This is a genomic window from Pedobacter nyackensis (assembly GCF_900176505.1).
GTDB lineage: Bacteria > Bacteroidota > Bacteroidia > Sphingobacteriales > Sphingobacteriaceae > Pedobacter > Pedobacter nyackensis.
Map to the genome: position 1 here is coordinate 173,014 of NZ_FWYB01000007.1, position 57,671 is coordinate 230,684.

50 protein-coding genes and 2 tRNA genes (2 of these 52 only partly in view) are annotated in these 57,671 nt (G+C 39.8%); 18 read left to right on the forward strand and 34 right to left on the reverse strand.

Annotation, left to right across the window (positions count from 1 at the left end):
- Both B9A18_RS14340 and B9A18_RS14345 read right to left on the reverse strand, forming a co-directional pair.
- On the reverse strand, positions 1-2,475 hold the 5' portion of the coding sequence (locus tag B9A18_RS14340) for a tail fiber domain-containing protein (protein WP_159452667.1). 252 nt of this gene lie to the left of the window's left edge; the window shows 2,475 of its 2,727 coding nt (coding positions 1-2,475); it begins with the start codon at positions 2,473-2,475; its stop codon lies off the left edge, out of view.
- Positions 2,476-2,548: 73 nt separating this feature from the next.
- The gene (locus B9A18_RS14345) at positions 2,549-7,429 is read right to left on the reverse strand and encodes a beta strand repeat-containing protein (protein WP_084290015.1); all 4,881 of its coding nucleotides are present in this window, start codon (positions 7,427-7,429) and stop codon (positions 2,549-2,551) included.
- Between the two features lie 481 nt (positions 7,430-7,910).
- On the opposite strand from B9A18_RS14345, the gene B9A18_RS14350 reads away from it, so the two are divergent.
- The 4 genes from B9A18_RS14350 (at position 7,911) to B9A18_RS14360 (ending at position 9,962) form a co-directional block, all read left to right on the forward strand.
- Positions 7,911-8,477 (forward strand): Crp/Fnr family transcriptional regulator, encoded by a 567-nt coding sequence (locus tag B9A18_RS14350; protein ID WP_084290016.1) that lies wholly within the window; start codon positions 7,911-7,913, stop codon positions 8,475-8,477.
- Positions 8,478-8,541: 64 nt separating this feature from the next.
- A complete protein-coding gene (locus B9A18_RS14355) occupies positions 8,542-9,138 on the forward strand; it encodes an NAD(P)H-dependent oxidoreductase (protein WP_084290017.1) in 597 nt (198 codons plus the stop codon).
- A gap of 104 nt (positions 9,139-9,242) precedes the next feature.
- Positions 9,243-9,419 carry a hypothetical protein gene (locus tag B9A18_RS25310; RefSeq protein ID WP_200816365.1) on the forward strand — a complete coding sequence of 59 codons (177 nt, stop codon included), beginning with the start codon at positions 9,243-9,245 and terminating at the stop codon, positions 9,417-9,419.
- A gap of 33 nt (positions 9,420-9,452) precedes the next feature.
- Entirely contained in the window at positions 9,453-9,962 is a 510-nt protein-coding gene (locus tag B9A18_RS14360; RefSeq protein WP_084290018.1) for an SRPBCC family protein, read from the forward strand.
- 53 nt (positions 9,963-10,015) lie between these two features.
- Here B9A18_RS14360 and B9A18_RS14365 read toward each other — a convergent pair whose 3' ends face one another.
- Genes B9A18_RS14365 through B9A18_RS14375 form a run of 3 tightly spaced genes read right to left on the reverse strand, consistent with a single transcriptional unit; the run spans position 10,016 to position 11,275 of the window.
- Positions 10,016-10,417 carry a VOC family protein gene (locus B9A18_RS14365; protein WP_084290019.1) on the reverse strand — a complete coding sequence of 134 codons (402 nt, stop codon included), beginning with the start codon at positions 10,415-10,417 and terminating at the stop codon, positions 10,016-10,018.
- 22 nt (positions 10,418-10,439) lie between these two features.
- On the reverse strand, positions 10,440-10,829 hold the full coding sequence (locus tag B9A18_RS14370) for a DoxX family protein (protein WP_084290020.1): 390 nt from the start codon (positions 10,827-10,829) through the stop codon (positions 10,440-10,442).
- 23 nt (positions 10,830-10,852) lie between these two features.
- The gene (locus B9A18_RS14375; protein ID WP_084290021.1) at positions 10,853-11,275 is read right to left on the reverse strand and encodes an SRPBCC family protein; all 423 of its coding nucleotides are present in this window, start codon (positions 11,273-11,275) and stop codon (positions 10,853-10,855) included.
- A 139-nt stretch (positions 11,276-11,414) separates the two neighbouring features.
- Here B9A18_RS14375 and B9A18_RS14380 point away from each other — a divergent pair, with 139 nt between their 5' ends.
- The 3 genes from B9A18_RS14380 to B9A18_RS14390 all read left to right on the forward strand — a co-directional run bounded on the left by B9A18_RS14380 (position 11,415) and on the right by B9A18_RS14390 (position 14,980).
- Positions 11,415-12,392 carry a GlxA family transcriptional regulator gene (locus B9A18_RS14380; RefSeq protein WP_084290022.1) on the forward strand — a complete coding sequence of 326 codons (978 nt, stop codon included), beginning with the start codon at positions 11,415-11,417 and terminating at the stop codon, positions 12,390-12,392.
- A 223-nt stretch (positions 12,393-12,615) separates the two neighbouring features.
- On the forward strand, positions 12,616-14,229 hold the full coding sequence (locus B9A18_RS14385; protein ID WP_084290111.1) for a sensor histidine kinase: 1,614 nt from the start codon (positions 12,616-12,618) through the stop codon (positions 14,227-14,229).
- A 4-nt stretch (positions 14,230-14,233) separates the two neighbouring features.
- Positions 14,234-14,980, forward strand: coding sequence for a LytR/AlgR family response regulator transcription factor (locus B9A18_RS14390; protein WP_084290023.1), 747 nt, complete (start codon positions 14,234-14,236; stop codon positions 14,978-14,980).
- 277 nt (positions 14,981-15,257) lie between these two features.
- Here the strand turns inward: B9A18_RS14390 and B9A18_RS14395 are convergent, their stop codons facing one another.
- The 5 genes from B9A18_RS14395 to B9A18_RS14415 form a co-directional block, all read right to left on the reverse strand.
- Complete coding sequence (locus B9A18_RS14395) at positions 15,258-16,262, reverse strand: PDDEXK nuclease domain-containing protein (protein ID WP_084290024.1); 1,005 nt, start codon at positions 16,260-16,262, stop codon at positions 15,258-15,260.
- A gap of 251 nt (positions 16,263-16,513) precedes the next feature.
- Positions 16,514-16,597 (reverse strand) — tRNA-Leu (locus B9A18_RS14400).
- A gap of 22 nt (positions 16,598-16,619) precedes the next feature.
- Entirely contained in the window at positions 16,620-17,387 is a 768-nt protein-coding gene (locus B9A18_RS14405; RefSeq protein ID WP_084290025.1) for an MBL fold metallo-hydrolase, read from the reverse strand.
- 39 nt (positions 17,388-17,426) lie between these two features.
- Positions 17,427-18,089 (reverse strand): outer membrane lipoprotein periplasmic chaperone LolA1, encoded by a 663-nt coding sequence (locus B9A18_RS14410; protein ID WP_084290112.1) that lies wholly within the window; start codon positions 18,087-18,089, stop codon positions 17,427-17,429.
- 7 nt (positions 18,090-18,096) lie between these two features.
- Positions 18,097-20,697: an FtsK/SpoIIIE family DNA translocase gene (locus B9A18_RS14415; RefSeq protein ID WP_084290026.1), complete on the reverse strand. Its 2,601-nt coding sequence runs from the start codon at positions 20,695-20,697 to the stop codon at positions 18,097-18,099.
- A 168-nt stretch (positions 20,698-20,865) separates the two neighbouring features.
- On the opposite strand from B9A18_RS14415, the gene B9A18_RS14420 reads away from it, so the two are divergent.
- The gene (locus B9A18_RS14420) at positions 20,866-21,510 is read left to right on the forward strand and encodes an ankyrin repeat domain-containing protein (protein WP_084290027.1); all 645 of its coding nucleotides are present in this window, start codon (positions 20,866-20,868) and stop codon (positions 21,508-21,510) included.
- Here the strand turns inward: B9A18_RS14420 and B9A18_RS14425 are convergent, their stop codons facing one another.
- Genes B9A18_RS14425 through pyrF form a run of 4 tightly spaced genes read right to left on the reverse strand, consistent with a single transcriptional unit; the run spans position 21,511 to position 24,783 of the window.
- Positions 21,511-21,732: a PspC domain-containing protein gene (locus tag B9A18_RS14425; RefSeq protein ID WP_084290028.1), complete on the reverse strand. Its 222-nt coding sequence runs from the start codon at positions 21,730-21,732 to the stop codon at positions 21,511-21,513.
- 1 nt (position 21,733) lies between these two features.
- Complete coding sequence (locus B9A18_RS14430; RefSeq protein ID WP_084290029.1) at positions 21,734-23,014, reverse strand: DUF2851 family protein; 1,281 nt, start codon at positions 23,012-23,014, stop codon at positions 21,734-21,736.
- A gap of 39 nt (positions 23,015-23,053) precedes the next feature.
- Positions 23,054-23,956: a DMT family transporter gene (locus tag B9A18_RS14435; protein ID WP_084290030.1), complete on the reverse strand. Its 903-nt coding sequence runs from the start codon at positions 23,954-23,956 to the stop codon at positions 23,054-23,056.
- Positions 23,953-24,783 carry an orotidine-5'-phosphate decarboxylase gene (pyrF, locus tag B9A18_RS14440; RefSeq protein WP_084290031.1) on the reverse strand — a complete coding sequence of 277 codons (831 nt, stop codon included), beginning with the start codon at positions 24,781-24,783 and terminating at the stop codon, positions 23,953-23,955. The genes B9A18_RS14435 and pyrF overlap by 4 nt, the downstream gene beginning before the upstream one ends.
- Positions 24,784-25,086: 303 nt before the next feature.
- Between pyrF and rho the strand changes: the two genes are divergently transcribed.
- Both rho and pssA read left to right on the forward strand, forming a co-directional pair.
- Positions 25,087-27,051: a transcription termination factor Rho gene (gene rho / locus B9A18_RS14445; protein WP_084290032.1), complete on the forward strand. Its 1,965-nt coding sequence runs from the start codon at positions 25,087-25,089 to the stop codon at positions 27,049-27,051.
- A 118-nt stretch (positions 27,052-27,169) separates the two neighbouring features.
- The gene (gene pssA, locus B9A18_RS14450; protein WP_084290113.1) at positions 27,170-27,853 is read left to right on the forward strand and encodes a CDP-diacylglycerol--serine O-phosphatidyltransferase; all 684 of its coding nucleotides are present in this window, start codon (positions 27,170-27,172) and stop codon (positions 27,851-27,853) included.
- Between the two features lie 12 nt (positions 27,854-27,865).
- Here the strand turns inward: pssA and B9A18_RS14455 are convergent, their stop codons facing one another.
- Together B9A18_RS14455 and folK are read right to left on the reverse strand one after the other, a co-directional pair.
- Complete coding sequence (locus B9A18_RS14455; RefSeq protein WP_084290033.1) at positions 27,866-28,246, reverse strand: Hpt domain-containing protein; 381 nt, start codon at positions 28,244-28,246, stop codon at positions 27,866-27,868.
- Positions 28,247-28,263: 17 nt separating this feature from the next.
- Positions 28,264-28,758: a 2-amino-4-hydroxy-6-hydroxymethyldihydropteridine diphosphokinase gene (gene folK / locus B9A18_RS14460; protein WP_084290034.1), complete on the reverse strand. Its 495-nt coding sequence runs from the start codon at positions 28,756-28,758 to the stop codon at positions 28,264-28,266.
- Positions 28,759-28,831: 73 nt separating this feature from the next.
- Here folK and sppA point away from each other — a divergent pair, with 73 nt between their 5' ends.
- The 7 genes from sppA to B9A18_RS14495 all read left to right on the forward strand — a co-directional run bounded on the left by sppA (position 28,832) and on the right by B9A18_RS14495 (position 35,957).
- Positions 28,832-30,604, forward strand: coding sequence for a signal peptide peptidase SppA (gene sppA / locus B9A18_RS14465; protein WP_084290035.1), 1,773 nt, complete (start codon positions 28,832-28,834; stop codon positions 30,602-30,604).
- Positions 30,605-30,675: 71 nt separating this feature from the next.
- The gene (locus B9A18_RS14470) at positions 30,676-32,361 is read left to right on the forward strand and encodes a DNA polymerase/3'-5' exonuclease PolX (RefSeq protein WP_084290036.1); all 1,686 of its coding nucleotides are present in this window, start codon (positions 30,676-30,678) and stop codon (positions 32,359-32,361) included.
- A 46-nt stretch (positions 32,362-32,407) separates the two neighbouring features.
- Positions 32,408-33,388, forward strand: a complete 981-nt coding sequence (gene rfaE1, locus B9A18_RS14475) for a D-glycero-beta-D-manno-heptose-7-phosphate kinase (protein WP_084290037.1) — start codon at positions 32,408-32,410, stop codon at positions 33,386-33,388.
- Between the two features lie 5 nt (positions 33,389-33,393).
- Positions 33,394-33,948, forward strand: a complete 555-nt coding sequence (gene gmhA, locus B9A18_RS14480) for a D-sedoheptulose 7-phosphate isomerase (protein ID WP_084290038.1) — start codon at positions 33,394-33,396, stop codon at positions 33,946-33,948.
- Positions 33,949-33,950: 2 nt separating this feature from the next.
- Entirely contained in the window at positions 33,951-34,448 is a 498-nt protein-coding gene (gene rfaE2 / locus B9A18_RS14485) for a D-glycero-beta-D-manno-heptose 1-phosphate adenylyltransferase (protein ID WP_084290039.1), read from the forward strand.
- A 14-nt stretch (positions 34,449-34,462) separates the two neighbouring features.
- Positions 34,463-35,443 carry a glycosyltransferase family 9 protein gene (locus B9A18_RS14490; protein WP_084290040.1) on the forward strand — a complete coding sequence of 327 codons (981 nt, stop codon included), beginning with the start codon at positions 34,463-34,465 and terminating at the stop codon, positions 35,441-35,443.
- A gap of 13 nt (positions 35,444-35,456) precedes the next feature.
- Positions 35,457-35,957, forward strand: coding sequence for a SixA phosphatase family protein (locus B9A18_RS14495; protein WP_084290041.1), 501 nt, complete (start codon positions 35,457-35,459; stop codon positions 35,955-35,957).
- Here the strand turns inward: B9A18_RS14495 and B9A18_RS14500 are convergent.
- The 15 genes from B9A18_RS14500 to B9A18_RS14570 all read right to left on the reverse strand — a co-directional run bounded on the left by B9A18_RS14500 (position 35,954) and on the right by B9A18_RS14570 (position 53,202).
- Positions 35,954-36,814 carry an AMP nucleosidase gene (locus tag B9A18_RS14500; RefSeq protein ID WP_084290042.1) on the reverse strand — a complete coding sequence of 287 codons (861 nt, stop codon included), beginning with the start codon at positions 36,812-36,814 and terminating at the stop codon, positions 35,954-35,956. The genes B9A18_RS14495 and B9A18_RS14500 overlap by 4 nt on opposite strands.
- 128 nt (positions 36,815-36,942) lie before the next feature.
- Positions 36,943-38,184, reverse strand: coding sequence for an ATP-dependent Clp protease ATP-binding subunit ClpX (gene clpX, locus B9A18_RS14505; protein ID WP_084290043.1), 1,242 nt, complete (start codon positions 38,182-38,184; stop codon positions 36,943-36,945).
- A gap of 3 nt (positions 38,185-38,187) precedes the next feature.
- A complete protein-coding gene (clpP, locus tag B9A18_RS14510) occupies positions 38,188-38,880 on the reverse strand; it encodes an ATP-dependent Clp endopeptidase proteolytic subunit ClpP (protein ID WP_084290044.1) in 693 nt (230 codons plus the stop codon).
- 216 nt (positions 38,881-39,096) lie between these two features.
- Positions 39,097-40,443, reverse strand: coding sequence for a trigger factor (tig, locus tag B9A18_RS14515; protein WP_084290045.1), 1,347 nt, complete (start codon positions 40,441-40,443; stop codon positions 39,097-39,099).
- Between the two features lie 261 nt (positions 40,444-40,704).
- Positions 40,705-42,147 (reverse strand): Gfo/Idh/MocA family protein, encoded by a 1,443-nt coding sequence (locus tag B9A18_RS14520; protein ID WP_084290046.1) that lies wholly within the window; start codon positions 42,145-42,147, stop codon positions 40,705-40,707.
- Positions 42,148-42,595: 448 nt separating this feature from the next.
- Positions 42,596-42,677: transfer RNA gene (locus tag B9A18_RS14525), tRNA-Leu, on the reverse strand.
- 243 nt (positions 42,678-42,920) lie between these two features.
- Positions 42,921-43,718: an ABC transporter substrate-binding protein gene (locus B9A18_RS14530; protein WP_084290047.1), complete on the reverse strand. Its 798-nt coding sequence runs from the start codon at positions 43,716-43,718 to the stop codon at positions 42,921-42,923.
- Between the two features lie 84 nt (positions 43,719-43,802).
- A complete protein-coding gene (locus B9A18_RS14535) occupies positions 43,803-45,074 on the reverse strand; it encodes a glucose-1-phosphate adenylyltransferase (RefSeq protein WP_084290048.1) in 1,272 nt (423 codons plus the stop codon).
- 11 nt (positions 45,075-45,085) lie between these two features.
- The gene (locus B9A18_RS14540; protein WP_084290049.1) at positions 45,086-46,513 is read right to left on the reverse strand and encodes a glycogen synthase; all 1,428 of its coding nucleotides are present in this window, start codon (positions 46,511-46,513) and stop codon (positions 45,086-45,088) included.
- A 306-nt stretch (positions 46,514-46,819) separates the two neighbouring features.
- Complete coding sequence (locus B9A18_RS14545; protein WP_084290050.1) at positions 46,820-48,070, reverse strand: sulfate adenylyltransferase subunit 1; 1,251 nt, start codon at positions 48,068-48,070, stop codon at positions 46,820-46,822.
- A 37-nt stretch (positions 48,071-48,107) separates the two neighbouring features.
- Entirely contained in the window at positions 48,108-49,013 is a 906-nt protein-coding gene (gene cysD, locus B9A18_RS14550; RefSeq protein WP_084290051.1) for a sulfate adenylyltransferase subunit CysD, read from the reverse strand.
- Positions 49,014-49,024: 11 nt separating this feature from the next.
- The gene (locus tag B9A18_RS14555; protein ID WP_084290052.1) at positions 49,025-49,729 is read right to left on the reverse strand and encodes a phosphoadenylyl-sulfate reductase; all 705 of its coding nucleotides are present in this window, start codon (positions 49,727-49,729) and stop codon (positions 49,025-49,027) included.
- A 2-nt stretch (positions 49,730-49,731) separates the two neighbouring features.
- Positions 49,732-50,322, reverse strand: a complete 591-nt coding sequence (locus B9A18_RS14560; RefSeq protein WP_084290053.1) for a precorrin-2 dehydrogenase/sirohydrochlorin ferrochelatase family protein — start codon at positions 50,320-50,322, stop codon at positions 49,732-49,734.
- Between the two features lie 4 nt (positions 50,323-50,326).
- On the reverse strand, positions 50,327-51,112 hold the full coding sequence (gene cobA / locus B9A18_RS14565) for a uroporphyrinogen-III C-methyltransferase (protein WP_084290054.1): 786 nt from the start codon (positions 51,110-51,112) through the stop codon (positions 50,327-50,329).
- Positions 51,109-53,202, reverse strand: a complete 2,094-nt coding sequence (locus B9A18_RS14570) for a HEPN domain-containing protein (RefSeq protein WP_084290055.1) — start codon at positions 53,200-53,202, stop codon at positions 51,109-51,111. Before B9A18_RS14570 ends, cobA begins: the two co-directional genes overlap by 4 nt.
- A 356-nt stretch (positions 53,203-53,558) precedes the next feature.
- Between B9A18_RS14570 and B9A18_RS14575 the strand changes: the two genes are divergently transcribed.
- Positions 53,559-54,260 carry an SMUG2 DNA glycosylase family protein gene (locus B9A18_RS14575; protein ID WP_084290056.1) on the forward strand — a complete coding sequence of 234 codons (702 nt, stop codon included), beginning with the start codon at positions 53,559-53,561 and terminating at the stop codon, positions 54,258-54,260.
- An 83-nt stretch (positions 54,261-54,343) separates the two neighbouring features.
- On the opposite strand, the gene B9A18_RS14580 is transcribed toward B9A18_RS14575, so the two are convergent.
- The 3 genes in view from B9A18_RS14580 to B9A18_RS14590 are tightly spaced (at most 42 nt apart) and all read right to left on the reverse strand, a layout consistent with a single transcriptional unit that may run on beyond the window.
- Positions 54,344-55,723, reverse strand: coding sequence for a thioredoxin family protein (locus tag B9A18_RS14580; RefSeq protein WP_084290057.1), 1,380 nt, complete (start codon positions 55,721-55,723; stop codon positions 54,344-54,346).
- Between the two features lie 17 nt (positions 55,724-55,740).
- The gene (locus B9A18_RS14585) at positions 55,741-56,868 is read right to left on the reverse strand and encodes a TlpA disulfide reductase family protein (RefSeq protein ID WP_084290058.1); all 1,128 of its coding nucleotides are present in this window, start codon (positions 56,866-56,868) and stop codon (positions 55,741-55,743) included.
- A 42-nt stretch (positions 56,869-56,910) separates the two neighbouring features.
- On the reverse strand, positions 56,911-57,671 hold the 3' portion of the coding sequence (locus tag B9A18_RS14590) for a RagB/SusD family nutrient uptake outer membrane protein (protein WP_084290059.1). It continues 682 nt past the right edge of the window; 761 of the gene's 1,443 nt are visible here — the last part of the coding sequence; its start codon lies off the right edge, out of view — the gene reads right to left on this strand; it ends in the stop codon at positions 56,911-56,913.

The following is a 57,671-nucleotide window of genomic DNA, read 5'->3' on the forward strand; positions in this document are numbered from 1 at the left end:
TACTCCCCTGATCTGATCAATTTTTTGCAAAACAGTAGTTAGTGTTTCAATATGCGTTTTCAGGTTTCTATCTGATGGTGTATAAAAATTTCCGTTGATCGTTGCATCCTGTCCGAAGCTTGCATTCCCCTGCGTATCGAAACTTAGGCCTTGTCCAGCAGCGCCATTACTACTTATAGAATATGTTGAAAGTTTAAGGTTTGCAGCAGCTTCGTGGTTACCAAGATTATCTTTACCGGCTGCAGCTGCAGCAATAACGCCTGCATCTACATATTTTTTTGTCGCGGCATCCGGGTCTGCGGTAGGCTCGGCAAGGCTCGTAATTTTAAAATTAGTTGTTCCGTCACCCATCACCATATTTGCTGTTGCCGCACCAAAATCACTTACCGGTATAGTATTTTTAAGCACACCAGTTGCTTTATTTAAGGCGTCGCCAATAAAAATATGATCTGTTGATAATGTTAACAGGCCGGGAGTTGATATCTGGGTATCCACATAATTCTTAGTTGCTGCATCTTGTGCAAGGAGCGGATCCTTCAGGAAACTGATATTGAATTGGCTTACCGCATCCCCCATATTTACGTTCTCTGTAGCTTTACCGAAACCGCTCAAAGGCACCTGAATTTTCGGTGTTGCCGTTGCTTTCCCTGTGCTGTTACCCACAAACATATTCGCGCTAGGTAGGGCGAGTATTGATGAAGGCGTAGCAAAAAGACCATCGACATACTTTTTGTTCGCAGCATCAGTTTCCGCCAATGGGTCGCCAATGTTTGTCAATAAAAAACCAGCAAGTGAAATATCAGCAGCAGGGTCTTTGAAACCACTCAATGAAATGGTATTTTTTGCGATACCCGTAGCTTTTCCGGTGGCATCACCTATCATAAAAAGATCAGTACCCAGATTAATACTGGCTGGATCAAAGGTTTTAGTATCGATGTAATTTTTGGTAACGGCATCCTGAGCATCTACTGGATTAGCCAGCCCGGTGATTTTAAAACCTCCTGCGGCAATATCGGCAGTAGGTGCGCCAAATCCTGTCAGTGACACTGTATTTTTCAATACAGCAGCTGCTTTTCCGGCTACATCGCCGACAAGGAGATTTCCTGTTGGCAATAGAATATTCGCAGCATTAACTTGTTTTCCATCCACATAAGCCTTAGTTGCCGCGTCCTGGGCTGAAGTAGGGTCAGCCATATTCGTAATCTTGAAGTTGGTTACCGGTGTTCCGCCTCCCATTGACACGTTGGCTCCTGCTTTATCGAAGCCACTGATTGGAATGAGACTCTTCAATACCCCTATCGCTTTGTTGGAACTGTTACCAACCAGCAAATTGTTATTGGCTAAAACCATGGAACCAGGAGTAGACACTAAAGCGTCTACGTAGCCCTTTGTCGCTGCATCTGAATTAGCAGAAGGATTGGCAAGGTTAATGATTTTAAAATTTGTAGTGGCATCTCCCATGGATACATTGTCCAGGGGAATACCGAAGCCACTCAAGGGTATGTTTGCTTTATCTAGTTTCTCGTCTGTAATAGCAAGTGGCTGAATGGTCAGCTTACCGATATTGGTGATGGTTGCATCTCCTGTTAGTGCGACAGATACTGGTGTATTGGAAGCATTACCAACGAAGATCTGGCCGTTACGCAATATGTTATTGATCGACATCCAGACTGTACCATTATAAACATACAGTTTGTGGTCTGATATGTTATAGAACAAATCGCCTTCCTTAACACTTACCTTAGAAGGGTCAGGGTTAATATTGGCGCTAGGGGTAGAACCATTGGTAGAAAGTTCTAGCCATAGGGCACCATTGTAGATGTAAGTTTTATTGTCATCCTTATTCAGGAACATCTCTCCCGCTTTTGCAGGATTCGGGAATTGATCCACTGTTCCGGAGGCAATTACTCCACCTCCAACAGGCACCCAGCCATCGGCTGTGTAAGCGTATAGTTTTTTCTCAGTAACGTTGTAGAAAAGATCACCCGCCTTGGGCGCAAGCGGCATTTCACCCTCAGTTCCGGATTTAAATCCTCGAATGTCTTTATCGATACTAATAATAGCGGAGTTTAGTACTGCTATTTTTAGCGCCTCATTAACAAACTCAGGATCATTTGTCACCATTGGATATCCATTCTCTGTTGGACGAAATAAAGTACCTGTTGCATACATTGCTGGAGCTATGTTCCATTCCTCCAGCGCACCAGAAATATAGGTAACATCCACAGTTATACTGGATCCTTGAACCGGAGCAGTAATTTTATCTATTCTAAATATTCGTCCATCTACATCGCTGATCATATCACCGGCAACAATATCATTAGCGGTATGAATAAACGTCATATCGGTAAATACCCCTTCGATAGAATAATTAGAAGCTGGAGACGTTGGTGTCTCACTTGCACCACTAATATAAAACCTTCCATTGAGCCGTGACTGAGCCCTGCTATTATAACTAAACAGCATTAATAACATCACTAATATTATATATTGGATTGGCCTCATCTGATTTTTACTAGAACAAAAATGATTTAGTCATTTAGGTATTTTAAAAACTCATTGTGAATACAAATTTCTTGGGAATCGTCATAATGGATTTCAAAGAATTATTACCAAAATCTGGTAACGAATATGTATATGAAAGATTAAGCAATAAATTCCTTATAACACCTGCGGTACTTCTGTCCCACAAGAAAACCGACATAGGCATTATCCAAGTTGATTCATCACTAGTATTTATATTCATATTGGCGTATACTACATCAATATTCATATATAATGGTGCGTTCCCCCCTGCTGGCCCTCCTAAAAATTCCGTATCGCCCAAGATTTGAAATGATAGTAGCGTTACTCCATCAGGAACACCAAATTCTATACGATTGTTAAACCCAGATGCTGACCCGTCAGATTTACTTCCAGCTTTAAGTTGAACTGTAACACCCGGACCGGTTGCTTTAACTGTTACACGGTTATTTCCACTAGGATGATACGTTTGAATGCTACCACCACCACTGCCACCACCAGTTGCCGGAGCAACCCATTTTGCAGTTCCATCAGCGTTAGCCGTCAAAACCTTCGTCGCATCTGCCGCAGCTACTACCGGATATTGATCCAGCTTAGCCTTATCGGCCGCTGGCATTACACCTGCAACAAGTGTTGTAGCTGATGGAATAGTAGCAGAAGTTCCAGTCAGCGCTCCTGAAGTAGAAGTAATCACACCATTTGTCGCTGATGACGTATAGCCTAAATTAGTTGCCACAGCAGCACCGCCACCTGATCCGTTTGCAACAGCTGTAATTCTTCCCTTCGCATCAACGGTAACGTTAGCTGAGGTATAGCTTCCTGCAGTAACACCAGAATTAGCTAATGCTAAAGTAGGATTAGCTGCAACACCATCTCCGTTGGTTACTGTAATCTCATTTGCTGTACCTGCAATACTACGTGATGTAGTCGCAGTAGCAGAGGTGCGGACTAAAATTCCATTAGCAGTAACACCTGCGAGACCGGCAGCAGTACCAGTTACATTACCTGTAACGTTACCTGTCACATTCCCCGTAACATTACCAGTTAAAGGACCATTAAAATTTGCAGAAATGTTTCCAGATGCATCTCTTTTAACAATCGTACTAGGTGTAGCCACGTTGGTAGCTGCGTTCGCTGCCACTGTAGCTGTATTGATTGCAGCGGCCGTAGAGCCACCTACTGTCGCTACCTTAGGCACATCAGCGGTATTACTTAAATCACCAGCAAGCATTACAATACCTTTTGTAGTCGTCGTTGCAGGTGAGCCTCCTCCAGATACCATCCCATCGGCATAATCTTTCATCGCCTTTACTGAGGGATACTTTGTTGTAGAACTGGCATCACCAGCAATGTTATTACTGATGTTTGCAATATTCTGTTTCAGATCAAGCGCCGTTTGGGTTGCCGTACTGATTGGTTTTAATAAATCACTTGTATTGTCTACATTATTAAGAACCAGATCAGTTTTTACCTGAGTAGGTGTTTTTTGTCCAATTGAAGTAGCTGTAGCAGCGTATAAATAACTTCCAGGAGTTAAGGAATTCAGTCCCGTACCACCATTAGCCACGCCAACTGTTCCACTTAAGGAAGTTGCAGTTGATGCATTACCAATCAGGTTACCGGTAATAGTCCCAACAGTGAAATTACCTAAGGCATCTCTTTTTACAATCGTATTTGGTGTATTATTAGAAGTAGCAGCATTTGCAAGAATCTCCCCTGCATTAATATTAGTTGCAGTAGAACCGCCAACCAACAACACCTTAGGTACTGTAGCGGTTCCTCCCAGATCCCCCGCCAATTGTAAAATACCTTTTCCGGTAGTACTTGCATCAGGTGAACCTGCGGCAGACAAAGCATCGACATAAGTCTTAACCGCTTTTACAGAAGGGTATTTGGTATCTGAAGCACCATCAGTGCTGATGCTTATACTTTTATTTATTTTATCCTCTTTAGCCGTTAAAGCTGTGGCAGTAGCCGTACTCACCGGCTTACCCATATCACTGGTATTGTCAACATTAGGCAGGCCTATATTTGTCTTGGTCAATACCACATCAGGTCCAGCCACTCCGTTTACCGTTTGTACCGCGGTACCCGTTGGCGTTAAAATTTCTTTCCAGTTAGCCAAAACAGAAGCAGGCGTAGCACCTAGAACAAAACTCTTACTAATGTCAGTCCGGATAACCGTACTACCTACCTGCGCACCGCTTAATGCGAGCATAGCTGCCTCAGTACTAAAAACATTAACAGATGCGAAGGATAGTGAAGGAATTTGTGTTACAGGAATTTTTCCCGTAGCATCTAATGTAGCAACTCCATTCACTGCTGCTTTTTCAGTAAGATTTATCTTTTTATCTAACTCTGCCTGTGTTGCAGTACTAATTGGTTTTAGCAAATCACTAACATTACTTACGTTATCCAGTCCCAAATCTACCTTTACCTCCGTTGGTGTTCTTTGCTGCAAAGTAGTACCTGATGCTGCACTAATAAAGTTTCCTGCAGTATAACTGGTCATCCCCGTACCACCTCTTACAGCCTGCAGATTTGTGATTAGCGGTTCTTTTAAAGCAAGTCCCGGCACTGTTGGTGCTGAAGCAACACCCGACAGATCTCCGGCAAGCTGTATTTTACCAATTATGGTTGTTGTAGCATCCGGCACGCCGCCAGCACCGATAACGGCATCATTTACTTTTTTATCTACATAGGTTTTAGTCGCTTTTTCCGATGGATAGTTGGTATCCGAATTTGCAGAAAACGTACCATCTGTAATTTTATTAGCCTTATCTTCTTTCAGATCTAAAGCAGTCTGCGTTGCCGTACTTACAGGCTTTGCAGCATCAGAAGTATTATTAACCAGATCCAGACCTAAAGCTTCTTTTACTTGCTGAGGAGTCCTTTCCTGTAGCGTAGTCGCATCTAAAGCGTTGATGAAGTTTCCAGGCGTGTAGGCAGTAATTCCGGTTCCGCCATTAGGAACCATCACAGTTCCGCTAACAGAACCTGCTGTGGTTGCTGTAGTTGCATTTCCATTTAAGTTACCTGTTACTGTACCTACTTCTATATTGCCAAGCCCATCTCTCATCACGATGGTTCCCGTTATATTTTGAGGGGTCGCCGCATTAGCCAGATCAACTCCTGTTTTAATATCACTTGCGATTGCCCCACCTACTGCTTTTACAACCGGAGCATCAGCTGTACCAGCAAGATCGCCTGATAGCATGATTCTTCCTTTAACAGCAGTTGTTGCATCTACCACACCTGCTTTTGAATCAACATATGTTTTAACTGCATTTACAGTTGGGTATTTTACATTTGAAGTTGCATCTAAAACCAGATCAGTACTTTTATTGGCTTTATCCTCTTTAGCATCCAAAGCGGTTTGAGTAGCCGTACTAACCGGCTTATCCAGATCCTTTGTATTCTCTACTTCACCCAGACCTAAATTTAATCTGGCATCAGCAGCGTTATTAGCGCCAGTACCACCATTTGCAATGGCAACAACCCCGGTAACATTAGTTGCAGTTCCTGAAATATTTCCCGTGACAGTACCAGTCAATGTAGGATTATTAATGGTAGGGCCATCAGCCAGCACAACATCTCCTGTTCCTGTTGTTGATGCTGCTTTTATTGCACCAGCCTCACCTTTTAAAATACCGGTAATGGTAGTACCTAACGTAATTCCAGGTGTGGTTGTCGCGTTCGTTACTGTACCTGTAAATCCATTTGCCGGCATAACACTCACAGAAGTTACGCTTCCGCTACCTGTTCCACCACCGCTGCCGGTACCATTTTCGATTTCAGTGATTCGTCCGTTTGCATCCACAGTCACATTTGCAGAAGTATATTTTCCGGGCGTTACACCAGTTGTTGAAAGACCCAATGGGCTTGCGAGTGTACCATTTCCTGTTAAGGTAGCATTGTGTTGAACTGCAGTCAGTCCGCCGGTTCCACCACCGCCACCGCCAAGTAATCCGGCAAGGTCAACATGACTATTTCTAGGCCCTGAAATGGAAAGCACTGTTCCGGCAAGACTTAGTGACTGATTAAGGTCATTCAGACTTACTGAATTCCCGCCTTTAATACCTAAATTATAGTTTGCATCGAAACTCAGACTTAATTCTCCGGCGCCTGCACCTAATTTATCATCTACATACTTTTTAGTTGCCGCGTCCTGGTTATTTGTTGGATTTGCAAGGTTGGTAAGTCTAAAGCCCCCCATTGCAATATTTTTAAGTGGAGCGCCAAATCCACTTAATGGGATCATCAGCTTATTAAGATCTGCGTTTTCAATTGCGCCATCAACAATTTTAGCAGAGGTTACTGCATGATCAGCAAGATCAAGCACAAGATCTGTCAATACTGCGTCTTTACCATTTTTAATATCTATGGTTCCGCCAGAGGTAACGGTTTTTCCGCCACCAGGCACCGAATTCCCCGAATCGCCCTTATCTCCTTTTGGTCCGACTAATAATATTCCATTAGAAGGCCAGCTTCCTGAAACTTTTGGTCCGAATAAAGTCGTGTTTGTTAGGTTAAGATAAAAATCTCCATCCTTTCCTATTCCGGTTGAAGGTGCCGAATTTCCACTTAGAATGGTATTTCCACTCGTGCCGCTACCGCCGGAAGTCAAATCACTTTTGTTGGCCAGCTTTTGCCACTGTCCATTACTATAAAAATAAAACCCTGGGGAATCATTTGTTTGATAGATCAATAAACCATTGGCGGGGTTATTGATATCACTACGTTGTACAAATGACATTCTTGGGATAAGCAAACCTTTAGAAGTAGAGAGTATTTCTAATTGAGCGCTCGCATCCGGAGTGCTTGTGCCTATTCCTACCTGAGCTTTTGCACTAAATGCAAATAGCAACCCAATAAACACGGCAAAATGCTTAACTGTTTTATTCATGAAATTATTCTATTTAGATAGAGTTGTTATATACGTTAAAATAAATTGGGGATATCCCGCCGATAAACACAGGATTAAATCAAAAAACAAATTAGCCAGGACGCTATGAATTTCTTACCACACTGAAATGTTGGTTAGAAACCAGATTGAGCCTATATTTGAAGAGTTGGCGATAATTTTTCACGATTAGAAACATATTATTTTAAACAATAGTGGAAACCAGATCACTCGCTTCATCGGGTCATAGGCTAACCCTTTAATGCGAATAATCGTCAATTATGGCAAAGCTACCATTCAATAATGGAATATTCTTGTATCAAAAGTAAAATAATTGTGAAATTAAGCAACCAAATAATTCAATTAATTAACATACAGACACTTATGTTAATTTTATATTGAATATAAAATTCATTAATAAAGGACAAAAAAACATCTTATTTTCGACTGTGTTTAAAACCTATCAAAAACAGCCATTAATCTAATGATCAAAGCATTCCTAACCTCATTTCAGGTATTAACTTCTGACGAAATTTCGCAATTTGAAAGCCTTCTCGTTAAAAGACATTTAAAAAAAGGAGCATTTTTTATTAGCGAGGGAAAATTCAGCAAAGAAGTAGCCTTTATTAACACTGGTATACTCCGATCCTTTTACACAACGGAGTCCGGAGAGGAAATGACTTATTGCATCAGCTTCCCCAACGCGCTGATGACCGCCTACTCTGCATTTATTACAGGTATGCCAACCATAGAGAACATTCAAGCTATAGCGGACTCCGAGTTGCTTATCATCCAAAAACACGATATTGACAAGCTACAGGAAAGCAGCCCTAACTGGATTCGATTCTCTAAAATCATCGCCGAGTTGCAGTACCTGGAGCTGGAGAAAAGACTCTTCGTATTTCAAAAAGACAAAGCGAAAAAGAGATATATTGATTTATTAGAAAATCAACCGGACTATGTTCAACAGATCCCATTACAATACCTTGCCTCCTATCTTGGGATTACTCCACGTCACCTTAGCCGCTTAAGAAAAGAAATTCAATATTAGACAAATGTCCTGTAAGTCGGGATGAACAGCAGATACCTTTGTCCCGACATTAAATCAGGACAATATGCAAAGCCCAGGAAACAAAAAGAACATATTAATTATTAACGGGCACCCGAACAAGGACAGCTTCTGCTACGCCCTGGCCACAGCTTATCAGGAAGCAGCTATGCAAAGCGGTGCATCAGTAACAACACTTAATATTGCGGAGCTGAACTTCGATCCTAACCTGCAATATGGTTATACCAAACGTATGGAACTGGAACCCGACCTGCTTGCCAGTCTGGATAAAATAAAACATGCGGATCATTTAGTTTGGGTACATCCCGTTTGGTGGGGCGGCTTCCCGGCAATCATGAAAGGCTTTATCGACAGGTTATTTCTTCCAGGACTAACCTATAAATACAGAGAGAATTCATTGTGGTGGGATAAGCTTCTGGTTGGAAAAACTGCAAGGATCATCACCACGATTGATCAGCCTGCCTGGTATTACCGATTGGTTTATGGCAACCCCAGCATCAACCAACTAAAAAAAAGCACACTGGAATTCTGTGGAATAAAACCAGTAAAGGTTACCGCTATCGGGATTATCAAAACAGCAGATCCGGCGAAAAGGGCATCATGGTTGAATAAGGTAAGTTTGTTGGGGAGCAAACACAAATAGTTATTTGAAAGAAAACTTATTCCTCATCAGCTGTGTTATACTCCAACCAGATTTACGACCAGATCAAATATTAATCGAGATCAGTACATGTTAATACTACAGCCATGAATAAATTCTTCAGAGCAATCATCGCCGCATGGGGTGCAAAAAAACTAGGCGGGGGTTGCCTTTCGACCATCATTATATTCATCGTAATTTATATGTTGCTGGGTAAATGTAACAATGGTACACGTGCCGCACATCAAAACCAGCAAGTAAAACCTGTAGCAGCTGGCAGATAAAAATGAAAAAACAAGCATCAAATATCATCAAAAATGGAGAACAATTTATTCATGGACTTTTCTGTAGATAAGGAAAACCATTCTATCAAAGTAGAAAGAGAATTTGCAGCAGCATTACCAAAAGTTTGGGATGCCTATACTAAAAGTGAATACCTGGATCAGTGGTGGGCACCAAAACCATGGAAAGCCAAAACGAAATCAATGGATTTCAGACCTGGCGGCCGTTGGATGTATGCCATGGTTGGTCCCGAAGGTGAAGAGCATTGGGCAGTTATGGATTACCTCACTATACAGGATCAAAAAGGTTATACCGCTGTAGATGCATTTGCAGATTCAGAAGGTAATATCAACACAGAACTTCCGCAGTCTAAATGGGACGCGTCCTTCGAAACAAAAGGAGAAAATACCTTAGTAACTTCTGTAGTTGTTTACGAAGACCTGGCTCAGCTGGAAGCGATCCTGCAGATGGGCATGAAAGAAGGATTAACTATGGCTATGGAAGGACTAGATGAGTTGTTAGTTGCTCAAAAGATTAAAGTATAAAAAACACACGGGCTTGCAACAAAAACAAGCCCGTGTTACATCCCTAAGCTTTTCTAAACACCTAATATCCAACTCACATCAAAAGCATCAGTTACTTCAATTAGCTTTTGGTCATCATCATTCTTTGCAAAAAAATCCTTTTTATCAAATGCCAGTTTTTCAACAAGTTCTTTTCTATCATGGATATTTTTACAGTGCAAAAAAATAGAAATATAATTCCCGATTTTTCTTCCTTCGTTGTGTACCAGATCCGAACCGTGAATAATTATCCTGTCAGAAACCAGCGATCCACTAACAACAGGCATTTCCGTGTAACCAAGTAGCTCTTTTTCAAAAGTTTCAAATTGTAATCCCCCTCCAAAACAGGTTTGGTAAAAGCTGAGCGCTTTTTTACAATTCCCCGAAAATGTGATGAAAATCGCACTTATTAATTTGTGATGATTATGCGCAACCATAGTCGTATAATTCTGCAAATGTTTACGCCTTGCTGAATTCTAATGTTGGCTGAATTCTACTGTTATAAAGATAAGAAACGGCGAGGATACCCAACACCACCAGTGGCAATAACATATACACCATGTTTTTATCTACACAGGCATGGCTGATAAAGGCAAAGATTAAGTTAAATGTAAGCCCTGCATAGGCCCATTCCTTTAGCTTAGCAGGTGTTTTAGCATAAGCAATAGCAAAAACGCCCAGTACTTTACAAATGATCAGTGTGTAGGCAAAATAATCTGGATAGCCCAAAGGTTTTGTGCCTGCAGTCACATATTCTGGTGAAAATAATAGGGTACCAAGTGGCATTACGCCCTCCCAAAGTACGATGATGGCAGTTGCCACCCAAAAGATTACTTTATTTGTCTTCATAATATTAAAATAGATAGGGTTGATTAATTAGTTGATTCGATATATTTCACAAAGTTGTTCAGGATCGCTTGCCATCCTTGTTTCTGAAATTCAGGGTCATTCTCTGTTTCAGCGTCAAATGTGGTTGCTATAGTGGTTTTGCCATTTTGCTCTGCAAACAAAGTAGTGGCTCTTCTTCCATCACCCATGGTGTAGGTAATTTCCTGATGTAATTCCACTTTATCATACGTGCCTTCAAAGTCAAAACCGAAGCTGCCATCTTTGGCTTCCATTCTATGCTTAAACTTACCACCCACGGTGAGATCGTTTTCACTACTTGGGCTATGCCAGCTTGGGTCGGCGGCGTTCCATTGCATAATGTCGCCTGGTGTGTTCCAAGCCTTCCAAACTTTTGCTACGGGAACATGGGTTGCTGCTTCTACCGTAATTCTTGTTATCTGTGCCATTGTATTTTTTCTTTTATTTAATTTACTATTCAAAGATACATTGCGGCATAAAATCAGGCCTGTTGTAAAAACGACAACTTTAGGGGTGAATTATGACAATAAGTATTTCGTAGATTAGTAGCTTAATCTTATAATTGATATGCGAATTTCAATCTTTGTACCTGAGTATGGGGTAATTGAAGCGATTACGCCGCCGTTTAGAAGCTTTCATACTGCCAATGATTTTTTAAGCACATTTGGTAAAAAGCCAATTTTTAACGTAGAGTATGTGGGTTTAAACGAGTATGTGCCAGCCAACAATGGAGAGTACACGATAAAAACCAATAGGTTGCTCAAAGATGTTACTGAAACAGACTTATTGATTATACCACCTACATTTGGCGATACCACCAAAGGAATAGAGGCCAATGCGGAAGCTATACCCTATTTTAAAAAGCTATATGAAAATGGGTCAAGTCTTGCCAGCTTGTGTATCGGGGCTTTTCTTTTAGCCGAGACAGGTTTACTCAATGGTAAGAAATGCTCTACACATTGGGCTCATATTACTGATTTTAAAGAAAGATATCCGGAGGTAGAAGTAGAAGACGGAGCTATAATAACAGAACACGATAACATTTACAGTAGCGGAGGGGCAAGCAGTTTATGGAATTTAATATTATACCTGATTGAAAAGTTTGCTGACAGAGAAACAGCGGTAATGATTTCAAAATATTTTGCTTTAGATATCGGGAGAGATAACCAATCCCAGTTTGCTATATTCAAAGGTCAAAGAAATCATGGTGATGCGGAAATTCAAAAAGTACAGGATCATATTGAAAAACACTATGAAGATAAAATAACCATAGAAACGTTAGCAAATTTAATCAATACGGGTCGTAGAACATTTGAAAGGAGATTTAAAGAGGCCACCAACAATACATCCATGGAGTACATACAAAGAGTAAGAATAGAAGCTGCCAAAAAGTTTTTTGAAGCATCAAGAAAGAATATATCAGAAATCATGTTTGATGTAGGCTATACGGATACGAAAGCATTTAGAGATACATTTAAAAAGATTACAGGGCTTACCCCAATTGAGTATAGGAATAAGTTTGCAAGGCTGGCATACGAGGTATAACACCTTCAACTACCGATTAGGTATTCTACTCCAAAGTACTTATTTAAGATAGCAAATCTTCCGAGTAATATTAAAATATGATTTTAATATTACTCGGTCTTTTGGCAATATTCGAATACTGCACAAAACAACACATCTACTATTTCAAACGCGGCCTTTCCTGTTTTATGGTTTTAGTTTTGCTATTATTGCTACAAGTTTGATGAAAATTAAACTTACCATTATGAAAAAGATAATCCTTACATTTCTCAGCTTCTTTATTGCGCTATCTACGGTAAATGCACAAAAAGGCATCAACTTTTCTCGCAACTACGCTGCGGGAGGAAAAATGCTCATGTGTGTAGACAGTTCAGCCAAAAATGTCTTTTATGCCAGTGTATTTCCAAATCAACCTCATACAGCCTTCAGTTTCTTACCCGAAGTCCATAATGTAAGTATCCAAATCTATTTCAGAAAGACAGACAGTCCACAGCACTATCGGTACACAATTTTGGAGAATAACAAACCGATAGCGGTAAACAAGTCGATCGACATAGCGCAGCTGAAAGATGCCAACGCGGGGGACGAAGAACTATTCCGCTCTACCACTTTTGGCATCTTCCCTATAAAAGATAAAATCATTACAATAATAACTTATGACATCCAAAAGCCTCTGGATGTTTACAAAACTGTGTTTTACGGGAAGCCTATTCCGAGAGCGAAAATTCAAGGTTTTTCAAAGCGCTTCAAAACTGACAAAGGCGTTGATTATAGCTGGATCACCGACCCAAAAGACAGAACAAAGCTTACTTTCACTGAAAAGGACGATGAACTAACCATTGTTAAAGACAAATCAGATATTGATTATCTCTACCATACCTCAATAAAAGACAAGCAAACCAGTAAAATAGTCTTTGAATCCACTGCCTGGAAATATGGTGGCATAGTTGAAGAACATCAGTTATTACCTTATATAAATATCGACAAAAGCATTTTTAAAAAATCGGGAGATTATGAAATTATTATTCAGCCATTGATTAAATGGACTGGATGCATGGATTGCGACATCTCACCAAAAGATATAGAAAAATATATAACCAGACATACACTTTCTATAACTTTAGATGAAGAAAACTATACCAAAAAAGAACTTTTAATCTATACGCTTATCGTAGCATTGTCTATTGGATTAGCCTTTCTTGTTATCCTTTACTTTACCAAAAAAAGAAACAAAAAAATCCTGACAGAAAAAGAGCAGCAAAAAAACACTGCAAAGCTCCAACTTAACTCAATTCGTTCCCAGTTAAACCCTCATTTTCTGTTTAATGCACTCTCTGGCATTCAAAACTTGATGAACAAAAACGAAATAGACAATGCCAACAAATATCTTTCTAAGTTTGCCCGGTTAACTCGCAACGTACTTGATGATAAAGAACTGATTAGTTTATCACAAGAAAAAACTTTATTAGACGATTACCTACAAATGGAGCAATTGCGGTTCGGCTTTAAGTACGAAATTAACTGCTCTGAAAACTTAGATTTAGATAACATAGAAATACCAAGTATGCTGCTACAACCTTTTGTAGAAAATGCCGTGAGGCATGGCATATCGCAAAAAGCTAGCCATGAAAAAATTATAATCACATTTATTAAGCAAGCAAATGATTTGGTCTTAACTGTTACCGATAATGGAAATGGATTTGACACAGAAAAAAAGAGCAATGGTTTGGGTCTTCAATTAAGTAACAGCAGAATAGCACTATTAAATAGCATTTATAAAAAGAACCGCTTTACTTTAGCTATGCAATCAACCACTAACGGCACTAAAATAAGCTTAACATTAACCGATTGGCTATAATATCATGAGGGCAATTTTAATAGATGACGAAATTTCCAACTTAGAAAACCTACGGACTTTGTTAGAAAAGCACTGTCCGCAGGTAACTATAATGGCAACAGCGCAAAATGTAAGTGATGCAGTTGATGCTATTGAAAAATATTTACCTCATTTAGTGTTTCTGGATATTCAAATGGGCGAGCAAACAGGTTTTGATGTACTAAAACTGCTTCCAATGCGTAATTTCGAAGTTATTTTTGTTACCGCTTACGATCAATATGGTATAAAAGCTGTAAAATTTGCCGCCTTAGATTATCTTTTAAAACCCATTGATATTGAAGAATTGATAAATGCAGTAAATAAAGCCCAATATAAATTGGCAACACAAATACAAACTTCGCAGCTGGATTTTTTACTGCAGCAACTAAAAAAGCCAGAAACGAACGTTAGCAAAATTGCCCTACAGATGCAAAGCGAAATAAGGTATGTTACTTTATCTGAAATTATACGCTGCGAGGCAGACAATACTTATACCCACTTCTTCCTTTCGGGTAATGAAAAAATATTGGTTTCTAAATCACTTAAAGAATATGCAGATTTACTGCGCCCCAGCGGATTTTTAAGAACTCACCAAAGCCATTTAATAAATCCAAAATATGTAAAAAGCTGGTTAAAAGAAGACGGTGGCGTTCTACTCTTAATGTCTGGAGAAAAAATACCCATTTCTAAGCCCAACAAGGACACTGTAAAACAAGCCTTGCAACAGCTTTAAGCGACCTCCATGATAACTTACTGAAAACCAATAAAAAAGGGTTGCTTTTTAACGAGCAACCCTTTAAAAAATCAGAAATGAATCTGGTTAGTACCGATCAGCAGGAATACTTTGAGCATTTAAATCGCTTTTTATTGCTTATAGAGCCTATAATCGAGGATTTGGAGAGGAAAAAGTTCATTTAAACAGTCGTCAAAAATAAAGGTGATTTTGCATTGGATCACCTTGACCAGATTATAATAGAACAAAAAACTTGGTAAATATGGGAACCAGTCTTTTAACTATTAAAAAGGTTAAGTTTTACCTTTTCCCGTTCTATTTCTGCAATCAATTCTTCTTCTGTAGGCAGATAGGGCATGTATTTAGTAGCAAAAAGTCTGGGATTATCGTTGATCACAGAATACTTAACTACTGTTTCACTTTTTTCAGTACAAAGAATAATACCTATTGTTGGATTATCACCTTCCGGTTTTTTTAGATCATCAAACATTCGTCTATACATGTCCATTTGACCGACATGCTGATGGGTAAGTTTCCCAGCTTTTAGATCAATTAAAACGAAACATTTAAGTAAATAATTATAAAACACCAAATCAATATAGAAATGATCTATCTCCGTACTAATTCGAAATTGCCTACCCACAAAAGAAAAGCCCTTTCCTAACTCAAGCAAAAATTGCTGCAAGTTCTCTATTAATGCTGTTTCTATTTCAGACTCGTTTGCAGTTGCAGGTTGTTCAATGTTTAGAAACTCAAAGATGTAGGGGTCTTTAATAAAATCTTCAGGTCGTTGTTTTTGTAATATCTTACTATCCTCTTGATTTATAGTTTTATCATTCGAAGACAGTAGCCTATGATAATAGAAAGTATTAATATTACGCTCCAGAGTTCGAACACTCCAGTTTTGTTCAGCTGCTTCGTTTAAATAAAATCCTCTTGCGACCTCATTTTCAACTCTCATGATTAACCTGTTATGACTCCAAGTCAATTTGCTACACAGTGTGTAGCAAATCTCACTATCACGATAGGTGAGATAAAATTGACGAAAATTACGCAAATTAGAGTAGGAAAAACCCTTGCCAAATTCAGTTGTCAAGGCTTTGGAAAGTTCTTTCAATATACCCTCTCCATAAACAGCTCTTTCTTCACCATGCTGTTCTTGCTCAACAATACGTTTTCCGATCAGCCAATATGCCTCAACCATTGCTGCGTTCACAGCAGCGTAAGCGTTTTGTCTGGCTGCAGCTAATATATCTCTGATTTCTTCAATATAGTTGGTCATACTTCAAATTTAAAGAAAACAATCGATGAGGCGCTAATACAGACGAAGAATCCAGAAATACATGTATTTATCATGATAAAACAAATCAAGCGAAATAATGCTTGCCGGATTAAAATAGTTCTAAACTAATCTGCTATTCCCCCTTTACCAGACTGAACCTTTATCAGGAATACTTTGAACAAGTCTGGAATAGCCTAGAACATCGATTTAGCATAAAAAAACCGGACTTTGAAATGTTCAAAGTCCGGTTGTACCCGAGAGCAGATTCGAACTGCCACGCCGTTGCCAGCACCAGCCCCTCAAGCTGGCGCGTCTACCAATTTCGCCACCCGGGTATTTTGTTCTGCAAATATAGATTTATTCAGATAATATCGTCAACCCATCATAGGCTAATTTTATATTCGCGGGTAAATCTTTTTCCACAGCCGCATGAAGTCCTAAATTATGACTAATGTGCGTGAAGTAAGTAGTCTCTGCTCCAACCTTTTGCGAAAACTCAATAGCTTCATCTAAAGTGAAATGCGAAACGTGTTGCTCGTGCTGCAAAGCATTAACAACAAGTATGCGACTCCCTTTTATTTTCTCTAATGTTTCATCCGCAATGGTTTTTGCATCAGTAATATAAGTAAAATCACCTATCCTGAACCCCAGAATAGGTAATTTATAATGCATGATTGGAAGTGGTATAATAGTAGAATTACCCACATTAAACGGCGCTTCATCCGTTATGGTATACAAATCTATCTGCGGTAAGCCCGGATAATGGGCCTCAGCAAAAATATAAGAGAACTCCTTTTTTAAAGCATGCTGTACCCGCTCAGTAGCATAAATATCAATGTTCTTTTTTAGGAGATAATTAAAGGGACGGATGTCATCCAGCCCTGCTACGTGATCTTTATGCTCGTGGGTAAATAGTATCGCATCAAGGTCTTGCACACCGGCACGCAGCATCTGGTACCTGAAATCAGGGCCACTGTCTATCACAATAGTCTTATCTTCAGTTTCTACCAATACAGAAACCCTCAGGCGTTTATCCCGATAGTCTGCAGACTGGCAAACTGCGCATTTACAAGTAATAACAGGGATTCCCTGCGATGTGCCCGTACCTAAAAATGTAACCTTCAAAATATAATTGTTGCAAGCATATAATCAAACTTAGATAAATTACCTTAAGTCTACAACCTCTACACCAGGATATTTCTTAGCATCAAAAGTAAATGTAGACTCCGGCACTTTCACATTAGGTACAAATGTTTTTACATTATAGGTGTACTTGTTTCCATTCTTCTCAAGAATAAGCACACTTGCGATTTGCTTAGCCACCTTATCAATGGTCAGACGGATTTTAAAGTAAGATTTATTGATGTCTGTTGGTGTCAAATCAATGGTCTGGTAAACTTTAGCCCCCGACTTCTTCTCGCCTGTATACAGGTACTTAAAACCCTTCTCGTAGATCGTGAATATCTTTGCAGGATTAAGCGCTTCATCGCCATTGTTTACATTCGTTACCTGAACTTCTTTTTCCTCTTTAAGATACGTCCACAAAGTTTTACCATCACTAATCATATCCTGACTGGTCATGGTAATTTTATACTTATTGGCATTGGCCTTCACATACAAAGTACCTTGCTGGGTTTCTTTGGCATTGGCCTGCTGCTGATCTATAATTAAGGAGAAATCAGTTTTTACAATAGCATAAGAGCGGTATTTTTTACTAACCGCATTCAGTATAGTTTTAGCTTTTGCATCTGTTTGCGCCTGGGCCTGGTGCATATATCCTACTGCTACCAGCAGCAACAACACCATTTTCTTCATCATTCTCTCCATCAAAATATTATTTTTTACCCAACTCGTCCAAGAACTGTTCCAAAGCGTAATCATCAGGAATTAAAACTTCTCTGGCTTTACTTCCCTCGAACGGTCCAACTACTCCGGCAGCTTCCAGCTGATCAATGATCCGGCCTGCCCTGTTGTACCCCAATTTTAACTTTCTTTGGATTAATGATGTTGAACCTTGCTGATGCATCACGATTAAACGGGCAGCATCTTCGAACATCGAATCTCTGTCTGAAGCATCAAAATCCATCTTCGCATTTTCAGCAGCTTCATCAACATACTCAGGTAACTGATAAGCTTCAGGATATCCTCTTTGGTTACCAATAAACTCTGAAATACGATCAACCTCTGGCGTGTCGACAAACGCACACTGTAACCTGATCAGATCGTTACCTGTAGACAATAACATATCACCACGACCAATCAACTGATCAGCGCCGCCGCTATCCAGGATCGTTCTTGAATCGATCTTAGACAATACCCTAAAGGCTAACCTGGCCGGGAAGTTGGCTTTGATCGTACCTGTAATGATATTTACCGAAGGACGTTGTGTTGCCAGTACCAGGTGAATACCTACCGCACGGGCAAGCTGTGCCAAACGCGCAATTGGCGTTTCAACCTCTTTACCTGCCGTCATCATCAAATCGGCAAACTCATCCACAATAAGGACGATATAAGGTAGGAACCTGTGCGAATTATTAGGGTTCAGCTTACGCTTAACAAACTTCTCGTTATATTCTTTTAAATTCCTAACCTGTGCATCTTTTAACAGATCGTAACGCTGATCCATCTCTATACACAGTGAATTTAAGGTGTTAATTACCTTTTTAGTATCTGTAATGATCGCATCAGCTTCACCTGGTAGTTTAGCCAGGAAGTGACGCTCAATCTTATTAAATAGTGTTAACTCTACCTTTTTAGGATCGACCAATACAAACTTAAGTTGTGAAGGGTGTTTTTTATAAAGTAAAGAAACCAGAATAGAGTTGATACCAACAGACTTACCTTGTCCTGTTGCTCCCGCTACCAATAAGTGGGGCATTTTAGATAAATCGCCAATATACACCTCATTTGAAATGGTTTTACCCAAAGCAATTGGAAGATCCATGGTAGTTTGCTGGAACTTTTCTGTAGCCAGGATGCTACGCATAGATACCATCTCAGGATGCATATTAGGCACCTCAATACCAATAGTCCCCTTACCAGGCATTGGCGCAATAATACGGATACCCAAAGCGGCCAAACTTAATGCAATATCATCCTCAAGGTTTTTGATTTTAGAGATACGCACACCCGGCGCCGGGATAATCTCATATAGCGTTACCGTTGGCCCAATGGTCGCCTTGATCTTGTCGATCTCAATGTTGTAATGATTAAGCGTTTCAACAATTTTATTCTTGTTGGCCTCAAGCTCTTCAGAATTTACTGATATTTTATTTGAGCCATAGTTTTCCAGCAATTCAAGATGTGGATATTTATAACTGGAAAGATCTAAAGTTGGATCATAAGTGCCAAATTGCTCTACCAATTCATCAGACTTCTTATCCTCTTCCGTCCTTTCAATCGTTAGCTCAGGTTCAACCTTGTGTGTAACTTCAATTTTCGGACTCAGTACAATTGGTGCTTCAACAACCATTGGAGGTACAGGTACCACTGGCGGTACAGTCACAACAGGTGGCGTCATCACATTTACTGCAGGTGTAAAGACCGGAGCAATTTCCTCTTCTTCTTCCTGTTCTTCAAATCGCGATGGTGTAATCACAATGTTCTGCTCACGCTTACGCTGACCCAACTTATCATTCAGACTAAACTCAACAGGCTCTGAGCGCATTTCCCTTTCCAGTTCAATGTTTTCAGGTACATCTGGCGTAAATCCATCCTCTTCCCTTTCTTCTTTCTTCTTGCGCTCAGGAATTTTAAAATCGATATTATAAGCAATAATCAATACGGTTAAACCCAAAAAGGCGATTAAGCCACCTACACCGGCAACACCAATTTGTGCAGTCAGTAACTTGTTTGTCCAGTAACCAAATTCTCCTTCAATATAATGTGGGGTATTGGAAATAAAAGCATGAGCAAATCCTAATGTTAAGGAAGTAAACAGCAAAAAGAACAAACTATAACCCAGCGTTTTTTCGACACCAAAGATTTTCACTTTGAACAGCAGGCGATAACCTATTACAAAAAAAACGAATACAAATAAAAAGGATCCGAGTCCAAACCATTCGTAAATAAACTGGTGCGACAATAAGGCGCCGATTTTGCCGAGCCAGTTTTGTACAACCGGCGGAATATTCACCTGCTGAAGCTCTTCGTAGGTTTTAAATAGATTACTCCATCCACCATTAGCATCGATTACATAGCTATAGTCTTCCTGCCAGGTAAACAGATATGACGTAAAGGCTATTAGAAAATATAGCGACAAGACCAGAAATAGCAAACCTATGATCTTAAACAATCGTCCATCCTCGAAATTAAAACTAGGCAGGATATCTATTCTTTCTTTAAACGGTCTGGTAGCAGATGGTCTTGAGCTTTGCTTGTCTGCAGACTCATTTTTAAATGAATTGGACTTAAATTGGTTTCCCCTTACCGACATCTTAGTAGCTGATTTTAATAATTAACAAACTTAGATAAACTGCACAAGCATTCACGAACATTTTTAAAAAAAAATCAAGTTACGGAATAATTATTATAGCTGTTTAAAGGTCCCATTTGCCTATATTAAATTATTTAAGCAATTTTGACGCCGAAACTAAACAAACGAATGACAGATCTAGAAACATTAATTGAAACGGGAAGCGCACAGGATATTTACGATCTGTTAAACAAAAATCCGGCTCTGGCCAGCAAAGATACCAGTCATGGTATGTCTCCCATTTTATTAGCCTGCTACTATAAAAAACCAAAAATCGCTGCATTAATCGCAAATTTCTCCAATCAAATCAGTCTATTCGAAGCCTGCGCATTAGGCAAACTGGAAGAAACAATCCAGTTAACCAACCGCAATCCGGCCTCAGTAAATTCATTCTCTAAAGACGGATTTACAGCACTGGGCCTGGCTGCATATTTTGGTCATGAGGAAATAGCCCGACTGCTGATTGCAAGAGGCGCAGATGTAAATACACCGGCAAACAATGGCTACAATGTATTTCCGATTCACTCTGCGGTAGCTGATGGGAACCATAATATTACCACTATGCTGCTGAATGCAGGCGCAAATGTAAATGTAGCACAACAAGCAGGTTTTACACCGCTTCATGCGGCGGCACAACTGGGCGATATTGAATTGATTGTATTACTCCTTGAACACGAAGCCGAAGTAAATATCAGAATGGAGGGTGGCAAATTGCCGGCCGATCTGGCACTGGAAAAGGGCTTTAATGAAATTGCGGAGATCCTTAAGGTTTAATTAAACATCCCAAACCCACAATCTGATCTTTTTAATATAATGCCGAACATCCAATACAATGGCGGCAAGCAGATAAAATACAATAGGAAACCCTACTGCAAGAAATGAAGAGTAGATAAAAAACAATCTGATCTTACTGATAGATATATTCAATCGTTCTGCCAGATAAGTGCACACGCCAAAACTCTGTTTTTCAAAAAAGGTTATGATCCGCTGGAACATGTTATTTTTTTAAGATTTTGATTCCTATACCACAATTTAAGCATTTTTTTTGATTGCAATAGCATTTATTTAACTGGAGTAAAGCCTGAGATGCAAAAGCCCGGTCAACTTTAATCCCCTCTTTTACATACTGATTCACGATGAAATTACGCTCTGCGGGGATCTTTTCCAGGAAATCAAATGCCCGCTCCACCAGTGCAGGTTGATCTGTATACTTCCCAAAGGAAAATAAAAAAAGGCAGACCGTATTGATTATGATATTTTGAACAGAGCTAAGCCCCGGCTGAACCACCACATGCCCGGTATTTTTATTGAAATGGTAATGTGTTTGCCAGTATTCATTTACAGGAAGGTCGTTAAAAAGCAAGTACAGCTCAGCAAGCGTTTCAGCTTCCAGTACTTTTGAAAAAAGCTTACTGGATTTCAGATTCAAAGCCGCAAACTGGGCCAGTCTAACTGTAGGGAAGTTTTGCGGCCGCATGCGTAAAAACTTCCATAAAGCCTTATCTACAGCTATTAGGCCATACTTCTTTTTTAAAAAAGCGTATTCTTTCTGTAGTTGTATGGGATAGGGCTCATCAAACTGATGATCTAAAAAGCCCGCCTGCCCAAACAGCAATGCAGAAATCTGCAGGGGATTATCCTGATGCTTCAATAAGATTTGTTGCGGCAAGGCATCTGCAAGCAGCTCGAAAGGAACTGCATTTACCTTAAAGCCAAAGTTCCGGGCTAAGAAATAATAAAACACCTGCTCCCAGTCTCCACAATGGGCCTTAAGTTTAAGGAACACCTCTGCTGATTTCTGCTCAAAACGTTCGATCAGTACTCTGGATAAAACACCTTCAATAATAAACTGATCCAGACTGGCAATGTGCTTTTGACAAGGGAAACTGTTTACTGATGCTATCAATTCATGATAGTTAGCCAGCATGCGTATGGGAAACAGGTTTTCAAGAACCAACACGGGTAACAAACTGCCATTAGTGCGGTAAACGGGGCTATCGTGTTGATAAACCACATGAAGGATTACCGCATTATAAAAAGGATCATTTTGGTGTCCGTGAGCTAGCCAGTCGGAAGATTTGATATGAATCTCGACCTGACCTATCCAGCTGGTTTGATCAATAACCAGTTTAGCCATGCTAAAGTCTGGTCCTGCATCTTTATTTAAAATACCAGGATGCAGTACCTGCAGTTCTTCCCCATCTGCACAATAAAGTTTAGCCGAATTGAACAGTCTGAACTGCCAGATAAAGTGCAAAAAATTCTCAGAAAAATCCATCAACTGAACTTAATCCAAAAGAATTAAATGCTCCTCAAATTAATCGATTTGTTTTGTGCCTTTGTAGTTTGTAATAAATACCCCAATGATAATCAACACAGTAGCAATCAAAATATCAATGGTAATGATTTCATCTAAAATCAACCAGCCCAAAAATAAAGCGATCACGGTATTGAAATAGGTTAACATGGATACTTCTGTCGCACTCACTTTTTTTAACGCGTAGTGATAACAGAAAAAAGCAACCACTGAACCAAATATAGCCAGGTAAGTAACGGCCAGCATGCTGTTTAGGCTCCATAGGGAAACATCCCTGTTGTCGGAAAATATAAACGCCAATACGAACTGAGCTACCGCTGAAAAAGCAAACTGATAAAAAAGATCCAGTAAAATATTGTCGGATGGCTGATTGTTCTTTTTAATGTAAACAGTACCGATGGTCCAGCCCGTTATAGCGAAACACAAAAATAGGATACCCGTTTTATAGTTCGGGTCGAGCAATGCATTTAAACCACTCCGGAATATAAAAGCTACACCCAGAAAGCCGATGATCACACCTAAAAAACCCTTTAAGGAAGGTTTTTGCAAACCTATAGCTACACAGGTAATGAATACGAACAGCGTAGTTAATGCATTTAACAGTGATGTCAGTCCACTGGGTATGGTTTGCTCGGCAACGGTTGTCATGCCGTTTGCCACTACAATCATTAATGAAGACAGCAGCATTTGTCGCCTTGCATGTGGCCAACCTTTCCAGGTCAACTCATGCTTACGAAGTAGAATGAGCAACAGGATAACGGAGGCAATCGTTTGTCGGATTGCCGCAACAAACCATGGCGGTATGGTATGGACTGCAATACGGATGCCCAGATAAGTAGTACCCCATATTAAAGCAACTCCACCTAAAGCAAAAATTAACTTATAATCTATTTTTTTGATCATACCAGACTGGCAGATACCAATATCTGTTCCATCTCTTGTTGTAGTTTCAAGGCTTCTTCTCTGGCCCTTTCCGCAAAATCTTCACCATTGCTGGCGTAAATGATGCCTCTGGCAGAATTGACCAGTAAGCCACACTCGCTGTTTAATCCATACTGACAAACATCGGCCAGACTTCCACCTTGTGCACCTACTCCAGGTACCAGCAAAAAGTTATCTGGTGCCAGTCTTCTGATGTTTTCAAACTCAGCTCCCCTGGTCGCACCAACCACATACATCAGCTGATCGCTATCTGCCCATTGTGAAGAAATACGGATGACTTCTTCGTACAGTTTACCTTCCGGAGTTTGGTGTAATTGAAAATCACTATGTCCGGCGTTTGAGGTCAGGGCCAAAAGTATAACCCATTTATCTTTATAATTTAAAAACGGACCTACAGAATCTTTACCCATATAAGGGGCAACAGTAATGGCATCGAAACTCATTCCTGATTTCTCCTGATTGAAAAAGGCATCAGCATACATGGCCGAAGTATTTCCGATATCTCCTCTTTTTGCATCAGCAATAGTGAAAATATCTGTAGGAATATATTCCCAGGTTTTGATCAGGGTTTCCCAGCCCTTCAATCCCATCGATTCAAAGAAAGCTGTATTGGGTTTATAGGCAACACACAAATCTTTTGTTGCATCTATAATTTGTTTATTGAACTCCAATACCGGGTTATCGTACTTAAGCAGATGTTTTGGAATATTCTCCATCACTGGATCAAGGCCAACACATAAAAAAGATTTTTTAATTTTAATTTGCTCAAATAGTTGCTTCTTATTCATCTGGGGGTAATTTTGATTGCAAAGATGCCAATTTTCAGGATGTTTTTACTTCCTTTGTCAAACTTTTAATTGAAAATAATACAAAGAATTTTAACTTTTTCTTGGAGAATAGATTTCAAATACATACAATTGCAACATAATTCTCTAAAGTTTATCTGACCATTCCAGAAAATCTCATAAAATTTTGTTTAATAACGCCTTTTATAACTGCATTTTATGCTCTGCTCAGTTGATACACTTGACGCTATCTGTCAAAAAAATTAGAAAAAACAACACGATTAAAAAATTCTCTACATCCATATAATGTTTAATAAAACAGAATTAAATGAAAAACTCACTGCCGAATTGCGTGAGATAGCAAAAACTCAAGGCATCCTGAATGCGGATGAATTGCGTAAAGCTGAGCTTGTTGAAATTATTGCCCAAATAACTGAACAACAAACAGAAGCTGAAACTACTCCTAAAGCAACCCCGGCAAAGGCAGTAAAACCAAAGGCTACAAAAAATAGTCCTGCTAAAAATGGTACAGCTTCAGAAGAAAATACCTCGACTGAGAACGTTGAAAAAGTTGAAAGCGTAGTTGCTAACGTTGAAAATACACCAGCAGAGGCTCCAGCAAAACAAGCACAAGCTAAAGATCGTCCTGTAAAAGAACAGGTAGCTAAAGCTCCTCACGAACGTAGGGCGCCAAAAGCAACTCAAAACATTGAGCATGCTGAAAGCACTGAGAACGTTGAGAACGTTGAGCGTAATGAAAATGTTCGAAATGAGACTATTGAGAACAATGAAAGCAACGATACTGCCGACAGCCAGGAAAAAGATCCTCAGGGCGGAGACAGACCTTCAAGAAAAAGGATCCGTATTCCAAAGGATGAAGAGAAAACACAAAGGCCATTTAACAGGGCTTCATTGTTTGACCAACAACCTGCCGGTTTAGGAAACTACAAGCAAGAACCTGCGTTTTCTGCGCCTGTTAATGCAAATACAGAATCTGCACCCGCTCCTGCAACAGAGCCAAGCGCAGCTGCAATTGAAGCTAAACACCAGAACACTGGTAATCAAGATAAAAAACAAAGACCTTTAGAAAACAGACAAAAAGGTCAGGGTACACCTCATCATAAACCAAACGAAAACAGCTATTCTAATCTGGATTTCGACAACACCATTACCAATGAAGGTGTATTGGAAATTATGCCTGATGGTTATGGCTTTTTAAGGTCTGCTGATTATAACTATCTTTCTTCACCGGATGATATTTATGTATCACAGTCTCAAATTAAATTATTCGGTTTAAAAACCGGTGATACCGTAAAAGGAAGCATTCGTCCGCCAAAAGAAGGTGAAAAATACTTCCCATTGGTAAGAGTGGAAACCATCAACGGACGCCTGCCGGCTGATGTTAGAGATCGCGTTCCTTTCGACTACTTAACACCATTGTTCCCTACGGAAAGGTTAAACCTATTTACGGAGACAAACAATTACTCTACACGTATCATCGACTTATTTACACCAATAGGTAAAGGTCAGCGTGGTTTAATTGTTGCACAGCCTAAAACGGGTAAAACGAACTTACTAAAAGAGGTTGCCAATGCCATCGCTAAAAATCACCCTGAAGTTTATCTGATCATTCTATTGATCGATGAGCGTCCGGAAGAGGTTACCGATATGGCAAGAAGCGTAAGAGCTGAAGTAATTGCTTCTACTTTTGATGAGCCCGCAGAACGTCACGTTAAAATTGCAAACATCGTACTTGAAAAAGCGAAACGTTTGGTTGAATGTGGTCATGATGTAGTGATTCTTTTAGATTCGATCACAAGATTGGCAAGAGCTTACAATACTACTGCTCCTGCTTCAGGAAAAATACTATCAGGTGGTGTGGATGCAAACGCTTTACACAAACCTAAACGTTTCTTCGGTGCAGCACGTAACATCGAGAAAGGTGGTTCATTAACCATACTTGCAACTGCATTAACCGATACCGGATCTAAAATGGATGAGGTAATCTTTGAAGAATTTAAAGGTACTGGTAACATGGAGCTTCAGTTGGATCGTAAATTATCTAACAAGCGTATCTTCCCTGCTATCGACATTACCGCTTCAAGCACACGTAGAGATGACTTGTTACATGACAGAGATACCTTACAACGTGTTTGGATCTTACGTAATCACCTGGCAGACATGAATGCTCAGGAAGCTATGGAATTTGTTCAGGCTCAGATCAGAGGTACAAAATCAAATGAAGAATTCTTAATTTCAATGAACAGCTAGTTTAAGATTAAGAATAAAATAAATAAGGAGCAAAGGTAAAAGATCACCATCTTTCATCTTTGCTCCTTTCTTTTTACTAATGCTTCCTTATCTTTGGCCCTTAATCTTTTCTCCCAGCATGAAAAAACACATTCCAAATGCAATTACATGTGCCAACCTTTTTTCGGGTTGCATAGGTATTGTTTATGCCTTTAATGGTTCACTTGAAATAGCGGCGTACTTCGTACTGCTTTCCGGCATATTCGATTTCTTTGATGGTTTTGTAGCCAGGTTGCTGAATGTAAAATCTGCCATTGGTAAAGAACTGGATTCTTTGGCTGATGTAGTGAGTTTTGGTTTTCTACCTGGAGTGGTGATGTTTCAATTGTTGGGACAAAGTGACTACCCTTCCCCTTATTTGCCTTACTTTGGCTTCATTATTACCGTGTTCTCGGCATTACGCTTAGCTAAATTTAATATCGATACCAGGCAAACGGAAGATTTTATCGGCTTAAATACGCCTATGAATACCTTGTTTATCGTATCCTTACCATTTATACAAAAAGATTATCCTGCCCTGATCGGCTCTGCCCCACTGTTGGTTGGATTAATTGTATTGCTAAGCTGGTTGCTGGTGAGCGAAATAAAAATATTCTCTCTTAAATTCAATTCAACAAGCTGGGAAAAGAATAAGCTAAAATATATCTTCCTTATTTTATCGGTAGTACTTATCCCCTTCTTAAAGTTTGCAGCAGTGCCACTTATACTTGTGATGTATATCGGTTTATCTGTTATTCATTTCAGACAAGCAGAAAACAAATAAACCGGCAGTTATTTAGAGTTGTTTTTCCAGATCAGCTTTAGCTTCATCAAGTTGAGCATACAGTACCTCAACAAAAGTGCTGATCTGATCAAATGCTAAAGGTAAACCTTCTATATTTTTAAGATCCCTCGCATTGTTTTCCATCATTTGCATGTGATCTTTAGCGTCCTCACGACCTACATAAGCAAATGTGGGTTTTATTTTATGCGCACAATTAGATACCCTTGGCCAATCCTGATCCTCAATTGCCTTCCCTAAATCAGCGATATACAAAGGAGTTTGGATTTTAAACATATCTATCATTTCTATGATAAATTCAGCGCTATCTCCCGACATGTCTCTTAAATAAGAGAGATCCAGAGGCTCATTGTTTTTTTGTAAGTTTATCATCATAGACAAAACTAATGAATTTATAGTTTCGATACCGACAAATTATCATTTAATCTTTCTAACATTTCCGATACTTTTAACTGAATAATCGGATGCACATATTCAGCGGCAATTTCGTTCAGCGGTTCCAATACAAACTTGCGGTATTGCATCTGTGGGTGCGGTATCTGCAGCTTTTCGCCCATATCCACCACCTTGTTTCCGTAAAGGATCACATCGATATCAATCAATCTTGCACCCCACTTCTCCAATCTTACCCGCCCCAGATCTAATTCGATCTCCAGCACCTTTTCCAGTACCTCCAGCGGACTGAGCATCGTTTTAACGCCAATGGCGATATTCAGGAAAGTCGGCTGATCCTCTTTTCCCCATGCCGCAGTTTCATACAAGGACGACTTCGCAAAAACAACCCCTACATGCTGCTCTATTTCAGTCAATGCATCATTGATCAGCGTTTCCCGGTCGCCCAAATTACTTCCCAGTAACAAATAAACATTTTCACTATCTAATTCCATACAAAGGCTTAATTAATGCGGTAAACTCATCTGTGGTTTACTTATCTTTACAAAATAAATATTTAGCGGTCACATGAGAGAATTTTTTAAATATGTTTTTGCAACAGTTGTAGGAGTAGTTATTTCAATGGTACTCTTTTTAATATTCTTCATCGTGCTCATTGTGGGTATTGTTAAGAGTTCTCTGGATGAGGATACGGTGAATGTACGCAACAATTCAGTGCTTTTTATTAACCTCGACCAAACCATAACGGAGCGTACAATGGACGACCCATTCTCCAGACTTCCGGTTGTAGGTTCAGAAGCAAATAAAAGCATTGGCTTTAATGATGTGATCCGTGCCCTGCGTGAAGCAAAGACAGATGACAACATTGAATGTGTTTACATTAGTGTAAGCTCACCAAACGCCGGCTTTGCTACCATGAGGGAAGTCAGGGATGCTTTGATCGATTTCAAAACAAGCAAAAAGAAAATAATCGCGTATAGCGAAGTGTATACCCAGGGCGCTTATTACCTGGCTTCGGTTGCAGATAAGGTTTACTTAAATCCTGAGGGTGCATTGGAATTTAAGGGGCTGAAATCAGAAACCATGTTCTTTAAAGGTGCCCTTGATAAACTGGGCATTGAAGCACAGATCATCAGAGTAGGAAATTACAAAAGTGCAGTTGAGCCTTTCTTCACGGATAAAATGAGCGACAAAAACCGCGAGCAGGTTACCGTTTATTTGAATGGTTTATATGAGACCTTCCTGGATGGCATTTCAAAAAGCAGGAATATTAGCATGGCAACCCTGCACCAAATTGCAGATGAATACAAAATCCAACAACCTAATGATGCACTGGCCTATAAAATGGTTGATGGGCTAAGGTACAAGGATGAGGTTATAGATGAGCTGAAATCCATTACAGGAAAAGATAAAGACAAGAACATCACAACAGTTACCATTAATGAATATGCCCGAAATGTTGTTGATGATCAGGACCATTCGGCTGCGAATAAAGTCGCCGTGATCTACGCAAACGGAGATATTATGGGCGGCGAAGGAACTGACCAGCAGATTGGCTCTGAACGCATTTCAAGAGCTATCAGAAAAGCGCGTTTGGATAGTACGATCAAAGCGATTGTTTTAAGGGTAAACTCACCGGGAGGTAGCGCCTTAGCTTCTGATGTGATTTGGAGAGAAGTTGTGCTGACTAAAAAAGTAAAACCTGTTATCGCTTCTTTTGGTGATGTTGCCGCATCCGGTGGATACTATATCGGCTGCGCCGCCGATTCTATTTTTGTACAACCAAACACCATAACCGGATCTATAGGGGTATTTGGGGTAATACCGAACCTTAAAAAACTGTACAACGAGAAACTGGGACTAACGTTTGACGGTGTAAAAACCGGCAAATATGCCGATATCATGAGTATCGATCGTCCTATGACTCCTGGTGAAAGATTCATCATTCAAACTGATGTAAACCGCATATACGACACCTTCATTGGCCATGTGGCTGATGGACGCAAAAGATCAAAAGCATATATCGACAGCATTGCTGGTGGAAGAGTCTGGGTAGGAACAGATGCGGTAAGGATCGGGCTGGCCGACAGAACAGGTAATTTCAACGACGCCATAGTTGCAGCAGCAAAAAAAGCTAAGATAAAAACATATAAGGTTGTAGAATACCCTGAAATGCTGGATCCGTTTAAATCATTAATGGAAAACACGACAGAAAAGGTTAAGGCCTATTATGCTAAACAAGAATTGGGCGATAATTACCCAATTTATCAACAAATAAAATCTGCAATAACCAGATCTGGTGTACAAGCCAGAATGCCATTCGAGATTAAAGTTCAGTAAAATAAGCTTCTAGCGTAAAACATAGGCCATCGTTTCAAAAAAACGATGGCTTTTTATTAATTTAGCATCCCATGGAAAACAAGACCATTGCCCGTACCTTACGCCTGCTTTCTCAATTGATGGAACTCCACAATGAGAATCCTTTCAAAATCAAATCTGTAGCCAATGCGGCTTTTAAAGTTGATAAATTACCTTACGCCATTCAGGGCAAATCTCTTGAAGAAATTGCACAGATTGATGGCTTAGGTAAAAGCATATCAGCCAAAGTATGGGAGCTCCTTCAAATTGGCACCATGGTCGAGCTGCAGGAAATCCTTGCTCAAACCCCGGAAGGCATTGTAGAAATGCTGGGCATAAAAGGCATTGGTCCGAAAAAGATAGTGGTCATCTGGAAAGATCTGGGCATTGAAAGCATTGGTGAACTTTATTACGCCTGCAACGAAAACAGGCTAATTGAAGCCAAAGGTTTTGGTCTAAAAACTCAGGAGGAGATTAGAAAAATCATCGAATTTAAAATGGCCGCACATGGAAAATTTCTATATGCCCATTCTGAGGCAACGGTCAATCAGTTATACGCAGATCTTGCTGTGTGGTTAAACACCATTAATGGCGACCCATTATTGGGTATCGCAGGCGATTACCGCAGATGTCTGGAAATTATTGAAGAAATTGAACTGGTTATTGGTGCAGACAGCATTCAGGAAGTTCAGGAAAAGCTAAATACCTTCAAACAACTCAGCTTTGAGCAACTGGCAGATGGAAATTATTCGGCTAGTACTGAATTAGGCTTAAAGATCAATTTATATCTGGTTGAAAAGGCCGACTTTTACCTGAATTGGTTTAAGCTTACCGGCAACCAACAGCATGTGGAAGCTGTACTAGCCCTTGCCGGAACAGGTCCTTTTAGCAGCGAGGAAGAGATTTATAAAAAAGCCGGACTGGCATTTGTAGCGCCTGAATTAAGGGAAGACTTAAATGAAGTTGAACTGGCAAAAGAAAATAAACTTCCTGAACTGATTACCTATGCCGACCTAAAAGGAAGCTTACACAACCACTCTACATGGAGTGATGGTGTGCATACGCTGGAAGAAATGGCTGTGTATTGTAAAGACACACTTAAACTGGAATACCTGGGCATGTGCGACCACTCCAAATCGGCCTTTTATGCCAATGGATTGAACGAACAGCGCATCTATGCACAACACCAGGAAATTGATGCCTTGAATGCAAAACTTGCTCCCTTCCGTATTTTTAAAGGGATAGAAAGCGATATTCTGTATGATGGATCTTTAGACTATAGTAATGATATTTTAAAAACCTTCGACTTTGTAGTTGCTTCTGTACACAGTATTTTAAGGATGGATGAAGAAAAGGCTACATCAAGACTAATTACAGCGATTGAAAACCCGTATACGACTATTTTAGGTCACCCTACCGGCAGATTGTTATTAAGCAGAAAAGGCTACCCTATCGATTACGCTAAAGTAATTGACGCCTGTGCAGCAAACAACGTGGTGATAGAGATCAATGCAAACCCGCTTAGGTTAGACCTGGATTGGCGCTGGCATCGCTATGCGCTGGAAAAAGGCGTATTGCTTTCCATAAATCCTGATGCGCACAGAAAAGAAGGCTTTCATGACATGCACTATGGCGTGTTGATTGGCAGAAAAGGTGGTTTAACCGCAAAACAATGCCTGAACAGCTATTCATTAAGCGAAATAACAGCCCTTTTTGAAGGCCGGATCAACAATATTTAATCATTATAAAAGCCATTATGCTTACCTTTGACTTTAATAATCGAGCATGCTAACAGAAAAACTATATAGTGCCCACCTTAACCATACCGCTCCGAATATATTGGTTATAGGCGATCTCATGCTCGACCACTATCTATTTGGTTCAGCAACCAGGTTATCACCTGAAGCCCCGGTTCCAATTCTAAATGCAAAGAAAGAATCAAAAATTATTGGTGGTGCAGCAAATGTGGCCAGCAATCTTATTGATCTGGGGGCTAAGGTTTATCTGGGAGGAGTTGTTGGTAACGATGCCTTTGCTGAAGATGTTAAAGATCTTTTAATTGCGAAGGGCATCAATAGTCGGCTGATTATAAACGACGAAAGCAGGGTAACAACAGTAAAAACCCGTGTTATTGCAGGTAATCACCATATCGTTAGAATTGACAAAGAGGACACACACAACATATCTGCTAAACTGGAAGAATCCTTTTTTGGGTATCTGAGCCCATATATTGAAAAAGCAGACATTGTAGTGCTCTCTGATTACAATAAGGGTTTACTTACCCCTGGCCTGTCTTTAAGGATCATTCAATATTGCCAAAGCAAGGGGAAAAGAACTTTGGTAGACCCAAAAGGGCTGGATTACAGCAAATATGAAGGTGCTTTTTTGATTAAGCCTAACCGTAAGGAATTGGCTGAAGCTGCCAAAGCAGAATGCATCAATACAGATGAGGACTTAGTTAAGGCCGCTCATGTCATATTGGAGGCTACAAAAGCTACCTATTTAATTGTAACGCTTTCAGAAGCCGGAATTGCAATCATCACTAAGGATGATTACAAAATTCTACCGGTTGCAGCTACAGAAGTATACGATGTAACTGGCGCCGGAGATACGGTAATAGCTACTTTAGCCTATTGCCTTGCTTTAGGTCTGGATATTGAAGAAGCAGCAACAGCTGCTAATCACGCTGCATCTATTGTCATCAAACACATTGGAAGTGCAACTACCAACATAGAAGAAATCATTGCATCTTTAAAAACCGATTAACATTCATGGTATTAGACGAATTAAATCATCATAGACTAACCATTGATAAAGTCATTTCAAGTCTTGTTCCTCAAATTGAAGAAGGCTGTAAGCTGATCACTGAAACCATATTATCGGGTGCAAAAGTTTTAATCGCCGGAAATGGCGGAAGTGCCGCAGATGCACAACACATCGCTGCTGAATTAACTGGCAGGTTTGTAAAAGAGCGGAAAGCATTGCCTGCAATTGCACTCACGGTCGACACATCAGCATTAACCGCAATCAGCAATGATTATGGCTATGAAATGGTATTTCAACGTCAGATAGAAGCTTTGGCTCGTCCGTCCGACTTATTTATAGCCATATCAACCAGTGGCAACAGCGCAAACATATTAACAGCTTTAAAAGCAGCTAAAGAAATGGGTTGTAAAACGCTTGGCTTATCCGGCAGAGATGGCGGTTTGATGAACGACCTTTGTGATTTAAACATTGTCATCCCTGAAAACAATACTGCCAGAATCCAGGAAATGCACATTCTTATCGGACATATCCTGTGTAATGCAGTAGATCAATTGTATTAATCATGAAGAAAGATACCAAACAGACATTAACACAAAAAATCTTTTCTAAAGATGACCTTGTAGCCCAATCCAAAATATGGAAGGCTGAAGGGAAAAAGATAGTTTTTACCAATGGCTGTTTTGACATTGTTCACCCCGGTCATATTGCTTATCTTGGTGATGCAGCTAATTTAGGGGATATCTTAATTATCGGATTAAATTCAGATCAGTCTGTATGCAAATTAAAAGGAGAAAACAGGCCTATAAACAATGAGTTCAGTCGCACTCAACTGATTGCTTCGATGTTCTTTGTAGACGCTGTCGTGCTTTTTAATGAAGACACTCCGCTTAACCTGATCACGGCCATTAAACCTGATGTATTGGTTAAAGGAGGTGATTATACTTTAGATAATATTGTTGGTGCAAAGGAAACACTTGCCAACGGCGGTGAAGTTAAAGTACTCAGTTTCCTGCCGGGGTATTCGTCGACCGGCATTATAGAAAAAATTAAAAACACTTAATAGAGGTTAAGCATTTGGAAACACCTAAAAAGATTCTGGTAATACGATTCAGCTCTATGGGCGATATCATTTACACTACTCCGGTAGTGAGGTGCCTAAAGGAACAATTACCAAACTGCGAAATCCACTTTCTTACCAAAACGCAGTTCCAATATATTTACCAAAACAACCCCTATTTAACTAAGCTACACACCCTTAAACCAAAGTTATCGGATACCATCAAAGACATTAAGGCTGAAAAGTTCGATTTGATTATAGATCTGCACAATAACTTACGCACTTCTATCATTAAGCTGGCAACAGGGCTCCCCTCTTCTACTTACAAAAAGGATAGGATCAGCAAATGGCTGGCTTTAAAATTCAAATGGAATAGATTCATTTCGAAAAAGCATTTGGTAGACAGATACCTGGAAACTGTGAAATTTCTTGGTGTTAAAAATGATGATAAGCCCATTGATTACTATATTTCAAAAGCCTACAATTTATCAGAGTTTTTACCTGAAACGCATCAGCAAAAATTTGTTGCCTTTGTTATTGGGGCAACCCATTTTACAAAGCGGCTTCCTAATGATAAAATCATAGAAATATGTAAGGGAATAAACCTGCCTATTGTTTTACTCGGCGGTAATGATGTGAAAGATAATGCGTTGATCATTCAGCAAGCTGTGGGCAGTAATGTGTACAATACCTGTGGCCTTACCAATCTGGATCAATCTGTTTTCCTGGTTTCTAAGGCGCACAAAGTAATCGGCTTTGATACTGGTCTGACGCACATTTCTGAAGCATTCGACAGGCCTTTAGCCTCTATCTGGGGCGGAACAACTCCCGATCTTTTGGGCGTACATCCTTACAAAATATCTGATTCGTTAATTGTTGGTGAAGATCTTTCCTGTAGGCCATGCTCAAAATTCGGTTTAGAGAAATGTCCGTTAGGTCATTTTAAATGTATGAAAAACATTAACCCTGATATAGTTGTTAGTTTTATAAACTCGTAATCTTCGCTCATATATGAAGCACTTGCTATTGGTTAGACATGGTAAATCGGAATGGGGAAATGCCCATCTAGCAGATTTTGACAGGCCTTTAAACCCGAGAGGTCATAGAAATGCCCCAGAAATGGCGGCTAGACTCGTTCAAAAAGATCTTGTCCCCCAGCAGCTGGTAAGTAGTCCGGCACTAAGAGCCATTACCACAGCCAAGCATTTTGCTCAAGCGTGGAAAAAATCACCGGAACAGATAAAAGAAAATGCCTCAATTTATGAGGCAGATGTGAAAGCTTTGTTAAACGTTGTAAACGGGTTTAACAATAAGTACGACTATATTGCTGTTTTCGGGCATAACCCGGGTCTCACAGACTTCACGAATTACCTCAGTGATGCGAATATTTACAACATCCCTACCTGCGCTACGGTATTGATAGAATTCCCTGTTGACGACTGGGAACTCGTAAGTCGCCATACAGGTACACTTCTTCGTTTTGATTATCCTAAAAGTCTTACGGACGATTAAAAATGCAGGTGTTTTACAGTAAGTCCGTTGTTGATTAACTGTTTCAAAGAGTCGATACCAATTTTAAGGTGTGTTTCCACATATTTGGAAGTCACACTACTATCGCTTTCTGTAGTCTTTACCCCCTCCGGAATCATTGGTTGATCTGAAACCAGTAATAATGCTCCAGTTGGAATTTTATTAGCAAAGCCTGTAGTAAAAATGGTTGCGGTCTCCATATCCACTGCCATTGCCCTCAAACTTTTCAGGTATTTTTTAAAAGCCTTATCATGCTCCCACACCCTGCGGTTGGTTGTATAACAGGTTCCCGTCCAATAATCTCTTGAATGATCACGTATGGTAGTTGATATCGCCTTCTGTAAGGCAAAAGCCGGTAATGCTGGTACTTCGGCAGGCAGATAGTCATTTGATGTCCCCTCCCCTCTAATAGCGGCAATAGGCAGGATTAAATCCCCCAGCTGGTTCTTCTTTTTCAATCCGCCACATTTGCCCAAAAACAGCACCGCTTTAGGCTTGATTGCTGTAAGCAAATCCATCATAGTTGCGGCAAGTGGACTTCCCATTCCAAAATTTATAATGGTGATCCCATTAGCCGTAGCACTTTGCATCGGCTTATCCAGGCCCATAATTGGCACGTCATCATGCCATTCTGAGAACATCTGTAAATATTTACTGAAATTTGTCAGCAATATATATTGACCAAAATCTTCTAAGGGTCTTCCGGTATACCTCGGCAACCAGTTTTTAACAATCTCCGCCTTAGATTTCAAACCCTTTCTAACAGGAGATTCAACTTCTTCTATTTTCTTTTCTTTACCAGCTTGCTCCTCTTTTTTTACGTCTTTTTCTTCGTTCATATATGCTCCTTTCTATAATACAAGATACTAAATCACAGCACCCATACCCGCCAGAATGCCTAATTTCTTTTAACACCCTTCAAATAACAATATAAAAAAAAATCCCCGGTAAACCGGGGATTAAATCATTATGCAGCTTTTAATTTCTTAAAGTCTGCTTTTTCAAACTTCTCTATCGCATAATCGAGCGTGATGTTTAATTCCTTCACGCTGGTATCGGATGGAATCTCGAACATGGCGTCCAACATAATGGCTTCACAAATAGACCTCAGTCCACGTGCGCCAAGTTTATATTCCATGGCTTTATCCACGATAAAGTCTAAAACCTCATCACTAAAGGTAAGATTCACATCCTCCAGGTCGAACAATTTCACATACTGACGAACCAACGAGTTTTTAGGCTCTGTAAGGATGTTACGCAATGCTTGCTTATCCAAGGGGTTAAGGTGAGTTAAAACAGGTACACGTCCGATCAATTCAGGTATTAAACCAAATGATTTTAAATCCTGAGGAGTGATGTATTTATACAAGTTTTTCAGATCCAGCTCTGCATCATCTTTTTTAACTTTATAACCTACTGCCTGCGTGCGCAATCTGTTGGCGATTTTACGTTCTATACCATCAAAAGCACCACCGCAAATAAATAATATATTATTTGTGTTTACAGGGATCATTTTCTGGTCCGGATGCTTACGTCCGCCCTGAGGTGGAACATTCACTACCGTACCTTCTAAAATCTTCAGCAAGGCCTGTTGTACACCTTCACCAGATACATCACGGGTAATGGAAGGGTTATCACTTTTACGTGCTACTTTATCCACCTCATCGATGTATACAATTCCACGCTCAGCAGAAGCTACGTCATAATCTGCAGCCTGCAATAAACGGGTAAGGATACTCTCCACATCTTCCCCAACATATCCGGCTTCGGTAAGTACCGTAGCATCACAAATACAGAAAGGTACATGCAAAATTTTAGCAATCGTTTTAGCCAATAAAGTTTTACCCGTACCAGTTTCACCTACCAGCATGATGTTTGATTTTTCGATCTCTACTTCATCTACTTTATCAACCTTCTGACTTAACCTTTTGTAGTGGTTATATACCGCTACAGAAAGTACCTTCTTAGCGTCATCCTGACCAATAACATATTGATCAATATGCGCTTTGATTTCCTGTGGTTTCAACAGGGTAACCGAAGTATCTAAAGGTTTTGATTTCTTACTTCCCAATTCCTGCACCAGCAGCTGATTAGCCTGGGTAACGCATTTATCACAGATATATGCATCCAGACCCTCAATAAGCATTAAAGTATCCTGCTTACCTGAGCCACAAAACGAACAACGGGATTCTTTACTTTGTTTAGCCATCTCTTAGTCTTTGTTGCTAGCACCTAGCACTTCATCAATCATTCCAAAGCTTTTCGCTTCATCCGCTTTCATCCAGTAATCACGGTCTGAAGCTTTCTCTACCCACTCGTACGATTGTCCGGAGTGATTAGAAATAATATCGTACAATTCTTTTTTCAATTTAAGCATTTCTCTCAGGTTGATCTCCATATCTGAAGCTACACCTTGTGCACCTCCCGAAGGCTGGTGAATCATTACACGTGAGTGAGGTAACGCTGCGCGTTTTCCTTTGGCACCTGCAACCAATAAAACCGCACCCATAGATGCTGCCATACCAGTACAGATTGTTGCCACATCAGGAGTGATGTATTGCATAGTATCATAGATACCTAAGCCTGCATATACAGATCCGCCCGGTGAGTTGATATAAATCTGAATATCTCTGTTGCTATCAGTTGATTGTAAGAACAATAACTGAGCTTGAATAATATTTGCATTTCCATCATAAATGGCATCACCTAAAAAGATGATACGATCCATCATCAAACGTGAGAACACATCCATTTGAGCAACATTAAGCTGACGTTCCTCAATGATGTAAGGAGTCATGCTTTTCGGTGAATTGTTAGTAGCACCTATAAAACGGTCAACATTTAAACCATTTATACGGTGATGTTTAACTGCGTATTTTCTAAATTCGTCTTTATCTATCTTCATGATTTATAATTGTTATTTTAATCATTATGAATTTTTGTTCGGTTGCGAAACCTCCATAATGTGTTTTTCTTCACCAATAGTAATAAAACTAAATTGGTAATTTATTGTGGTATTGTAAAATTTGAGTTTCCTTTTTATATAAATAAGGCGGCCTTAATAAAAGCCGCCTTATCTGTAATTTATAAAAATTAAACTTTAAGCTGTATAAAACAGCATTTATTTCATTTCAATAAACTTGTTATAAGCTATTTCTTTTTGGTCTAAAGTAGCCACTGATTTAATGTAATCAAACACTTTCAAAGCTTTAACCTCATCGAAAATACGGTTTGCGTTGTCTTTCTCTTTCAGGAAAGTAGCCGTGTACTGAGCCAATTGATCTTCTGGCATCGGGGTTGGGCTATACATTCTAAACTGAGCATCTAAACGTTGTTTAGCAGTTTGGAATACATCTTCGTATTTAATTTCGATGCTATTGTCTTTAATCAATTTGTTCTCGATTAAAGTCCATTTCAGGTTTTTAGCGAAATCGTCATAACCTTCAGCCAATTCTTCTTCAGTTAATTTCTCGTTAGTAGCTTTTAACCACTTACGTAAGAAGGCATCAGGAAGTTCGATATTTACACTTTCAATCAATTTAGTGTACATATCATTTTGCAGTTTGCGATCAGCATCCTGATTGAACATGCTTTCGATTTCTTCAGTGATTTTAGCTGTAAAACCAGCTTCATCAGTTACTACACCAGCACCAAACAATTTATCAAAGAACTCCTGGTTTAAATCAGCTTCCTCTAAACGGTTTACATTTTTAACCGTTACCTGGAATTTAGACTGTAGATCTTTAGCATCTTCTTCGCTGATGTTTAACAATTTGGCGATGATCACCTCATTTTTATCAAAAGCTTTTTGAACATCAAGTTCTACAACATCATCCTTTTTTAAACCGATTAAAGATTTTAAAATCTTTTTATCAGTAACCTGATCTAAACGAATAGAACCGGTACTGTTGATTCCACCTTCAAAAACTGAACCATCAGCAGAAAGTTGTGCTAATTCGGCATAAAGTACATCCTCTTCTGCCGAAACTTCAGGGTTTGTCATTTTGCCATAGCTTTTACGGATATTTTTAATACGTGCAGCAAGCGTTTCTGCGTCAGCTTTAACCACGTATTGAGTAAATTTATCTTTAGCAGTGATCTTTACATCGATTGCTGGAGCAAGACCTAATTCATAATCAAATTCAAACTCATCTGTGTTATCCCATTTGAATTCTTTAGTATCATCCATTACCGGTAAAGGCTGACCAAGGATTTCTACTTTATTATCTGTAAGGTGCTTGTTTAATGTCTCACTTAATAAATTGTTGATTTCTTCTACAAGGATGCTTCTACCGTACATCTTTTTGATGTGAGCTGCAGGAACCATTCCTTTACGAAAACCTGGAAGGGTTGCTTTTTTAGCTTGTTCTTTTATAGATTTATCAACCTTTTCAGTATAATCTTCAGGCGCAATCTTAATTTTTACAACCGCGTTTAAGTCGTTAATTTTTTCCTGTGTAATGTTCATCTTTCTGAATCAATAATTATTAATGTCTATATACAAAAAATCCCCCGTGTCGCGGAGGAAGTTTACCGCGGAAGAATTGACTCCCAATCTACCGCTCAAATTTCCCTTTCGAGGGCGCAAATATATGCTTTTTTGTTGATTTCAAAGCTTATAATTTAAAATATTATGTCGATAAAATGTCTGAACTTCAGCACTCCCAGGACATAAAAAAACCTCCGCATCAATAGATACGGAGGTCAGCAAAAACGATATTTTTAGCCACTAAACACTTCTTACTGTAGTATTCCCACCTCCATCAAGTGTTAAATTTACAGGCTTATTATTCGCCCAGCCACCTCTGGTAAAATCAGGAATATCGATACTCGATGATCTTTTAGAAACAGATTTTTTACTTAACGGAATAATACAACTCCAGGCCGCAGCATCGTAAACATCCTGGTCTAATGGCAAGCCATTACGCAGACAGTCGATCAAGCGCCAATCCATGATAAAATCCATTCCACCATGACCGCCCACCTTTTTAGCGATCTCACCTACATGTTTTATAATTGGTGGACTATAAGTCTCATACAACTTCTTTAATTCTGCATCTTTCACCCACTCTTCTCCAATAGCAATGCGCTCCGGTTCAGGATACTTACTCGCAAAAGCTTTCGTACCACTTAGCACGTGAATTCTGGAATACGGTCTTGGTGTAGACACATCGTGCTGCAGCATCATCGTCTTACCTTTAACCGTTCTAATCGTGGTTGTATTCATATTTCCACGGTAGTTTCTACCCACAAACTGCTTGTAGAACTCGTCCTTTTGCGCTCTTTTCTCTGCCTCCGGCCCCATCAGAAAATCATTACTTGATACAGAAACCAGGTAATCCATCCTATCCCCTCTGTTGATGTTCAGACACTGAGCAATCGGTCCAAGCCCGTGAGTAGGGTACAAATTCCCATTGAAATCAATATTTTCTTTCAATCTCCACATATCCTGATAACCCTTTTTGTCGAAGTTCAAGCCCAGCAAATCATGATTATAAGCACCTTCTGCATGAACCAGTTCACCAAACATGCCATTACGAACCATGTTTAGCGTCAACATCTCAAAGAAGTCGTAGCAGCAATTTTCCAGCATCATGCAATGCTTACGTGTTTTTTCAGAGGTCTCCACCAGCTTCCAGCAATCTTCTATTGTTAAGGCAGCAGGCACTTCAGTAGCAGCATGACAACCATTTTCCATGGCGTATACAGCCATAGGTGTATGCAAATCCCATGGCGTGCAAATGTAAACCAGATCAAGACCTTCCTTATCGATCATCTCTTTCCAGCCATTCTCTCCTGAATATTCCTTTGCCTTAGGCAAGCCTTTTTTAGTCAGATATTTCTGCGCTGCAGTTGCTCTTTCAGGCAATTTATCGCAAAGCGCTTTAATCTCTACGCCTTCGATAAATGACAATCGGCTTACGGCACCCGGACCTCTCATACCGAGTCCGATTACACCAACCTTCACCTTATCAATTTTAGGTGCAGCGTAACCACTCATGTTAAATCTGGGCGCAGAATTGTTACCATTTAAAGACCCCGACAAAGACTCATCGATAGCATTATTTAAATCTCCTCCATTGTTCGCCTGAACAAGAGCCGGCAATCCAAGCGTTAGTGCTCCGGATCCAATGGCTAGTTGTTGTAAAAATTTTCTTCTGTTTGGTTTCATGTTTATGGTGTGGTTCTTAAAAGCTGGAACAGCGTTTTGGATAAATATAATTCTTTCAGGTCAATTGAACTAAAAAAATTCAAACATCATATGCGCCTCTTTTGTCAACCCTGATTAAAAGCGGTTAGCCAGTATCTCTTTTGACGCATTTAGTTTACTTTCCTCCAACTACACCGTTTTAAATTTAGGTCCATCAAAGGACCTAAATACGCCATTCAAAGGACTGCTAACCCATTGAATCTCCTATGATCCTCCTTTGATCTACCTTTTTTCTTCCTTTCGTACTAAGAGGCTGGCCAAAGGACACCTAGACTTATCCTATACTTTAATCCCTCCTCCACAACAGTTGAGATTGATGCCAACATTTGATCTTGACGCTGTAAATCAGTAAGTTACGAAATTTAAGAAACAATAAAAAAGCAGCCTTTCGGGCTGCTTTTAAACAATGTGCGGAAGAAGGGACTCGAACCCCCACGCCGTGAAGCGCCAGATCCTAAGTCTGGTGCGGCTACCAATTACGCCACTTCCGCATTTGGATTGTTTTGGGATTGCAAAGATAGAGATAGTTTTTAAAAGTCAAAAAGGTTTTTGATTTATTTTCACTAACCCAACTTAACACACTGGTTTACAGTAAAAATATTTTAATATTATTTTTTAAATAATTTGCGAAGGCATGTTTACAAGTCCGGAAAAAATCCTCTTTCAGGTATTTTCCACCAATCATTTTATGATTTAATAGATTTTCGAGGTTCGCAGATCAGAAAGATGAAATTTTACAATAATTCCTTTTGTAATTGAAACAGGTATTGCACAGCCTTAACCAACCTGCTGCCGTACCAGGAGAACATCTCGCCATCAACCAGCATCACCTTAGCATCAGGAATCACGTTTCGAATTTCCTCCAAATGCTTTTCTTTAAAAGGGTATGGTTCAGAAGAAAGAAATATCAGATCGGGTTTCAGGGCTTTTAAGGCATCCAAATCAATTTCCGGGTACCTACTCTGTTTGATGACGTTTTGCAAACCATTGATCGTTAAAACATCATCTATAAAAGTATTTCGGCCGGCCATCATGTAAGGCTCCCTCCAAATCAAATAAGCCACCGTTTTGTTAATCCCACGCTGTAAGGCCAGCGTCTGTAAATCATTGAAGCCTGCATGGATCAAATGATTTAAATAAGAAGCCTCCGGCGACCTATCCACCAACTCCCCTATTTGAGTTATCGTTTTTTTAGCATCATCAAGCGTATAAATATCACTCATCCATACCGGAAATTCATCCATCAGCTCCTCAATCTGAGCCTGCTCATTTTCCTCCTTATTGCCAATAATCAGATCAGGTTCCAGACTGCGGATCAGGTCGATATTTAACTTTTTGGTCCCTCCTACCTTTATGCGCCCTGCAAATTTCTCCACTGGATGAATGCAAAACTTAGTCAGACCAACAACTTCATGATCTAACCCCAGATCAAACAACAGTTCGGTTTGAGAAGGAACTAAAGAAATAATTCTTTTAGGAGGATAATTAATTTGAATGGTATTACCTAGCTGATCTGTAAAACTGCGTTGCATAAGACAAAGATACCATCAAATCCATAAAAAAAGGATCAGAAATAGCTTTCTGATCCTCAATCCTATTTTAGTTATTAAAACTGTTTAAATCACTGTTCCATTAGGAATAACAGCTCCTTTTTTAACGACAACAATTCCATCTCTAACCGTATACAGTTGATGATCGCCATCGGGTAAATGATCTCCTCCGATTATTTTCACATCGTTCCCGATACGGCAATTCTTATCTACCAGTGCATTTACAATCCTACATCTTTTGCCTATTCCGATCAAAGGTTTTTCCTTCTCATTCTCTTCCTCAATTTCCTGCAAAGTCTGGTACCTGTCGCTGCCCATGATATAAGCATTCTCCACTACCGTATCTACTCCTATCCTCGATCGGACACCAATAACAGCATGTTTAATCTCTGAAGCCTGTAAAATACATCCTTCGGCAATCACAGCCTTATTCAAGGTAGTACCTAGTATTTTTGATGGCGGCAGCATCCTTGGTCGGGTAAATATACTTTGATGACTGTCGAACAGATCAAATTTAGGGATATCATCAGTAAGCCCCAGGTTGGCTTCAAAAAAAGAAGCGATAGTACCTATATCCGTCCAGTAACCTTCATACTGAAAACTGAGCACTTTATTATGCGCCATTGCCCTTGGAATGATCTCTTTACCAAAATCCTTCTCGTCAGGATTATCCAACAGAATTTTAATCAGCAAATCGCGGTTAAAGATGTAAATACCCATTGAAGCAAGATAATTACGGTTCTCTGCCTGCATTTCAGGTCCGGTATCAGACGACCAATCAACCAATAATTCGGCGGCAGGTTTTTCAATAAATGAGGTGATAAAACTCTCTTCATTCACCTTCAGGATACCGAAATCGGTCGCGTCTTTTGCGGTTACCGGAATTGTAGCAATACTTACTTCAGCTCCTTTACTGATGTGCTCCTGAACCATTTTATTGAAATCCATCTGATACAACTGGTCTCCCGAAAGGATCAACGCATATTGAAACTCATGGTTTAGTAAATGATGCATGGTTTGCCTTACAGCATCGGCTGTTCCCTGAAACCAGGTAGGGTTATCAGGTGTTTGCTCCGCGGCAAGGATATCCACAAAAGCGCCGCTGAAATGACTGAAATGATAAGTGTTTTTAATGTGTTTGTTTAGTGAAGCAGAGTTGAACTGGGTTAGCACAAACATTCTGTGTATCCCGGAATTCAGGCAATTAGAGATTGGAATATCTACAAGGCGGTATTTTCCGCCTATTGGTACCGCTGGTTTAGAGCGTGTTTGCGTTAATGGCGCTAGCCTCGACCCCTGGCCACCGCCAAGAATCACCCCCAATACATTGTCAGTCATAGTTTTTCATTTTATATTTGGTACAGATCTATATATTGTTGCGCAGCCCTATCCCACGAATGATCCAGCTGCATGATAAACTTACGTATTTCTTTTACTCTTTTTCCGTCAGAAGATGTTTCCTTTTCATCCGTATATAGTTCATAAGCACGGCCTATAGCATGCCCCACGTCCCATACACTGGTTTGATCATGACAAATACCAAAACCATCATCTCCGATATCAATTACTGTATCTTTTAGTCCACCAATCCTTCTAACAATCGGAACAGTACCATATCTCATTGCGTACATCTGATTTAAGCCACAAGGTTCAACCCGGCTGGGCATGAGCAGGAAATCTGCCCCTGCATAAATCTGATGCGACAGTTGTTCATTATAACCTATGTAAACATTGTAATTTCCAGGGAACACTTCTTTTAACTGCCACAACCGCCCTTCTACCTGAGGATCACCTGAGCCAAGTACCAATATATTGATTTCGTTATTATAAGTGATCAATGCATTATAAAATATATCCGGCAGTAAGTCGGCCCCCTTTTCACCTACCAGTCTGCCAATAAAAGTAAACAGCGGCTTTTCCGGATCAAGGTTAAAAGTAGCACAAAGGGCCTCTTTATTTGCTTTCTTTCCGGCATCAACTGTGCGGAGTGTATATTTCTTTTCCAGCATGGGATCCGTTTGTGGATTCCATACGTCATTATCAATTCCATTTAAAATACCGAACGATTTACTACGCTCCTGAGCCAGTAAGTCTTCCAGTCCGTTTGCCTTAAAGCTGATCTCATCCAGGTAACTTGGCGAAACTGTTGTTACCCTCCAGGCACATTTTATCGCCGAAGCCAGTGGATTAATACAACCCTGCCAGTCTAACTTTCCGGATTCCCATAAATCAAATGGCGGAATATAATGCAATTTATCCCAGCCAAACTGCCCTTGATATTGCGCATTGTGTATGGTTAAAACCGTAGGAATCTGACTTAAATTTTTAAACTGGTGACAATGACCGGCCATAAAAGGTATTAATCCGGTATGATGGTCGTGACAATGGATTACATCCGGACGATGCTCCCACTGTGCAATCCAATCGAGTACGGCTATACCAAAGGCAAGAAAACGTTCTGTATCGTCATGATAACCATACACATTTTCCCTATCCAATAACCCCTCAATATGAACCAGAAATAAATCGAAGCCAAGCTTATTGGTTTGCTCACGAAATATCTTTACTGAAAAAGTCTGAAAACCCAGTTTTCCCCAGCCGTTATAAACGACCTCAAACTCATTCTCCTGTATAAACTTGTTTTGATAAGCAGGCATTACCACCTTAGCTACATGTCCGAGCTTGTTTTGATACTTTGGCAAGGCGCCTACAACATCACCTAAACCACCAACTTTAGCAATCGGATAGCATTCTGCACTGAGGTGTACAATCTCCATATTTTTAGTGTTTTAAAAGCACCTCAAAATAGGGATTAGAATACGTAAAGCAAATATTTAGTGTAAATAAAATAAAAATAAAATGCGATCCTTATGCTTATAAAGAAATGCATGGTATAAACATTTTTTTGGAAAGCGAAAAACTCAGTACAATACCGATTAAAGTCAGGTTTAGCAACTCATTAGGTGTCCAAAAAAAAACGTATATGCTATGAAGAGGCCTAGCGTTAATTTTCGCTTTTTCAGCGAAACTTAATGCAGCCTCCGAATAGTATATACGTTTTTTTAAAACGCCTTTAACAGAACCTAATCTGCAATAGCCCTAAACATCAATGCAGCAACCGTTAAATTCGTTCTGCTATCAATCAAAATAGCCGCACCATTTGCTTTATTTTCAGTGTACAAATCGAACCCAAGCTCATCCGCAGTTTTCAAAACCACGCGACCAATATCGTTCAATTTAAAATCCTGAGCATTCAGTTTCTCCAGTGTATTGATATCCACTTTATAAACAATCTCACGAATCTTACACTTTGTTATTTTGCTGTTGTGTTGCAGCAAATAGGTAATGCTTTCATCAAGCGGACGGGCATCCATCCAGCAGACATCAGCTTCAATCAATTTAGAATTTTGTGGCAAATGATCAGAATTAACCAATACATCACCTCTGCTGATATCTATGTTATCTTTTAAATGAAGCGTTACCGACTGACCAGCAAATACTGTTTCAGGTCGCTGATCAAATATTTCTATTCTTTCAATAACCGAGCTGCTTCCAGATGGTAAAACAGTCACCTTATCATTTACATTAAACTCTCCACTTAAAATACGACCGGCATAACCTCTATAATCGTGCAGTTCATCCGTTTGCGGTCTTACCACCCATTGTACAGGCATACGAGATAATTCAGACTCAGCTCCTGTTTCTACATCAACTGTCTCCAGGAAATGTAACAAGCTGCGTCCATGATACCATGGCATGTTTTCAGATTCATTTACCACGTTATCACCTTTTAAAGCACTAACCGGAATGAAGTTTACATCTTTCAGGTTAAGCTCAGCAGCAAGAGCTCTATATTTTTCGGTGATGGCATTGAACATCGTTTCGCTGTAATCAACCATATCCATTTTATTTAAGCACACCACTACGTGTTCAATCCCCAGTAAAGATACCAGATATGAATGGCGGATGGTTTGTTCTACAACACCATTCCTTGCGTCAATTAAAATAATGGCCAACTTAGCTGTAGAAGCGCCGGTAACCATGTTACGGGTATATTGAATATGACCCGGGGTATCGGCAATGATGAATTTACGTTTATCCGTTTGGAAATATTTGTAAGCCACATCAATAGTGATTCCCTGTTCACGCTCCGCCCTTAAGCCATCAGTTAAAATGGCCAGGTCAATTGTTCCATCATCATTTTTACGGTTGGATTGCTGTAAAGCTTCCAACTGATCTGCAAGAATGGAATCTGTATCGTACAACAACCTTCCTATAAGTGTGCTCTTACCATCATCAACACTCCCGGCTGTAAAAAACTTTAATATATTCATGTAATAAAATGCTAAAATCTAAATCCTAAGACCGTTGTTAAAAATATCCGCCTTTTTTGCGGTCCTCCATTGCAGCTTCCGAAACTTTATCGTCCATACGGGCACCACGTTCACTAATTTTTGAAGCACTGATTTCTTCGATGATGATATCTATCTGATCGGCGTTCGATTCAACCGCAGCAGTACAACTCATGTCGCCTACTGTACGGAACCTTACTCTTTTACGTTCAACCACATCTTCATCATCCATATTTAAGAATGGTGAAGCGGCCATCAATTGTCCGTTCCGCGTAATTACATCTCTGTCATGCGCAAAATAAATAGAAGGCAGATCTATCTTTTCTCTTCTGATATAGTTCCACACATCAAGCTCCGTCCAGTTACTGATTGGGAATACCCTTACATTTTCACCTTTATGAATCTTGCCATTGTAGATGTTCCATAATTCCGGGCGCTGACGTTTAGGGTCCCATTGACCGAATTCATCTCTTACTGAGAAAATACGTTCTTTAGCACGAGCTTTTTCTTCATCTCTTCTCGCTCCTCCAATACAAGCGTCGAAACCATGCAGGGCGATGGTATCCAATAGTGTTACTGTTTGCAAGGCATTTCTGCTGGCACTTTTACCGGTTTGCTCCACAACTTTCCCCAGATCAATGGATTCCTGAACGCTACCAACAATGAGTTTTTCGCCCAGTCTTTCTACCATTTTATCACGGTAATCTATGGTTTCCTGAAAATTATGACCGGTATCAATGTGTACCAATGGAAAAGGAAACTTACCCGGTCTGAAGGCTTTTTCTGCCAAACGTACCAGGGTAATAGAATCTTTCCCCCCCGAAAACAACAAGGCCGGCTTTTCAAATTGCCCTGCCACTTCACGTAAAATATGAATGGCTTCGGCCTCTAATTCGTCTAAATAATCTAAATTATATTTACTCATGTTCTATGCAATTATTTAGTGGCATGTAAACCACATTCCTTTTTCGATTGATCTTCCCACCACCAGCGTCCAGCCCTGAAATCTTCACCTTCGCGTACCGCCCTTGTGCAGGGAGCGCAACCTATGCTAGGGAAACCTTTGTCGTGTAAAGTATTGTAAACGATATTGTTTTCTTTAATATATGCTTTCACTTCATCCAGCGACCAGTCAAAGATCGGGTGGAATTTGATCAGCTGGTTTTGTTCATCCCATTCCAGATTAGTCATATCTGTACGGTTTAGCGATTGCTCAGACCTGATTCCTGTAACCCATAGCTGATTGCCTTTTAAAGCTCTTCTTAATGGCTCCATTTTACGGATTCCACAGCATTCCTTTCTGTTCTCTACAGACTCATAAAAACTACTTGGTCCTTTTTTAGCCACCATTTCCTGCAAAGCTTCAGCTTGTGGGAAATAAGCGGTTATTGGCTTTTTATAAATCTCTAATGTTCTATTCCACACGTAATAGGTTTCCGGAAATAAGCGTCCGGTTTCCAATGTAAAAACCTCAATAGGGATATCATTAGCGAAGATCATGTGTGTAATCACCTGATCCTCCCAACCAAAACTAGTCGAGAATACAATCTTTCCCGGGTAAGCTTCAGCAAAATACTTCAACGCCTGTACCGGATCCAGATCCTTAATTTTCTTCGCTATTTCTATTAACTGCGCTTCCATTGTTATTCTTTATCTAAAGGCTTCATCAAAATTTCCGTCACCTCATTTAACCTTTGCACTTTTGAACTAAAGTCGCCCTTCAGCATGTTTCTTAATATCTGCATCTGCTTTAGCGTAATGTTTAATCCGTTCGGCAGACTATCATTAAGCACTTCTTTTAATCTTTTAGCGATGGTTGGCGATTTACCATTTGTTGATATGGCAATCTTCAAATCGCCTTTCTGAACAACAGATCCAAGATAAAAATCACAGAGTTCAGGCTTATCAGCAACGTTTACCAGCAATCCACGCTTATTTGCTTCCAGTTTTACCTGTTCATTCAGGACATTATTATTTGTGGCGGCAATTACAAAGTTGACACCATCCAGATCAGCAGGCTCAAAGCTTTTTTGCAAAATGCTCACTGCCGGATAACGCGTGGCCAAATCTCTAACCTCCTGAATAATGGTTTCGGCAACCACAGTAATCCGGGCATGATTGCTATTGTTCAGCAATGCTGTCAATTTTTCTAAACCTACCGGACCAGCCCCTATAACCAGCGTGTGCAGTTCATTTAGCTTAATAAAAACCGGAAATAATTGATTGCCTTCCATTGTTCTAAAATTCTTCGTTTAATGCTTTGTAAAAATCTTTAATCGGCTGAAACGAAGGATGCAAAGAAACTACCTCACCAAATATGAGCAATGCAGGAGCTTTAATTTTTTTCTCCTCTACCAGTTCAACGATAGTATCAACTATGCCGATGGCCAATTTTTCATTTTCAGTTGAACCACTTTGGATGGCTGCTACCGGTAATTGGTGCTTACCTTCATTCTGGAACAATTTAACAATTTCTTCTAGTTTACCCAAGCCCATCAACACCACTACAGTGGCTTTAGACCTTGCAGCTTCATACAAGTCATTTGAGATTTGTCCGGAAGCTGTGGTACCTGTTACCACCCAAAAGCTTTCGCTTAAACCGCGGTGGGTTACCGGAATTTGTTGTAAGCCTGGTACAGAGATGGAACTTGATAAGCCCGGGATTACTGTAACCGGGATACTATAACCCGCGGCATAATCCAATTCTTCATAACCTCTTCCAAAAACAAATGGGTCACCGCCTTTTAAGCGGACAACATGGCCAAAGTTCAATGCATAATCCACCATCAGTTTGTTTATGGCATCCTGACCGTAAGAATGTTCTCCCGATCTTTTACCTACATATACCTTAATCGCATTTGGATTGGCATAATCTAAAACACTTTCGTGTACCAATGCATCATACAAAACCACATCAGCAGCTTTAAGTGCATTTACACCTTTCAAGGTGATTAATTCCGGATCCCCTGGACCGGCACCTACCAATGTTATTTTTGGTTCTTTGTTGTTGATTTGAGTGATCATTGAAATTGCTCCTCCCTTTTAGCTTTTATTTGATTATAGAATTTTTCAACTGCAGATAAATAGGCTGTTGCAAATTCTTTAGTCGGTTCATTTTTGTTGATTTGCAGTACCAGGTCGTTAAATGTACCTTCCAGTTCCACTTCGCCTGTGGCTACAAAATTGTTGTCAAACTCGCGGATGATTCCAATTTGCGTACTGCTGTTTACGCCTTTATCCAGTAGTAACGCTTTAGCTGCGCCTACAAATACTGCGTAGGTATGGTATATCGCGTCAGACCATGCTTCAGCTTCGAAAGAAGCATTTGCCCAACCTAGTTTTTCTTCAGACTCAAGTAGCAAAGTTGCTACCAGATCGATCACCACACCAGCACATTCACCTACCCCAATGGCAGGAACAAATATTCCTTCATGGCCCCAATCAACGAATTCTTCATCTTTCAGGTTGCTTAAATCCGCCAATGGCTTTAACAATTGGTAGAAATAATCCTTACCGTTTCTGTCGTAATACTGGTGGAAGCTTTCCTCTTTTTCGGCATTTGCTCCAAAGTCGTTCAATATGGTTCTTAACACATCTGTTGCACGTTTAGATGGTGCTTTAATTACACGCTCTGCTACTCTTCCGGTACCATCACCAACTGTACCGCCACCTAGCATGACTTGTACTGCAGGTACTACTTTGCCATTTGCTTTAACTGAACTACCATGAAAACCAATGTGTGCCAGACCATGCTGTCCACATGAATTCATACATCCACTGATTTTAATTTTGATGTCTTTATCATAGGTCAGCTCAGGATATTCTTCATAAATCACATCCTCTAAAGCAACGGATAACGACATACTGTTAGAAATCCCCAGATTACAGGTATCTGTACCCGGGCAGGTCGTAACATCACCTACACCATCAAAACCTGGTTTTGCAAAACCCAATTCTTTAAGTGCTACATATAAAGATGGCAATGCGGCTGCTCTCACAAACTTTAGCATTAAACCCTGATTTTGCGTAACACGGATTTCATCCGCAGCATAGGGGCTTATCGCATCAACCAATTTACGGGCAAGTTCAGTAGGAATATCGCCTTTGGTTACTTTAATGTATACGGCATAAAATCCTTCTTGCTTTTGTGCAGTTACATTTGTTGCATGCCAGTGTTTATAATCCAGGCTATTAATTACCTCATCTAAAGCAGGGTAATCAATCAATTCCGGAATTTGCGGTTGCGGAACAGTATCACGATCTATTTTAAAAGATTTCGATTTATTGGCCGTACGTTCTTCTTCTATTAATCTCAATACTTCTTCCAGTCCAAGTTTCTGAACTAAATATTTTAAGCGTGCTTTGTTTCTGTTTGTCCTTTCGCCATAGCGATCGAACACCCTCAGTACCGATTCCGCATAAGGAATGATCTGATCTTCATGTAAAAATTCATGAACCAGTTCGGCCAGAAAAGGTTGAGCGCCTAAGCCACCACCAAGCAGTACTTTAAAACCGCGCTCGCCTTGCTCGTTTATTTTAGGAATAAAACCAAGATCATGGATATAGCTATATGCAGTGTCCCTATCATCAGAAGAGAAGGAGAACTTGATTTTTCTACCCATTTCCTGGCAAATCGGGTTGCGTAAGAAGTAGGTAAAGAAAGCATGTGCATAAGGTGATACATCGAATGGTTCGTTCGGGTTGATACCGGCATCAGGAGATGAGGTCACATTGCGGACTGTGTTACCACAGGCTTCGCGGATCGTAACATCATCACGCTGCAATTCTTCCCACATTTGTGGCGTCCGGTCCAAACTCACATAGTGGATCTGGATATCCTGACGGGTGGTAAGGTGCAGGTTTCTACTTGCATACTCGTCCGACACATCAGATATACGGAGTAGCTGTTTGAAAGTTACCTTTCCAAATGGCAATTTAATGCGCACCATTTGTACACCGGGCTGTCTTTGTCCGTAAACCCCACGTGCTAAACGCAGACTTCTAAATTTCTCATCATGAATTTTACCTTCACGAAATTCTCTGATCTTTTTTTCAAGATCAATGATGTCTTTTTCTACAATGGGGTTCTCTAACTCTGTCCTAAAACTTTGCATGCTTATTTGGCTTATTTAAAAAAAAGCTCCTCTGTCTGTTCGACTGGAGAAGCTTCAAATATCTTATCTCAACAGTCCATAATCCTACCTATACATGCAATGCATGTTCAGGTAAATCGGGCTGTTATTTATTGTATTCATAAAGCAAATATATAAAGTATACAGGAATAGTAGTACATATTTATTGAAGAAACACATAAATAACTTATTTTCAGCCGATTATTTTACAATATACAGATTAAAAAATAAAAAAACCAGCCTAAAAAAATAATTTCAGCATAGACAGTTTTACTTTTTGACCGAGAATTATGGCATCATTTTTTCCTTAACCACATAAAATTCCCTATTTTAACCTTATGACATTTGGAGATAAAGCAATCCGGTTCAATAAACAATTACATTACACAGGTGGGCCTTTACCTGCTGGTATACGAATTATGAATCCTTTCACAGAATTCGAACAAACGATGGACATTGTTGAAAGCTTCTATCACAAATACTATAACGACAATAACTCCAGGCATATCATTTTAGGAATTAATCCGAGCAGACTGGGGGCTGGCTTAACAGGGATTCCATTTACCGACCCAAAAAGGCTAAAGAGTGCACTTCATATTCCATATGAAGGAAGAATAACGCATGAACCATCCTCAGTCTTTGTATATGAAATCATTGAAGCATATGGTGGTGTGGAAGCTTTTTATAAAGACTTCTACATCAATTCACCCTGCCCTCTTGGTTTTACTTCCGTTGATGCACATGGCAAAGAAAAGAATTACAATTATTATGACAGCAAAGCACTGATCACTTCGGTTAAGGGCTTTATGATTGAAAGTCTGAACAAGCTGGTAGACTTGGGAATCAATACCGACACCTGTTTTTGTTTTGGCACTGGTAAGAATGAGAAATTTCTGAGTAAACTAAACGACGAGTATCATTTCTTTAAAAAGATCATTGCGCTGGAGCATCCCAGATTTATTATGCAATATAAAAGTGTCGACAAGCAGTTTTATATCGACAAATATTTATCTGCGTTTAGTACGATAAAGGGCAGCTAAACCAGTCTTTCGAAGTAATAATAAGACAGGGTGCCCAAGAACATATCCTGGGCACCCTGCCTTATTTATTTCTCATAATCTAATCACCACAATTGTTCCGGGGCTTCACTGTTTTTAATTTTCGAGACATTACTTAACAATAATTTTTGTTTGTCTCCACCTTTTATAAAACCATCTTCACTGGCTTTCATCATCATCTCTACGGCTTCCTGTTTCCTGCCTGTTTTAAAAAGCAAGCCTGCATATACTGCCTCAGTAGAAAAATGGGGGAAATATCCTTCTGCCAACTTCACCCATTCAAGAGCTTGAGCCAACATTTTAGGGTCATCTACAGTTCCATAAATGGCCTGTGCGGCATCACGTAATTTATAAGATAAATCAAGCATTCTAGGCTTTGCCATTACCCTTTGCATGGAAGCCCAACCTTCTACCTTAGTAGAGTCTTCCTTACCAGTGACATAAGGTGCTCTTTTTTTCTGATATTCCTCTTTATCAGCAGCTATCTTACCGGGAATATCCAATTTCATTAAACCATTGTTTACATAATCTATAGCCGCAGGCACCAACTTTTTTGCATTTTTTGTTCCCTTATAATAATTCATCACCAGCCCTTTTAAGGTCGCGTCTATTTCATCACGCTTCGTTAACTCCATTACCTTCTTTTTAGAAGCCAACATGACAGGCAGCATTTGTTCCTTATTATTTTTAATGATATCGTTTGTAAAATACTGTTGCATACCGGCATCCATTAAACTTAAGACATAACCTTCTCTTTTTCCGATGAGCCCGTCAATCTCTTTATGATGTTCGATCACATAACTATAAAACTTTCCACCCGGCACAAAAGTCATGTTGGGGTCAAAAGCCAATATCGTGGTCAAAAATTCCTTATTAGAAAGATCCTCTTTTCCCAGCAATGGAAATGCCTGCTCCAATATCTCACCATTAGGCGCTTTAACAACAGCTCTTTTTTTCAGGTATCCCATCAAAAACGCTTTGTCTCTTTTCCCACCACTATACTCGTCATCCCACATCGCCAAAGGCTTTGGATCATGTTTTTCTTTAATGGCTATAGCAGCTTCATTTAAGAATATTTTTCCAGGATTATAACCTCCGGAACGGTATACCAACACCCCATCCCCATTTACAAACAAGTAAGTAGGATACGATTTCACGCCAAATTGCTTTGCAATTGCTATACCTTCACCTTTCTCCGCATCAATCTTATAGTTTACAAAGTTTGCATTAAAAACATCTCCAACCTCTTTCAGCGGGAAAACCTCGGCGACCATCTTTTTACATGGTCCGCACCAACTGGTATACACATCAACAAATACCAGTTTATCCTCAGCTTTGGCTTTTGCCAATACTTCCTTCCAGGTACCGTGATCAAAATTAATTCCCTGAGCAAATAAAGCACCCGTTAACAACAATAGGTAGCTTAATAAAAAATATCTTTTCATTGTGTTTCTTTAGAAATTTACTTAATCAATCTGCCTAATTCCTTCTCCAAGTCTTCACCACGAAGGTTTTTAGCCAGGATGATTCCATCAGGACCAACGAGAAAGTTTTGAGGAACGGCTTTCACGTCATAATCTGTTGCAACAGCATTTTTCCAGCCTTTTAAATCGCTCACATGGATCCATGGTAGACCATCAACCTCTATGGCTTTTAACCAGGGCTCTTTTTTATCATCCAGAGAAACCGCAATGATCTCGAAGTTTTTGTCTTTAAACTTTTGATAAGCCTTTACCACATTCGGATTTTCCTGCCTGCAGGGGCCACACCAGCTGGCCCAAAAATCAACCAATACATATTTACCTTTTAATGAAGACAAAGAGACAGGCTGACCTTCGGTATTGTTCTGAACAAAATTCATCGCAGGTTGACCTACATCTATTTTCTTTGCGGCCTTTAATCGTGCGGCCAGGTCTTTTCCTTTTACTGAATTTCGTATCCGCGGACTTAACGCACTAAAGAATGGTTCAAACTTTTTCGGATCTATTACTCCGCTTCTGCCGCTAACCAAATCCAGACTTACATACGAATCGGGATGCTGATGAATAAAGTCATCTTCTACTTTGGTCATTTCCACTCGTATGGCGCGTAACTGAGGAAAGAGCTCATCCCTGGCTTTATCATTTTTCTCTTTAAAATATTGCCCCATTTTTTCGCTAAGGGGCTTCATCTTGTCCTGAAGTGGCTTTAACTGAGATTTTAACACCAAATAATCGGCTTGTGCTGCGCCACCTTTAATCATCGCTGTTTTAATATCTGCTCCGTTAAGACTAAAGCTTCTATTCTCCAGAAAGAATTCCTGCTCATCCATAGCCATCATTTTTTCCATGGTCATTGGCCCCTTGTCTTCTTTCAGATCTTTCAAAGTGATTTTTGCCTTTGTCACGTCGCTTACCCTGCCTTTTAACAAAAAGCTTCCGTTTCTTATTATAGCAGAATCCTTAACAGCTTTCTCGCCTGCGCTATAATTAATCATTACTTTTTGTCCGTCTTTTGCACCAGTGATGTTTCCTTTGATAGAAAAGCCCTGCTGTGCATTTGCAGAAAAGGCCAACAAGCCAATTGCTGCAGTAACTAATGTTTTTAACATATCTGTTTACTTTATTTATGAATAATCTTGATAGTTTAATGATTAAGGATTGTTTTGCATTCCCGGATTTTCATTGATGATTTTCTGAGGGAAACGCAATACAAACCTTTCCGGTCTGAAAGTAAAGGTTGTGGTACTACCGGTTGCGGAATATAGTGTATGGGTAAAAGTTGTAGCACCAAAAAGCGGGTCAACTGAAAGCCGCCTCATGTCAAACCAACGATAACCCATCATAGCAAATTCGCGGATACGCTCATCAATAATAAATTTAAGCAGTGGCAACTGCTGACCTGCAACGGCAGTAGGAACATCCGAGCTCGTTCCCGGCAATCTCTTTTTACGTAAGACTTCTACATCTGCTTTAGCTCCCGCGAGGTCATTTATTCTGGCTTTGCACTCTGCCCTAAGCAAATACAAATCAGGTACAACCACACCAAATTGAATGGAGTTCGGACCAATTTTCCTTAACAGCCCAGACTGATATGCTGGACCGGAATAAGCATTTGCTGAATAAAATTTCAAACGCAAATCCAGGGGATCATACAAATCAGTTGTCTTTTTATCAACCACAAATTCGTTATTTGCAAACGTCCAGTTACTAAAGGCCTGTTTACCAAATACATTTTCCTCATTATTGGGAATGGTAGGATATGAAGGTCCAAAAAGGCCAATAGGCAAAAAGGCTCCACCCGTTGCGAATGTTACGTTGTAATCATAAAGACGGACAGGGATTGCAGCATTTGTGATATCCGTTAATGCCGCATTTAAATGAGGTAAAGCCTCATTAAACTTACCCATAAACA

Coding starts and splice junctions, on each gene's coding strand:
- B9A18_RS14345 (WP_084290015.1), bottom strand. CDS start 7,429: ATGAATAAAACAGTTAAGCATTTTGCCGTGTTTATTGGGTTGCTATTT.
- B9A18_RS14350 (WP_084290016.1), top strand. CDS start 7,911: ATGATCAAAGCATTCCTAACCTCATTTCAGGTATTAACTTCTGACGAA.
- B9A18_RS14355 (WP_084290017.1), top strand. CDS start 8,542: ATGCAAAGCCCAGGAAACAAAAAGAACATATTAATTATTAACGGGCAC.
- B9A18_RS25310 (WP_200816365.1), top strand. CDS start 9,243: ATGAATAAATTCTTCAGAGCAATCATCGCCGCATGGGGTGCAAAAAAA.
- B9A18_RS14360 (WP_084290018.1), top strand. CDS start 9,453: ATGGAGAACAATTTATTCATGGACTTTTCTGTAGATAAGGAAAACCAT.
- B9A18_RS14365 (WP_084290019.1), bottom strand. CDS start 10,417: ATGGTTGCGCATAATCATCACAAATTAATAAGTGCGATTTTCATCACA.
- B9A18_RS14370 (WP_084290020.1), bottom strand. CDS start 10,829: ATGAAGACAAATAAAGTAATCTTTTGGGTGGCAACTGCCATCATCGTA.
- B9A18_RS14375 (WP_084290021.1), bottom strand. CDS start 11,275: ATGGCACAGATAACAAGAATTACGGTAGAAGCAGCAACCCATGTTCCC.
- B9A18_RS14380 (WP_084290022.1), top strand. CDS start 11,415: ATGCGAATTTCAATCTTTGTACCTGAGTATGGGGTAATTGAAGCGATT.
- B9A18_RS14385 (WP_084290111.1), top strand. CDS start 12,616: ATGAAAAAGATAATCCTTACATTTCTCAGCTTCTTTATTGCGCTATCT.
- B9A18_RS14390 (WP_084290023.1), top strand. CDS start 14,234: ATGAGGGCAATTTTAATAGATGACGAAATTTCCAACTTAGAAAACCTA.
- B9A18_RS14395 (WP_084290024.1), bottom strand. CDS start 16,262: ATGACCAACTATATTGAAGAAATCAGAGATATATTAGCTGCAGCCAGA.
- B9A18_RS14410 (WP_084290112.1), bottom strand. CDS start 18,089: ATGGAGAGAATGATGAAGAAAATGGTGTTGTTGCTGCTGGTAGCAGTA.
- B9A18_RS14415 (WP_084290026.1), bottom strand. CDS start 20,697: ATGTCGGTAAGGGGAAACCAATTTAAGTCCAATTCATTTAAAAATGAG.
- B9A18_RS14420 (WP_084290027.1), top strand. CDS start 20,866: ATGACAGATCTAGAAACATTAATTGAAACGGGAAGCGCACAGGATATT.
- B9A18_RS14425 (WP_084290028.1), bottom strand. CDS start 21,732: ATGTTCCAGCGGATCATAACCTTTTTTGAAAAACAGAGTTTTGGCGTG.
- B9A18_RS14430 (WP_084290029.1), bottom strand. CDS start 23,014: ATGGATTTTTCTGAGAATTTTTTGCACTTTATCTGGCAGTTCAGACTG.
- B9A18_RS14435 (WP_084290030.1), bottom strand. CDS start 23,956: ATGATCAAAAAAATAGATTATAAGTTAATTTTTGCTTTAGGTGGAGTT.
- pyrF (WP_084290031.1), bottom strand. CDS start 24,783: ATGAATAAGAAGCAACTATTTGAGCAAATTAAAATTAAAAAATCTTTT.
- rho (WP_084290032.1), top strand. CDS start 25,087: ATGTTTAATAAAACAGAATTAAATGAAAAACTCACTGCCGAATTGCGT.
- pssA (WP_084290113.1), top strand. CDS start 27,170: ATGAAAAAACACATTCCAAATGCAATTACATGTGCCAACCTTTTTTCG.
- B9A18_RS14455 (WP_084290033.1), bottom strand. CDS start 28,246: ATGATGATAAACTTACAAAAAAACAATGAGCCTCTGGATCTCTCTTAT.
- folK (WP_084290034.1), bottom strand. CDS start 28,758: ATGGAATTAGATAGTGAAAATGTTTATTTGTTACTGGGAAGTAATTTG.
- sppA (WP_084290035.1), top strand. CDS start 28,832: ATGAGAGAATTTTTTAAATATGTTTTTGCAACAGTTGTAGGAGTAGTT.
- B9A18_RS14470 (WP_084290036.1), top strand. CDS start 30,676: ATGGAAAACAAGACCATTGCCCGTACCTTACGCCTGCTTTCTCAATTG.
- rfaE1 (WP_084290037.1), top strand. CDS start 32,408: ATGCTAACAGAAAAACTATATAGTGCCCACCTTAACCATACCGCTCCG.
- gmhA (WP_084290038.1), top strand. CDS start 33,394: ATGGTATTAGACGAATTAAATCATCATAGACTAACCATTGATAAAGTC.
- rfaE2 (WP_084290039.1), top strand. CDS start 33,951: ATGAAGAAAGATACCAAACAGACATTAACACAAAAAATCTTTTCTAAA.
- B9A18_RS14495 (WP_084290041.1), top strand. CDS start 35,457: ATGAAGCACTTGCTATTGGTTAGACATGGTAAATCGGAATGGGGAAAT.
- B9A18_RS14500 (WP_084290042.1), bottom strand. CDS start 36,814: ATGAACGAAGAAAAAGACGTAAAAAAAGAGGAGCAAGCTGGTAAAGAA.
- clpX (WP_084290043.1), bottom strand. CDS start 38,184: ATGGCTAAACAAAGTAAAGAATCCCGTTGTTCGTTTTGTGGCTCAGGT.
- clpP (WP_084290044.1), bottom strand. CDS start 38,880: ATGAAGATAGATAAAGACGAATTTAGAAAATACGCAGTTAAACATCAC.
- tig (WP_084290045.1), bottom strand. CDS start 40,443: ATGAACATTACACAGGAAAAAATTAACGACTTAAACGCGGTTGTAAAA.
- B9A18_RS14520 (WP_084290046.1), bottom strand. CDS start 42,147: ATGAAACCAAACAGAAGAAAATTTTTACAACAACTAGCCATTGGATCC.
- B9A18_RS14530 (WP_084290047.1), bottom strand. CDS start 43,718: ATGCAACGCAGTTTTACAGATCAGCTAGGTAATACCATTCAAATTAAT.
- B9A18_RS14535 (WP_084290048.1), bottom strand. CDS start 45,074: ATGACTGACAATGTATTGGGGGTGATTCTTGGCGGTGGCCAGGGGTCG.
- B9A18_RS14540 (WP_084290049.1), bottom strand. CDS start 46,513: ATGGAGATTGTACACCTCAGTGCAGAATGCTATCCGATTGCTAAAGTT.
- B9A18_RS14545 (WP_084290050.1), bottom strand. CDS start 48,070: ATGAATATATTAAAGTTTTTTACAGCCGGGAGTGTTGATGATGGTAAG.
- cysD (WP_084290051.1), bottom strand. CDS start 49,013: ATGAGTAAATATAATTTAGATTATTTAGACGAATTAGAGGCCGAAGCC.
- B9A18_RS14555 (WP_084290052.1), bottom strand. CDS start 49,729: ATGGAAGCGCAGTTAATAGAAATAGCGAAGAAAATTAAGGATCTGGAT.
- B9A18_RS14560 (WP_084290053.1), bottom strand. CDS start 50,322: ATGGAAGGCAATCAATTATTTCCGGTTTTTATTAAGCTAAATGAACTG.
- cobA (WP_084290054.1), bottom strand. CDS start 51,112: ATGATCACTCAAATCAACAACAAAGAACCAAAAATAACATTGGTAGGT.
- B9A18_RS14570 (WP_084290055.1), bottom strand. CDS start 53,202: ATGCAAAGTTTTAGGACAGAGTTAGAGAACCCCATTGTAGAAAAAGAC.
- B9A18_RS14575 (WP_084290056.1), top strand. CDS start 53,559: ATGACATTTGGAGATAAAGCAATCCGGTTCAATAAACAATTACATTAC.
- B9A18_RS14580 (WP_084290057.1), bottom strand. CDS start 55,723: ATGAAAAGATATTTTTTATTAAGCTACCTATTGTTGTTAACGGGTGCT.
- B9A18_RS14585 (WP_084290058.1), bottom strand. CDS start 56,868: ATGTTAAAAACATTAGTTACTGCAGCAATTGGCTTGTTGGCCTTTTCT.